This window comes from Winogradskyella sp. SM1960 (assembly GCF_020179375.1).
Lineage (GTDB): Bacteria > Bacteroidota > Bacteroidia > Flavobacteriales > Flavobacteriaceae > Winogradskyella > Winogradskyella marina.
Genome location: NZ_JAICBG010000003.1, coordinates 346028 through 403698, shown reverse-complemented (window position 1 = coordinate 403698; position 57671 = coordinate 346028). Strand labels below are relative to the sequence as shown.

47 protein-coding genes and 1 tRNA gene (2 of these 48 running past the window's edge) are annotated in these 57671 nt (G+C 34.0%); 28 read left to right on the top strand and 20 right to left on the bottom strand.

Translation table 11 applies throughout. The features are described 5' to 3' along the window. Together K1X16_RS10600 and K1X16_RS10595 are read left to right on the top strand one after the other, a co-directional pair. Positions 1–1071: the 3' portion of an aminopeptidase P family protein gene (locus K1X16_RS10600; protein ID WP_195870500.1), read on the top strand. Its footprint begins 222 nt before the window's first position; 1071 of the gene's 1293 nt are visible here — the last part of the coding sequence; the start codon falls outside the window, past its left edge; it ends in the stop codon at positions 1069–1071. Between the two features lie 89 nt (positions 1072–1160). Further along, positions 1161–2084, top strand: coding sequence for an EamA family transporter (locus K1X16_RS10595; protein ID WP_225036118.1), 924 nt, complete (start codon positions 1161–1163; stop codon positions 2082–2084). 67 nt (positions 2085–2151) lie between these two features. Here the strand turns inward: K1X16_RS10595 and K1X16_RS10590 are convergent, their stop codons facing one another. Genes K1X16_RS10590 through K1X16_RS10580 form a run of 3 tightly spaced genes read right to left on the bottom strand, consistent with a single transcriptional unit; the run spans position 2152 to position 5714 of the window. After that, positions 2152–2856 (bottom strand): DNA adenine methylase, encoded by a 705-nt coding sequence (locus K1X16_RS10590; RefSeq protein ID WP_225036117.1) that lies wholly within the window; start codon positions 2854–2856, stop codon positions 2152–2154. Continuing rightward, on the bottom strand, positions 2853–4160 hold the full coding sequence (locus tag K1X16_RS10585; RefSeq protein WP_225036116.1) for a branched-chain amino acid transport system II carrier protein: 1308 nt from the start codon (positions 4158–4160) through the stop codon (positions 2853–2855). The genes K1X16_RS10590 and K1X16_RS10585 overlap by 4 nt, the downstream gene beginning before the upstream one ends. Then, positions 4161–5714 (bottom strand): serine hydrolase, encoded by a 1554-nt coding sequence (locus tag K1X16_RS10580; protein WP_225036115.1) that lies wholly within the window; start codon positions 5712–5714, stop codon positions 4161–4163. 105 nt (positions 5715–5819) lie between these two features. Here K1X16_RS10580 and K1X16_RS10575 point away from each other — a divergent pair, with 105 nt between their 5' ends. Beyond that, on the top strand, positions 5820–6605 hold the full coding sequence (locus K1X16_RS10575) for an alpha/beta fold hydrolase (protein ID WP_225036114.1): 786 nt from the start codon (positions 5820–5822) through the stop codon (positions 6603–6605). A 68-nt stretch (positions 6606–6673) separates the two neighbouring features. Further along, positions 6674–6916: a hypothetical protein gene (locus K1X16_RS10570; protein ID WP_195870494.1), complete on the top strand. Its 243-nt coding sequence runs from the start codon at positions 6674–6676 to the stop codon at positions 6914–6916. Between the two features lie 296 nt (positions 6917–7212). On the opposite strand, the gene thiL is transcribed toward K1X16_RS10570, so the two are convergent. Continuing rightward, positions 7213–8265 carry a thiamine-phosphate kinase gene (gene thiL / locus K1X16_RS10565; protein WP_195870493.1) on the bottom strand — a complete coding sequence of 351 codons (1053 nt, stop codon included), beginning with the start codon at positions 8263–8265 and terminating at the stop codon, positions 7213–7215. A 274-nt stretch (positions 8266–8539) separates the two neighbouring features. Here thiL and K1X16_RS10560 point away from each other — a divergent pair, with 274 nt between their 5' ends. The 13 genes from K1X16_RS10560 (at position 8540) to K1X16_RS10500 (ending at position 19912) form a co-directional block, all read left to right on the top strand. Then, positions 8540–8779, top strand: coding sequence for a hypothetical protein (locus K1X16_RS10560; protein WP_195870492.1), 240 nt, complete (start codon positions 8540–8542; stop codon positions 8777–8779). A gap of 136 nt (positions 8780–8915) precedes the next feature. Continuing rightward, positions 8916–9245: a HesB/IscA family protein gene (locus K1X16_RS10555; RefSeq protein WP_195870491.1), complete on the top strand. Its 330-nt coding sequence runs from the start codon at positions 8916–8918 to the stop codon at positions 9243–9245. 15 nt (positions 9246–9260) lie between these two features. After that, on the top strand, positions 9261–10709 hold the full coding sequence (gene sufB, locus K1X16_RS10550) for a Fe-S cluster assembly protein SufB (protein WP_195870490.1): 1449 nt from the start codon (positions 9261–9263) through the stop codon (positions 10707–10709). Positions 10710–10769: 60 nt separating this feature from the next. After that, positions 10770–11177: a hypothetical protein gene (locus K1X16_RS10545; RefSeq protein WP_225036113.1), complete on the top strand. Its 408-nt coding sequence runs from the start codon at positions 10770–10772 to the stop codon at positions 11175–11177. Positions 11178–11181: 4 nt separating this feature from the next. Further along, complete coding sequence (gene sufC, locus K1X16_RS10540) at positions 11182–11934, top strand: Fe-S cluster assembly ATPase SufC (RefSeq protein WP_195870488.1); 753 nt, start codon at positions 11182–11184, stop codon at positions 11932–11934. Between the two features lie 152 nt (positions 11935–12086). Next, complete coding sequence (gene sufD / locus K1X16_RS10535) at positions 12087–13400, top strand: Fe-S cluster assembly protein SufD (RefSeq protein WP_195870487.1); 1314 nt, start codon at positions 12087–12089, stop codon at positions 13398–13400. A 154-nt stretch (positions 13401–13554) separates the two neighbouring features. Then, positions 13555–14769, top strand: a complete 1215-nt coding sequence (locus K1X16_RS10530; protein ID WP_225036112.1) for an aminotransferase class V-fold PLP-dependent enzyme — start codon at positions 13555–13557, stop codon at positions 14767–14769. 46 nt (positions 14770–14815) lie between these two features. Further along, on the top strand, positions 14816–15637 hold the full coding sequence (locus K1X16_RS10525; RefSeq protein WP_225036111.1) for an META domain-containing protein: 822 nt from the start codon (positions 14816–14818) through the stop codon (positions 15635–15637). A gap of 33 nt (positions 15638–15670) precedes the next feature. Continuing rightward, positions 15671–16093: a SufE family protein gene (locus K1X16_RS10520; RefSeq protein ID WP_195870484.1), complete on the top strand. Its 423-nt coding sequence runs from the start codon at positions 15671–15673 to the stop codon at positions 16091–16093. 70 nt (positions 16094–16163) lie between these two features. After that, complete coding sequence (locus K1X16_RS10515) at positions 16164–16490, top strand: iron-sulfur cluster assembly protein (RefSeq protein WP_195870483.1); 327 nt, start codon at positions 16164–16166, stop codon at positions 16488–16490. Positions 16491–16503: 13 nt separating this feature from the next. Continuing rightward, the gene (locus tag K1X16_RS10510; RefSeq protein WP_225036110.1) at positions 16504–18339 is read left to right on the top strand and encodes an ABC transporter ATP-binding protein; all 1836 of its coding nucleotides are present in this window, start codon (positions 16504–16506) and stop codon (positions 18337–18339) included. A 17-nt stretch (positions 18340–18356) separates the two neighbouring features. Further along, positions 18357–18863 (top strand): DUF2480 family protein, encoded by a 507-nt coding sequence (locus K1X16_RS10505; RefSeq protein WP_195870481.1) that lies wholly within the window; start codon positions 18357–18359, stop codon positions 18861–18863. Positions 18864–19003: 140 nt separating this feature from the next. Continuing rightward, a complete protein-coding gene (locus tag K1X16_RS10500) occupies positions 19004–19912 on the top strand; it encodes a DUF3078 domain-containing protein (protein WP_225036108.1) in 909 nt (302 codons plus the stop codon). Positions 19913–19986: 74 nt separating this feature from the next. On the opposite strand, the gene K1X16_RS10495 is transcribed toward K1X16_RS10500, so the two are convergent. Together K1X16_RS10495 and hflX are read right to left on the bottom strand one after the other, a co-directional pair. Next, the gene (locus tag K1X16_RS10495) at positions 19987–22257 is read right to left on the bottom strand and encodes a transglycosylase domain-containing protein (RefSeq protein WP_225036106.1); all 2271 of its coding nucleotides are present in this window, start codon (positions 22255–22257) and stop codon (positions 19987–19989) included. A 200-nt stretch (positions 22258–22457) separates the two neighbouring features. Next, positions 22458–23669, bottom strand: coding sequence for a GTPase HflX (gene hflX, locus K1X16_RS10490; protein WP_195870478.1), 1212 nt, complete (start codon positions 23667–23669; stop codon positions 22458–22460). 72 nt (positions 23670–23741) lie between these two features. Here hflX and K1X16_RS10485 point away from each other — a divergent pair, with 72 nt between their 5' ends. The 4 genes from K1X16_RS10485 to K1X16_RS10470 all read left to right on the top strand — a co-directional run bounded on the left by K1X16_RS10485 (position 23742) and on the right by K1X16_RS10470 (position 33875). Beyond that, positions 23742–24692 (top strand): endonuclease, encoded by a 951-nt coding sequence (locus K1X16_RS10485; protein ID WP_225036104.1) that lies wholly within the window; start codon positions 23742–23744, stop codon positions 24690–24692. 223 nt (positions 24693–24915) lie between these two features. Continuing rightward, positions 24916–31011 carry a fibronectin type III domain-containing protein gene (locus K1X16_RS10480; RefSeq protein WP_225036102.1) on the top strand — a complete coding sequence of 2032 codons (6096 nt, stop codon included), beginning with the start codon at positions 24916–24918 and terminating at the stop codon, positions 31009–31011. A 26-nt stretch (positions 31012–31037) separates the two neighbouring features. Continuing rightward, a complete protein-coding gene (locus tag K1X16_RS10475) occupies positions 31038–31946 on the top strand; it encodes a type IX secretion system membrane protein PorP/SprF (RefSeq protein WP_225036101.1) in 909 nt (302 codons plus the stop codon). A gap of 21 nt (positions 31947–31967) precedes the next feature. Further along, a complete protein-coding gene (locus K1X16_RS10470; protein ID WP_225036100.1) occupies positions 31968–33875 on the top strand; it encodes an OmpA family protein in 1908 nt (635 codons plus the stop codon). A 58-nt stretch (positions 33876–33933) separates the two neighbouring features. On the opposite strand, the gene K1X16_RS10465 is transcribed toward K1X16_RS10470, so the two are convergent. Next, positions 33934–34401, bottom strand: a complete 468-nt coding sequence (locus tag K1X16_RS10465) for a CYTH domain-containing protein (RefSeq protein ID WP_225036098.1) — start codon at positions 34399–34401, stop codon at positions 33934–33936. Positions 34402–34490: 89 nt separating this feature from the next. Between K1X16_RS10465 and dinB the strand changes: the two genes are divergently transcribed. Continuing rightward, positions 34491–35594, top strand: a complete 1104-nt coding sequence (gene dinB, locus K1X16_RS10460) for a DNA polymerase IV (protein ID WP_225036096.1) — start codon at positions 34491–34493, stop codon at positions 35592–35594. Between the two features lie 22 nt (positions 35595–35616). Here the strand turns inward: dinB and pyk are convergent, their stop codons facing one another. The 5 genes from pyk to K1X16_RS10435 form a co-directional block, all read right to left on the bottom strand. After that, positions 35617–37059, bottom strand: coding sequence for a pyruvate kinase (gene pyk, locus K1X16_RS10455; protein ID WP_195870471.1), 1443 nt, complete (start codon positions 37057–37059; stop codon positions 35617–35619). Positions 37060–37063: 4 nt separating this feature from the next. Further along, on the bottom strand, positions 37064–37543 hold the full coding sequence (locus K1X16_RS10450; RefSeq protein WP_195870470.1) for an IPExxxVDY family protein: 480 nt from the start codon (positions 37541–37543) through the stop codon (positions 37064–37066). A gap of 131 nt (positions 37544–37674) precedes the next feature. Continuing rightward, positions 37675–38415 (bottom strand): ribonuclease III, encoded by a 741-nt coding sequence (gene rnc, locus K1X16_RS10445; RefSeq protein WP_225036094.1) that lies wholly within the window; start codon positions 38413–38415, stop codon positions 37675–37677. 7 nt (positions 38416–38422) lie between these two features. Then, on the bottom strand, positions 38423–39673 hold the full coding sequence (fabF, locus tag K1X16_RS10440; RefSeq protein WP_225036092.1) for a beta-ketoacyl-ACP synthase II: 1251 nt from the start codon (positions 39671–39673) through the stop codon (positions 38423–38425). Positions 39674–39685: 12 nt separating this feature from the next. Further along, positions 39686–39919: an acyl carrier protein gene (locus tag K1X16_RS10435; protein ID WP_013750595.1), complete on the bottom strand. Its 234-nt coding sequence runs from the start codon at positions 39917–39919 to the stop codon at positions 39686–39688. A 276-nt stretch (positions 39920–40195) separates the two neighbouring features. On the opposite strand from K1X16_RS10435, the gene K1X16_RS10430 reads away from it, so the two are divergent. Further along, positions 40196–40762, top strand: a complete 567-nt coding sequence (locus K1X16_RS10430) for a phosphoribosylglycinamide formyltransferase (protein WP_225036091.1) — start codon at positions 40196–40198, stop codon at positions 40760–40762. Positions 40763–40857: 95 nt separating this feature from the next. Continuing rightward, a complete protein-coding gene (locus tag K1X16_RS10425; protein ID WP_195870466.1) occupies positions 40858–41499 on the top strand; it encodes a viroplasmin family protein in 642 nt (213 codons plus the stop codon). 118 nt (positions 41500–41617) lie between these two features. On the opposite strand, the gene K1X16_RS10420 is transcribed toward K1X16_RS10425, so the two are convergent. Further along, positions 41618–43219: a T9SS type A sorting domain-containing protein gene (locus tag K1X16_RS10420; RefSeq protein ID WP_225036090.1), complete on the bottom strand. Its 1602-nt coding sequence runs from the start codon at positions 43217–43219 to the stop codon at positions 41618–41620. Between the two features lie 411 nt (positions 43220–43630). On the opposite strand from K1X16_RS10420, the gene K1X16_RS10415 reads away from it, so the two are divergent. The 3 genes from K1X16_RS10415 to K1X16_RS10405 all read left to right on the top strand — a co-directional run bounded on the left by K1X16_RS10415 (position 43631) and on the right by K1X16_RS10405 (position 47471). Then, on the top strand, positions 43631–44335 hold the full coding sequence (locus K1X16_RS10415) for a hypothetical protein (RefSeq protein WP_225036089.1): 705 nt from the start codon (positions 43631–43633) through the stop codon (positions 44333–44335). 216 nt (positions 44336–44551) lie between these two features. Beyond that, positions 44552–45478 carry a PfkB family carbohydrate kinase gene (locus tag K1X16_RS10410; RefSeq protein WP_195870463.1) on the top strand — a complete coding sequence of 309 codons (927 nt, stop codon included), beginning with the start codon at positions 44552–44554 and terminating at the stop codon, positions 45476–45478. Positions 45479–45572: 94 nt separating this feature from the next. Then, a complete protein-coding gene (locus tag K1X16_RS10405; RefSeq protein ID WP_225036132.1) occupies positions 45573–47471 on the top strand; it encodes an amidophosphoribosyltransferase in 1899 nt (632 codons plus the stop codon). A gap of 490 nt (positions 47472–47961) precedes the next feature. On the opposite strand, the gene K1X16_RS10400 is transcribed toward K1X16_RS10405, so the two are convergent. The 6 genes from K1X16_RS10400 to prfH form a co-directional block, all read right to left on the bottom strand. Next, positions 47962–49326 carry a hypothetical protein gene (locus K1X16_RS10400; RefSeq protein WP_225036088.1) on the bottom strand — a complete coding sequence of 455 codons (1365 nt, stop codon included), beginning with the start codon at positions 49324–49326 and terminating at the stop codon, positions 47962–47964. 157 nt (positions 49327–49483) lie between these two features. After that, entirely contained in the window at positions 49484–50893 is a 1410-nt protein-coding gene (locus K1X16_RS10395; protein WP_225036087.1) for an RtcB family protein, read from the bottom strand. A gap of 633 nt (positions 50894–51526) precedes the next feature. Continuing rightward, a complete protein-coding gene (locus tag K1X16_RS10390; protein ID WP_225036086.1) occupies positions 51527–53365 on the bottom strand; it encodes a hypothetical protein in 1839 nt (612 codons plus the stop codon). Positions 53366–53658: 293 nt separating this feature from the next. Beyond that, positions 53659–53769, bottom strand: a tRNA-Met gene (locus K1X16_RS10385). Positions 53770–54042: 273 nt separating this feature from the next. Then, positions 54043–54570: a hypothetical protein gene (locus K1X16_RS10380; RefSeq protein WP_225036083.1), complete on the bottom strand. Its 528-nt coding sequence runs from the start codon at positions 54568–54570 to the stop codon at positions 54043–54045. A gap of 98 nt (positions 54571–54668) precedes the next feature. After that, positions 54669–55376 (bottom strand): peptide chain release factor H, encoded by a 708-nt coding sequence (prfH, locus tag K1X16_RS10375; RefSeq protein ID WP_225036081.1) that lies wholly within the window; start codon positions 55374–55376, stop codon positions 54669–54671. A 902-nt stretch (positions 55377–56278) separates the two neighbouring features. Between prfH and K1X16_RS10370 the strand changes: the two genes are divergently transcribed. Then, positions 56279–57289, top strand: a complete 1011-nt coding sequence (locus K1X16_RS10370; RefSeq protein ID WP_225036079.1) for a helix-turn-helix transcriptional regulator — start codon at positions 56279–56281, stop codon at positions 57287–57289. Here the strand turns inward: K1X16_RS10370 and K1X16_RS10365 are convergent. Beyond that, positions 57268–57671, bottom strand: the 3' end of a protein-coding gene (locus K1X16_RS10365; RefSeq protein ID WP_225036078.1) for an ABC transporter ATP-binding protein. It continues 511 nt past the right edge of the window; only the last 404 of its 915 coding nucleotides appear in the window; its start codon lies beyond the right edge, outside the window; the stop codon is at positions 57268–57270. The two genes, K1X16_RS10370 and K1X16_RS10365, sit on opposite strands and share 22 nt — an antisense overlap.

Below are 57671 nucleotides of genomic sequence, written 5' to 3'. Positions count from 1 at the left end.
AGACACCGTGAAATTTTATTCTTAACAGAAACAAACGAACATATTGCCGTTTGGGAAGGTGAAAAACTTACCAAAGAAAAAGCTTTAGAAACTTCTGGTGTAAAAACCGTGTACTGGTTGCAAGATTTCGATAAAATAATGAAAGAAATCATGTCTCAAGCAGACACCATCTACATCAATACTAATGAGCATTACCGTGCCAATGTTGCCACCGAAACACGTGAAGCGCGTTTTAACAAAAAAATAAAAGCACAATTTCCAGCCCATAAAGTTGAAAAAAGCAACCCTATTTTACAGCGTTTACGTTCTGTAAAAGATCCTTTGGAAATAGACATTATGCAACAAGCTTGTAATATTACAGAAAAAGGATTTAGACGTGTTTTAAAATTCACAAAACCTGGCGTTTGGGAATATAATCTGGAAGCAGAATTTATGCACGAATTCCTTAATAATCGCTCAAAAGGATTTTCTTACACACCTATTATTGGCTCTGGAAACAACGCTAACGTTCTACATTACATCGAAAACAATCAACAATGTAAAGCAGGCGATTTAATTCTCATTGATGCTGGTGCAGAATACGCTAATTACTCTAGCGATATGACACGTACAATTCCGGTTTCAGGAAAATTTAACGACAGACAAAAAGCCGTTTATAATGCAGTGAATCGTGTAAAAAATGAAGCTACAAAACTATTAGTTCCAGGAACCATTTGGGCAGATTACCATGTAGAAGTTGGAAAATTAATGACGTCAGAACTCTTAGGTCTTGGCTTGTTAGATAAAGCTGATGTTCAAAACGAAAATCCAGATTGGCCAGCATACAAAAAATACTTTATGCATGGCACATCACACCATATTGGATTAGACACGCATGATTACGGAATTTTAACCGAACCAATGCAAGCCAATAACGTCTTTACCGTTGAACCAGGAATCTACCTTCCAGATGAAGGTTTTGGTATTCGTTTAGAGGATGATGTGGTCATTCAAGAAACAGGAGAACCTTTTAATTTAATGCGTAATATTCCTATTGAGGTCGAAGAGATTGAGGATATTATGAACTCGTAAATATAATTATCATAAAATATTAAAAACTTGTAAGCTCATCATGTAGCTTGCAAGTTTTTTATTTAATATTGATACCTAAACTAAACGGTATGAAATTGACTAAAGAACGTCTTTATATACTACTATCATTTTTTTCAATTTATGTCATTTGGGGCTCCACCTATTTATTTAATAAAATATTAGTGAGTCAATTAGCACCATTACATGCTGCTTCGATTCGGTTTATTTCAGCAAGTATTTTAATTTTTACAATTGCCAAGTTTCTAAAAATACCTTTAAAAATTACAAAGATTCAAATACGAAACACAATAATTGCTGGCTTTTTGTTTTTAACACTGGGAAATGGCTTAGTTGTCTGGGCATTACGATCTGTTGACAGCGGTTTTGCTGCTTTGGAAATTTCGGCGCAACCTTTAGTGGTCTTAATTCTATTGCGAATATTTGAAGGCAAAAAAATACAACCGATGTCTATTTTAGGTGTCATCATTGGGTGTATTGGTATTTACTTATTAGTCAGTCAACGCGAAATGATCAACCAAGAAGGCATGGTTACCGGAATGATTATGCTTTTTATATGCATGCTAAGCTGGGCTTTTTGTAGCCTTTTTGTTTCAAAAGCCGACTTACCCTCCAACTTTTTTGTGAATACAGGCTACCAAATGTTATTTGGAGGCTGTATATTATTAATTGGCAGTCTTGTTACCGGAGAAGAACGACTCCCTTTCTCTAGCTGGAATACTGAAATCATCTACTCTATGGGAATGCTGATCGTTTTTGGAAGTATTGTTGCTTTTACAGCTTTTAATTATTTACTAAGTAAGGTATCTCCAGAAAAAGTAGCAACCTCAACATATGTAAACCCAATTGTAGCTCTACTATTAGGGTGGTACTTTTTAGACGAAACCTTTTCACTACAATCCATAATTGCTGCAGCAGTTTTACTTACCGGAGTGTATTTTATTAATACAAAAAAGACCATTACGCTTTTTAAGCGCTTCAAGAAAGAAATTTAAATATAGCGATGAAACGCGCTGACAATAGACTTTGAGACTTACAAAAACAATAAATCCGTTATACCTTTTATCCTTCAAAAACAAACAACCGCTCTAAAGCGACCTTAGGCGCTAAATTCTCAGCATGCCATGAAAAAGTAGTTTTCGCTGGCTTTTCCCAAACACACTTAAAATCTTCTGGCGCATTATATTCACTCACAAAAACCTGATGACCAGCTCTACTTTGCTGCCTGCACCACTCCCAGAATTTTTCATGATTAAAGCTATCGCGATACTTCGTTGTAGATGCATAAGGAGGATCACAATAAATAATACTATCGTCAGGTATTATCAATTCAAGATAAGATTTACAAGATAAAATTACCCCTTCAAGATTAGGCACTTGTTTGGTGATATTACGGTAATGCTCACCCCAATAATCCCGCTTACCTTCCTTATCGCGCCTGTAACCCGCAAACCATTTTCCCCCAAAAGAATTAAACCCAACGTAAGCGACCATGTGTTTTGGATATTCATCTTGGTTGTATTTTATATGCCTGTAGTCTTCTTCGCTAACGGATTGTGGTGGATCCCAATTATCGTAGATTAAAGCTTGCCACATTGCCATGAGTTCTTGGTGTTGATCGTTTGCAATTCGGATACCATCAACCTTATCAATCATATTCATGCCACCTGCAAAAGGTTCAAGATAGGTTTGATTCTCTTTTCTATCTTTCAGAATTATTGGCAATAACGCTTTTGCAAAACGCGCCTTACTTCCCATGTACTTCATATGCTCTTCTTCATTTTTAATTCTACACCAACCGAAATAATAAACACCAAAAACGCTGGCAACACCCAACCCAAACTTTGGCTTGAAAGCGGAATATAATGCGTTATAAATCCTAAAGTTTCAGACGGACTCATAAACCCTATGACATCAGGAACACTAAATAAGATAGTGATAAATACAACGGCTCTAAAGACTAAAGGTGTTGCAATCTTTTCTGGCAATACATTTAATAAAATTAATATAATCGTAATTGGATAAATAAATAATAATACCGGAATAGCCACTACAATAATTGAATTAAAATCTAGCTGACCAATAGCAAAACCTAGGACACTCGCCAAAATAGCCGTGATACTATAAACCGTTTGAGAATTATTAAGCAATCCTTTAAAATAATCGGCCGTACCTGCTATTATTCCTATGGCTGTTGTAAAGCAAGCTAATGAAATTAAAATACTTAAAACAGTGTTTCCAAAATCACCTAAAGCTGAAATACTAATATCACGAAGTAAATTAGCGCGTTGCATATCGTTACTGAGTTCTGCATTAATATTAATTTCAGAGCTGTAATAAGCACCAACAGAAATTAATCCTGCATAAATAACAAACAAGCTAAAACCTGCAATAAAACCAGATTTTCTTATTAGCGTCCGCTTAGAACTGTAGACTTCTACAGCCATATTTTTAAAATTCAACGATACGATGATTACAGCTCCGACCACAACAGCTCCAATAGCATCAAAGGTTTGATAACCTTCTAAAACACCTATTGAAAATGGAGTTTCAAATTGCGAAATCCCTGTATTGAATTCCGTTGAAAACAATCCAATTCCTATAACAGCCAATAGCATTATAACAATAAAAGGAGTTAGAAACTTACCAATGAGACCCAATATTTTTGAACGGTTAAGTACAAAAAGGAGGACCAATGAAAAATAAATTGCACTTGTGAGTGTAGATGAAGTTCCAAAGGTCGGAAATATTGCAATTTCGTGGGTTGCAGCAGCTGTTCTTGGTGACGGAATGGCAATAGCAATAATATAAATAAGGATGCAATACACTAAACTAAAGATTGGTGATACTTTTTTACCAAAATCAAATAATGTGCCTTGCAATCTGGCATGTGCAAGAATCCCAAGAATAGGAATGACCACTGCCGTAATCATAAAACCGATAGTTACCAAAAACCAATCGTCTCCCGCGTTATAACCTAGTAATGGTGGAATCAACAAATTTCCTGCTCCAAAAAACAAGGAAAACATACCAAAACTAGTGATTAAAAGTTCTTTCCGTTGTATCGTCACCTAGTTGGTTTTCTTGAGTTTCAAATCCCCAAAATCGAAACTAAAATCGGTAATTGGAGCAATATAATCCATGGTTGCAGAAATGGCTTCGCCTTTTTCATTAAAGGTAAATTTCACATACACATCTGCATCATAACTTCTGTCGTTCCATTTCGCTACAAAAGTAGTAGCGTTTAATGGTAATAACTCACCAAACAATCTAGACGACCGTTTACTTTTTATGAGGTACCCTTTTTTTGTGTCGTAAGAAATATTTACATCACCAAACCAATCGTCCGTGTAAGTTCCTACAATGTGCTCTGGTTTTGGGAGTGATTTAAGTGTTTTTGCCTTTTCAACTTTAGAAAACACTGCTGTTTTTATGCTGTCGTTATATGTAATATAATCTGCATTTCGTTTGCCATACTTTTCTAACCAATTTCGGTTTTCATATCCTAAATAAGAATCCTTAATCGTATTTGTAATGGTATTAAATGCAGAGCCATTCATTTGATTGGTTAAAACCACAATACCTAAATCTAAATCTGGAATCATAGTAAATTGTGTTACTGTTCCTAACAAGCCTCCTGTATGATACACTTGCTTATGCCCACCTTTTACATCTGCCACAAACCAACCTAAGCCATAACCTTTAAAATTAGAATCGTAAGAATCGTTTGAAGAAACGCTTAATGGTGTTTGTAATTGCCAAAGCTCATGAAATTGTTTTTTACTCAATAGACGCTCTCCGTCTTTTGTCACAGCATCGTTCATTAAAAATTCTGACCACCTTAACATATCTGGAACATTACTCATAATACCTCCTGCCGGATTTGCAGTTTCACTCCAATCGTGTGGAATCTGAATAAGCTTACCGTCTGCCATAGTATGAGCATCAATAATATTCGATTTATCTGTTACTCTGTTATAAGATGCTTTACTACTTGTCATTCCAACAGGCTTCATAATTTTGGTTTCAATAAAATCTTCCCAAGTTAATCCGCTTACACGTTTTAAAACTTCACCTGCAATAATATACATATTGTTATTATACTTAAACTCACTTCTAAAGGAGCTTTCAGGTTCCAAATATTTCACATTGGCTATAATATCATTGACAGTAAAATCACTGCCTTCAGGGAAAAACATTAAATCTCCAGCACCTAAACCCAAGCCACTGCGATGAATTACCAAATCTCTAACCGTAAATTCTTCGGTAACCCATGCATCGTGCAATTGAAACTCTGGTATATGTTGACGAACTTTATCATCCCAATTTAACTTTCCTGCATCTACCATCATGGCTAATGCAAAACAGGTAAACCCTTTACTATTAGAAGCAACACCAACTAAAGTTTCATCGTTCATATCCTTTCTATTGGTTAATGAACGCACACCATGACCTTTTGAATACACAATGTCTCCATCCTTAAAAATACCAACAGAAATACCAGGCACTTCAAACGTAGTTAAGGTCTCTTCTATAAGTTTATCGAGCTGTTGTTCTTCAATTTGCGCATTTAGCAAAAACGTGAATATTATAAGTAATGCGGAAAGTAGACGTTTTAAAATCATTCGTTATTTAATTTAGTTTGTTCCGATAGCTATCAGAATTCAAAGATACTAAAATGTTGTAATGATTAATAAGCAGAAATGCTTTCAAAATATATCTTTGCAAACATGATTTTAGACTATAAAAATAGTAGCATACATTATACAGTTGAAGGCAAAGGTGATCCAATTATTCTACTTCACGGATTTCTTGAAACTATAGATATGTGGCAAAGTGTAATTGCTGATTTTTCAGAAACACATCAAATTATTTGTATTGATTTGTTAGGTCATGGCAAAACAGATTGTATAGGTTATGTGCATACTATGGAGGCAATGGCAGATGCCGTTTTAGCGGTTTTAGAACATTTGAATATTAAAAACGCTCATGTTATAGGCCATTCTATGGGAGGCTATGTGGCGTTGGCTTTGGCCGACAAGAAACCAGACCTTTTTAAGGGACTCTGTTTAATGAACTCTACCTATAAAGCTGATGACAAAGCCCGAAAATTAATTAGAACACGTGCATCTAAAATGGCACAAGAAAATTATGACGTCTTAATAACACTCTCATTTGCTAATTTATTTACTCCCGAAAGTAAAGACACCTATAGTTCCGCGTATGATAATGCACTTCAACTCGCCTTACAAACTCCATTACAAGGCTACATAGCAGCCCAAGAAGGCATGAAGCTTAGACCGAATCGCTTTGAAGTTCTTAAAAACTTGAAATGCCAAAAATTAATTATTATCGGTAAAAAGGACAGTCTTATAGATAGCAGTCAACTCATAAACGAGATTAAAAATACAGATATAGAATTTGTAGAATTTTCAGAAGGTCACATGAGCCATATTGAAAACGAATCAGATTTATCTTACAATTTATTACGTTTTGTCGAAAATTTACACCTTTAAACGTTTTGTTTTAATTTATTTTCTAAGTTTACAACAGAGTTCGAAAAATAAATCGTAAACAACCTATTATGACACCTACCAAAATCTACTGTGATTTATTTGGCCATAATTATCAAATTACCAAAAAAGTCACTAACCACGTAAAAGAGTACACTTGCAAATGCTGCAAAAAACAATTGACGACTAACAGCAATGGAAGACTTACAGAACTAACCGCTAAACATCAAGAAATTAATTCGGCATTAGAACGTATTTATAACAATAAACTGATGCGTTTGAAGCAAAAAACACTCAGTTCGTCGATTTATTAAATGTTCATAACTTTATAGTAACTAATTTTCTTATATTTAAAAACCCTATAAATAATGATAGAATCTCTAAGAAAACTAGTTAATGAAAAACATTTATTGCTCATTATTTGGCCACGATTATCAAGTGTCCAAAAATGTTACTTATCATGTTAAAGAATATAAGTGTAAAAATTGTAAAACCGAAATGACCATTAATGGCAATGGTAAATTTGTACCCTTAACACCAAAATTCAAAGAAATTAATAGTGTATTACACCGTGTACACAACAAACGTTTAGAAAAAGGTCAAAGGCTTTTTATGCTTGATCTTTAAGCGCATTCCACCCTTTTGCTATAATTGGTATTTTTTCTTCGGCTCTGGTCACTAAGTACATACCTCTGTCTTCCTCTGTCATATATCCAATAACCGTTAAATTAGGATTGCCTTTTATTTTTGGAAAATCGTCTTGTGAAATTGTCATTAGCAATTCATAATCCTCACCACCATTTAAAGCAATTGTCGTACTATCTACATTAAATTCCTCGCAAGTAGAAATCACCTGAGGATCTAGAGGGATCTTTGTTTCATACAGATCTACACCAACTTTACTTTGTTTACACAAATGCATAACTTCAGAAGAAATGCCGTCGCTCACATCTATCATACTTGTTGGTTTAACATCTAATTCTTTCAACAACTCCACAATATCTTTTCGAGCTTCTGGTTTTAACTGTCGTTCTATGATGTAGGTGTACATTGATAAATCGGGTTGATTATTCGGATTCACCTTAAACACTTCCTTTTCGCGTTCTAGCACTTGCAATCCCATATATGCACCACCAACATCACCTGTTAACACTAATAAGTCATTTGGTTTTGCACCAGATCGCAATACTTCATTTCCTTTTTCAACGGCACCAATAGCAGTCACAGAAATAATTAAACCAGAGGTTGAAGACGTCGTATCACCACCAACAACATCTACATTGTAAAATTTAGCTGCGGTTGTGATACCTGCATACAATTCCTCTAAAGCTTCTAAAGGAAAACGATTAGATACAGCTATAGAGATTGTTACTTGTGTCGCTACAGCATTCATAGCATAAATATCCGATAGATTAACCACTACAGCCTTATACCCCAAATGTTTTAAAGGCGCATAACTTAAATCGAAATGGACACCTTCTACCAACAGGTCTGTAGAAACGACCACTTGTTTTTTATCAAAATTTAAAACTGCTGCATCATCACCTATGCTTTTTATAGTTGACTTTTGAGTCACTTTAAAATGATCCGTTAAGTGCTCAATTAATTTAAATTCTCCTAATTCACTCAAAGGAGTTCGCTGTGGGTTTTTATCTTCAATCATATTGCAAAAATATTATGCTTTTTTATAATAGGCTGTATGAATGGAATTATTTATTTCTTACGAACCTAAAATTAAATAATTCATTTGATGTAAAGTTACGCAGCATCTTGGTGTTCTGCTATGTTTTAATCTTAAGTTATTTATAAAAATACCATATAAAATTTGTGTAATAATAACCGAAATCTGAAATAAACGTGCATTTCATCGAAAAATTAGGTATTTTAACACGAATTAAGTTTCATTTTTTAAATTGCCCTCCCCTAAATCAATGAAAATGAGACCTACCTCAACTGAAGCTTTACCTTGCGCCGTTTTTGGACACAACTATGTAAGATCCAAAACCAATTTAGATCATACAATTGAAATGACATGCTCACACTGCGATACTGTGGTTGTCACAGATCAACACGGAAACTTTGAAAACCACACCGTTGCTAATAGTCAAATCACAGATGCCTTACAAGAATTGTATAGACTTACAAGGCGTTTTCCAAAAACAAAAGTAGCTCTATAATTCTACTTTCCTTCGGCTTTATCCCTTATAGCCACACGCTATGAAATCATATACTAATATAATGTTAGTACCTATGGTAAAACCTTAGTTATATCGTATATTTGCATTCTATTTAGAACTAATCTAGTTAAACGATATGATTAAAGTCTCTGAACATGCAAAAAAGAAAGTCATAGAACTTATGACTGACGACGGCTACAACCCAAGCACAGACTACGTTAGAGTTGGTGTTAAGAGTGGTGGTTGCTCTGGCTTATCTTATGATTTAAAATTTGATAAAGCACAAGCTGAAGACGATAAAGTTTTTGAAGATAATGACATTAAAATCATTGTAGACAAAAAAAGCTTTCTCTATCTCATAGGCACCACTTTAGAATATTCAGGAGGTCTAAACGGAACTGGTTTCGTTTTTAACAATCCAAATGCCAACCGAACTTGCGGTTGCGGTGAATCATTTTCACTTTAAAATTAAAATAAAGACATGTCAAAATATACTGAAGACGACTTAAGGGAAGAATTAAAAACCAAAGAATACGAATATGGTTTTTACACAGATATTGAATCTGAAACCTTTCCTGTTGGATTAAATGAAGAAATTGTAATTGCCATTTCTAAGAAAAAAGAAGAGCCAGAATGGATGACCGAATGGCGTCTTGAAGCTTTTAAAGTTTGGAAGGAAATGACTGAGCCAGAATGGGCAAATGTACATTACAAAAAACCAGATTTCCAGGCTATTTCGTACTATTCGGCACCAAATAGCAAACCAAAATACGATAGTATTGACGAGGTTGATCCAGAATTATTAGCCACTTTTGAAAAATTAGGCATTTCATTAGACGAGCAAAAGAAATTAGCTGGTGTGGCAATGGATGTTGTTGTCGATTCTGTTTCAGTAGCTACAACATTTAAGAAAACCTTAGCCGAAAAAGGCATTATTTTTATGAGTATTTCTGAAGCCATACAGGAACATCCTGAATTGGTAAGAAAACACCTCGGAACTGTGGTACCACAAAAAGATAATTTTTATGCGGCTTTAAATTCTGCTGTATTTAGTGACGGTTCGTTCTGTTACATTCCAAAAGGTGTAAAATGTCCTATGGAATTATCAACGTATTTTAGAATTAACCAAGCAGGAACAGGACAGTTTGAAAGAACCTTAGTCGTTGCTGATGAAGGCAGTTATGTTTCTTACTTAGAAGGTTGTACAGCGCCAAGCCGTGATGAAAACCAATTACACGCAGCAGTTGTAGAGCTTATTGCCTTGGATGATGCCGAAATAAAATATTCAACCGTTCAAAACTGGTTCCCAGGAAATGCAGAAGGTAAAGGTGGAGTTTATAATTTTGTAACGAAAAGAGGCCTTTGTGAGAAAAACGCAAAAATTTCTTGGACACAAGTTGAAACAGGTTCTGCTGTTACATGGAAATATCCATCTTGCGTCTTAAAAGGTGATAATTCAGTTGGCGAATTTTATTCGATCGCAGTCACTAATAATTATCAGCAAGCCGATACTGGTACCAAAATGATTCATTTAGGTAAAAACACAAAATCGACCATTATTTCCAAAGGTATTTCCGCTGGTAAATCACAAAACTCCTATCGTGGATTGGTTCAAATCAATTCTCGTGCTGAAAACGCACGTAACTTTTCACAATGTGATAGTTTACTAATGGGAAATGAATGTGGAGCACATACCTTCCCTTATATAGAAGCTAAAAACAAAAGTGCCATGATTGAGCACGAAGCCACAACAAGTAAAATCGGTGAAGACCAGTTATTTTACTGTAATCAAAGAGGTATCGATACCGAAAAAGCGATTGCATTAATTGTGAATGGCTTTAGTAAAGAGGTTCTCAACAAATTACCAATGGAATTTGCCGTTGAAGCTCAAAAATTATTGGAAATTAGTTTAGAAGGTTCTGTAGGATAACCAACAGTGTCATTCCTGCGAAATCAAGAATCCAAATAAATATAGGATTGATTAAATATTATGAAGAAAATAAATTTAATTATTGTTTTAACCTTAGTGATGTTCGCTTGCAAAAACGAAACAAAACAAGATGTTAATCTCGAGGATAACCGTGCAAAATCTTACGATCAAAATGATGGCTTTATTACCGTGAAAGGAGATTTTGTTTATTTCGCAGATGCTGCGGTTTTACAAACTCCAAAAGAAATCTATGGTGTGGTTATCGATGATAATATGCACGCATTAGCTGATCAAGTTAAAGCCTATAAAAAAGAAGCCACTGATATGGTTCCTGTAACCGTAAGAGTTAGAAAATTTGAAAAAGATTCTCTAGAAGAAGGCTGGCAATACAAAGTAGAAATAAAGGAAATATTAAAGGTGGAAGCACCAGATCCAAATAAAGAAGACGTTATAAAATTAGCAAACTAAAATTATGTTAAAGATCAATAACTTACATGCAAATGTAGAAGATAAAAGTATATTAAAAGGTATAAATCTTGAAGTAAAACCTGGTGAAGTACACGCTATTATGGGACCAAATGGTTCTGGAAAAAGTACATTAGCTTCTGTAATTGCAGGTAAAGAAGAATACGAAGTTACCGAAGGAAACATCATGCTAGAGGATGAAGATATTGAAGAATTATCGGCAGAAGAACGTGCTCACAAAGGTGTCTTTCTATCGTTTCAATACCCTGTAGAAATTCCTGGAGTTAGTGTAACTAATTTTATCAGAACAGCTATAAACGAAACGCGTAAAGCAAAAGGTTTAGAAGACATGCCTGCAAAAGACATGTTAAAAATGATTAGAGATAAATCAGAACTCTTAGAAATTGATCGTAAATTTTTATCACGTTCATTAAACGAAGGCTTTTCTGGTGGTGAGAAAAAACGAAATGAGATCTTTCAGATGGCAATGTTAGAACCAAAATTAGCCATCTTAGATGAAACGGATTCTGGTTTAGATATCGATGCACTTCGTATTGTAGCCAATGGAGTTAACAAATTAAAATCTAAAGACAACGCTGTAATAGTGATTACACACTACCAACGTTTATTAGATCATATCGTTCCTGATTTTGTTCACGTTTTACACGAAGGTAGAATTGTAAAAACAGGAGGAAAAGAACTAGCTCACGAATTAGAAGCTAAAGGTTACGATTGGATTAAGGAAGAGGTTAACGCTTAAATAGTTGTCAGTGGTCAGTCTTCAGTTGGCAGTTGCTGACTCAATTCTGATTACTCTTGCTATAACACTCTTTCAAATTAAAATTAGAAACAACTTTTGGTCATTAGTTAAAAACTGAAGACTGAAGACTGTGGATTGAAGACTGAAAAAAAATGGAATTAAAAGAAAAATTAGTATCGTCATTTATGGCATTCGAGGACACTATAGACGTCAACTCATCCATACATGATATTCGTACTGAAGCTATAAAGAATTTTGAAGCTGAAGGCTTTCCTTCTAAGCGTTTAGAAGACTGGAAATACACATCGTTAAATTCGGTTTTAAAACACGATTACAGTGTGTTTCCAAAATCTGAAAATGACATTGAGTTTAAAGATATAAAACCTTATTTCTCGCATGATATTGATGCTTATAAAATCATCTTTATCGACGGAAAATATGCGTCACATTTATCGCAAACCACACACGATGGTTTAGATGTTTGCTTAATGTCTGCTGCTTTAACCAAACCAAAATACAAAGTAATTATTGATAATTATTTCAATAAAATTGCTTCAAAAAATGGGATATCGTCTTTAAATACCGCGTTTTCTTACGAAGGAGCTTATATCAACATCCCAAAAAATAAAGTGGTTGATAAACCCATTCAAATTATACACTTTTCAACAGGGAACGAAGCTGCAGTCATGTTACAACCGCGTAACTTAATTATAGTCAATGAAAATGCACATGTTCAAATTATTGAGCGTCATCAAAGCTTAACAGATAATCCTGTTTTAACCAATTCGGTAACTGAAATTTTTACCAACAAACGTGCTATTGTTGATTATTACAAAATTCAAAACGATAGACAAAGTGCCTCATTAATTGACAGTACTTTTATCAACCAAAAACAAGAGAGTTTAGCCAAAGTGCACACCTTTGCTTTAGGTGGAAAATTGGTGAGAAATAATCTAGAATTCTATCAAAATGGTGAACGTATTGATTCTACCATGAAAGGCATCACTATTATTGGAGACAAACAACATGTAGACCACAATACTTTAGTGCATCATATAGAACCTAATTGCGAAAGTCACCAAGATTACAAAGGTATTTTTGATGATAAAGCAACTGGTGTTTTCAACGGTAAAGTTGTTGTTGAAAAATTAGCTCAGAAAACCAATGCGTTTCAGGCAAACAATAATATCTTATTAAGTGATAAAGCGACCATAAACACCAAACCTCAACTCGAGATTTTTGCAGACGATGTAAAATGTTCGCATGGTTGTACAATTGGACAGTTAGATGAAAGCGCCATGTTTTACTTACGTTCTCGTGGTATTCCTGAAAAGGAAGCTAAAGCCTTATTAATGTTTGCTTTTAGTAATACCGTTTTAGATTCTGTAAAAATACCTGAGCTTAAAGATAGAATCACTAAGATTATTGCTGAAAAATTGGGAGTTAATATTGGGTTTGACTTATAATTAATACAAGTCTAAAAATGTCATAATTTTCACCCCAATAATGAATAAAAGCGCATATTAAACCTGTAATAGGTTAAGTTCTATTTGAGATTTTGAAACACTTCAGACCTCAAAGGTTTCTGAAACCTTTGAGGTTTTAAATTTAAAGAAATAAATGTTAGACGTACAAAACATAAGACAAGACTTCCCCATCCTAAACAGAACCGTGAATGGGAAACCACTTATATATTTTGATAATGCAGCAACATCACAAACCCCTCAACAAGTTATTGATGTCATTGTAGATTATTACAGCAATTATAATGCTAATATTCACAGAGGTGTGCATAGCTTAAGTCAAGAAGCTACGGATGCCTATGAGCAGTCGCGTCTTAAAATTCAGAACCATTTTAATGCCAAGCACAGTCACGAAATTATTTATACGTCTGGCACAACTCACGGTATTAATTTAGTAGCCAACGGCTTTTCGTCACTTTTGAAAAAAGGCGATGAAGTTATTGTTTCAGCTTTAGAACATCACAGTAATATTGTACCATGGCAAATGCTTTGCGAACGTACAGGTGCAAGTTTAAAAGTGATACCCATGAATGACCATGGCGAATTAATTCTTTCAGAATATGAAGCCCTTTTAAATGATAACACCAAGTTGGTTTTTGTAAATCATATTTCAAATGCTTTAGGGACTATCAATCCTATTGAAAAAATCATTGAGAAAGCACATGCTGTTGGAGCGGCAGTTTTAGTAGATGGCGCACAATCTTGCCCGCATATAAAACCCGATGTTCAAGCTTTGGATGTTGATTTCTATGTCTGTTCAGCTCATAAAATGTGTGGCCCAACAGGAGTTGGTATGTTGTACGGTAAAGAAGCATGGCTTAATAAATTACCACCTTATCAAGGAGGTGGCGAAATGATTGCAGAAGTCTCATTTGAAAAAACCACTTACGCAGGTTTACCACATAAATTTGAAGCTGGCACACCCAACATCTGTGGTGGCATTGCTTTTGGTGCGGCTTTAGATTATATGAACAGTATTAGTTTTGATGCTATTGCCAACTATGAAAACGCACTTTTAGACTACGGCACTTCAGAATTACTAAAGATTGAAGGTTTAAAAATTTACGGTACTGCCAAAGAAAAAACCTCTGTAATTTCGTTTAATGTTGGGAACATTCACCCTTATGATATTGGAACCATTTTAGATAAAATGGGCATTGCAGTACGTACAGGTCATCATTGTGCACAACCTATTATGGATTTCTATAAGATTCCTGGGACAGTACGTGCTTCCTTTATGTTTTACAATACCAAAGAAGAAATTGATACGTTTATAACTGCACTAAAAAAAGCAGTTATGATGTTGTCCTAAACTTTGGCACTAAAAGTGTATCTTATTCTGTATAAAACTTTAAAAGATGAAATTTATAATAAGCCTATTTACACTTTTAATAACGGTTACGTCTTGTGACACGTCTAAAAAAGCGGTTGAAAACAATAAAAAAATGCAAGAAACACTTTCAGGAACCTATTATATAACACAACTTGGAAGTATTGATGTTTCTGCCAACAAAATCGCTATTTCTTTTGATGCTACAACAAATACAGTCAATGGATTTGCAGGTTGCAATAGTTTTTTTGGCAACTATTCTATAGAACATAACAGTATCAGTTTTGGAAGTATTGGCGCTTCAAAAAAATTGTGTCAAAAAGAAATTATGTCTATTGAAAATGCAGTGCTAAAAGCATTACGTACGGTAAACTCATTTTCAATTGATCAAAATGCCGTTTCATTATTAGAAAACGATACCATCCTAATCAAGGCCTCATCGACCTCAGTGGTTTCTAAAAAAAGTACAACATCAAAAGACACATATAAAACTGCTGTTAAATACCAAGCCTCAACAAGAGGATCATTCGATTTTATATTAATATCTCAAAATGGCATTTCGATTTCAAAAGATGCAGGACTTCAAGATATTGAAAAACACGCGATAGATGCCGCTCAATGGGAAGAACTTAAAACCTTAATAGAAGATGTGGACGTCGAATCACTTCAAGAATTAAAACCGCCTTCACAAAAACATCAATATGATGGAGCGCTTCATGCTACTTTAGCCATACAAATAGGTGATGTGGAATATATAACACCAACATTTGATCATGGAAATCCACCAAGCGAAATTGAAACATTAGTTAATAAAGTGTTATCCATAAAAGAAAAAAGCATAAAACAGTAGCTATTTTGTAATTTTGCAATAAACAATAAGATTATGACCATAGAAGAAGTACAAAACGAAATTATTGATGAGTTTTCTATGTTTGAAGATTGGGAGGAACGTTACCAATACATGATAGATTTAGGTAAAGACTTACCTTTAATAGACGAAAAATATAAAACTGAAGATAACATTATAAAAGGTTGCCAGAGTAAAGTTTGGGTTCATGCCAATATGGTAGACGACAAAGTAAACTTTACAGCAGATAGCGACGCCATAATCACCAAAGGCATTATTGCGATTTTGATTAGAACATTTTCTAATCAGCATCCAGCAGCAATTATCGAAGCCAATACCGATTTTATTGATAAAATTGGCTTAAAAGAACACTTATCACCAACTAGAGCCAATGGCCTAGTAAGCATGATAAAACAATTAAAACTGTATGCTATTGCATACCAAACACAACTGAGTTAAGTTATTTGTTGTAAAGTCGTTGATTCGACTTCGACGAAACGACAAACAACCAAACGACAAACACTATATTATGAGCGACACAACTATAGACACAACAGTATTAGGAGAGAAAATTCTTAGAGTTATAAAAACCATTTACGATCCAGAAATTCCTGTAGACATCTACGAATTAGGCTTAATCTACGATGTATTAATAAACGAAGATTACGAAGTAAAAATATTAATGACCTTAACAACACCAAACTGTCCGGTAGCAGAAACCTTACCATTGGAGGTTGAAGAAAAAGTAAAATCTATTAATGAGGTTAAGGATGCTGAAGTCGAAATTACTTTCGATCCGCCTTGGTCTCAAGAATTAATGAGTGAAGAAGCAAGGTTAGAGCTTGGAATGCTTTAACTAAAACCAATAAATGCGAAGACGTACACCTACTTCTTTAAAAGACGACAATAAAACGAGTATTAAATCGTCTTTTAATGCCTTGGTTTATATTCCGAGGTTTTTTAAAGAAATCTGGAAAGTAAACAAAGGACTCTTTCTATTATCTGCATTTTGTAGACTTATTGGCGCATTGCTTCCTGTTGTTATATTATGGGTTGGAAAACTCATTATTGATGAAATCATTTTACAAATTTCGTTAGATGTTCCTGATTATAACTCACTCTGGACCTATGTGGCGATGGAGTTTGGTTTAATTATCCTTTCCGATTTAATCAGTAGAGCCATTTCATTAACTGATGGCCTACTTGGCGATGAGTATAATATTGCTACTTCCGTAACTATCATTAAAAAAACCAATCAGATTAATATTAGTTTATTAGAAGATTCTGAGTTTTATGATAAGCTAGAACGTGCGAGAACACAAACCACAGGCCGTGTTGCACTAATGTCTAATGTTTTAGGGCAAGCGCAAAGTGCTATTTCTATTGCAACACTTGTGGCTGGTTTAATTTATTTTGAACCGTATTTAATTATCCTGTTGGTACTAAGTATTATTCCTTCGTTTATAAATGAAGTCCGGTTTAGTCAACGTCAATATTCTTTAGCACGAAGCTGGACCTCAGAACGACGCGAATTAGATTATTTAAGATTTATAGGAGCTAATGATAAAACCGCAAAAGAAATTAAGCTTTTTGGCTTAACCGATTTTGTTGTAGATCGCTTTAAAAATCTGTCCGAAGAATATTATCAACTCAATAAAACCCTTTCTATTAAACGGTCTGCCCTAGGCTTTTTGTTTAATGTTTTAGGGTCTTTAAGTTATTACGGAGCGTATGTTTTTATAATATATCGTGTGCTTTCCGGAGCCATTACTCTTGGTGAATTAACGTTTTTATCAGGATCGTTTAATCGCTTAATGCGAAACCTTCAAGATTTCTTTTCAAAATTTACACGGATTTCTGAAAGTGCTCTATACTTAAAAGATTATTTCGATTTTATAGACATTTCAATTGTTTCAAAAGTGAAAGAAGATATGCCGCTTCCTAAACAAATTAAAACAGGGTTTGAGTTTAAGGATGTTCGGTTTGCGTATCCTAATTCGGAAGTTGAAATTTTAAAAGGCATCACGTTCAACCTAAAAGCAGGAGAAAAATTAGCCTTTGTTGGACAAAATGGTGCTGGAAAAACCACGTTAATAAAATTATTATTGCGTTTTTACGAACCCACTTCTGGTGAAATATTATTAGATGGCACCAATATTAATCGTTTTAATATTGCAGAGTATCAAGAATATTTTGGAGTTATTTTTCAGGATTTCTTTAGGTATGAATTTACCGTTAAAGAGAATATCGCCATTGGAAATATTGACGAATTAAATAACCAAGGTAAAATTGTAAACGCGGCAGAATTAAGTTTGGCTAACGAAGTGGTGTCAGAACTAAAACATGGATACAATCAGCAATTAGGAAAGCGTTTTTCTAATGGCCAAGAATTATCTGGTGGACAATGGCAAAAAGTGGCTTTGGCCAGAGCATATATGAAAAGTGCCGAAGTTATGATTTTAGACGAACCAACCTCAGCATTAGATGCACGAGCAGAAAGTGAAGTTTTTGGTCGGTTTATTGGACTCACCGAAGGAAAAACGAGTATTATAATTTCGCACAGATTTAGTACAGTTCGCCAAGCAAATAGAATTTTAGTTTTAGAACATGGAAAGGTTTTAGAAATTGGAACACATGAAGAACTTGTGGCAAAGCAAGGTTTATATTCTGAATTGTTCACCTTACAAGCTGAAGGCTATCAATAAACAATTATCTTTGTATTATGGCAGATGAGATTATAAATAGAGTTGCAAACAGCAAGCTAAAAGTTATAGATTTAGAGGACTATTACCCAATAGGCGAACGTGTTCTCTTTGATATAAAAGATTGGTTACTTGAAGGGTTTGTACTACGAGAAAAAGACTTTAGAGCTTTTGTTTCTGAACAAAATTGGTCGCAATATCAAGATTGCTATGTAGCCTTACATTGTTCAACCGATGCTATTGTACCAGATTGGGCTTATATGCTTATTTCAATTGAGTTGCAAGCTTATGCTAAATTGACTGTGATTGGTTCATTAGAAGAATTGGAATCTATTTTATTTACTGAAATTATTTCGAATTTAGAGGTTAAACAGTATGAAGGTTTACCTGTAATTATAAAAGGGTGTTCTCATAAACCTGTACCCTCAAATGCCTTAGTATTACTGTCTCAAAAATTAAAACCCATAGCAAAATCTATTATGTTTGGTGAGGCGTGTTCTTCAGTGCCTCTTTTCAAAAGAAAATAATTCAAAAAAAAATGTGACTTTTTGGTAATTTTTTGGTCTAAACTACAGTGGTGATAAACAATCAAAGTTTTCATCAAAATTATATAAACACGTATATTTGCAAATTAAATCAAATTTAAATTACTAAACATTAACACATTATGAACAAGAAATTACTTTTTTCAGCATTCTTTTTATTTGCTATAACCTTTGGTTTTTCTCAAACAAAAGAAGAATTACAAGCTCAAAAAGCTGAAAAACAAGCAGAAGCAGATAAGTTTCAAGCAGAAGCAGATGCCTTACAAGCACAGATTGATGCGTTGCCAGGTTGGAGAGTAGGTGCTTTTGGTACTATTGGTGGTAACTTGTCTAAATTTAACGATTGGTATGGTCAAGGAACACCAGATCTTTCTTCTGGAAACCTTGGAATTACTTTTAATGCTTATGCTAATAAAATTGAAGATAAATATTTCTGGAGAAATTCTTTATTTACAAACCTAAGCTGGGTAAAATTTGATGACAAAAACGACCCAACAGATGATGATAGTTTTCAAGAAGGAACAGATGTTTTTAATATCTCTTCTCTTTATGGTAGAAACATTAGTAAAACTTGGGCAATATCTGGTTTAGCAGATTACAGAACGACACTTTTAAACAACTTTAATGATCCTGGATTCTTAGATCTTGGTATTGGTGCTACATGGACTCCTGTTGAAAATTTAGTTGTCGTAATTCACCCATTAAACTACAACTTTGTATTTGCAGATAATGATGCAGCATTTGAATCTTCTGCTGGTGCTAAAATTGTAGCAGACTATACAAGACAAATTGGAGCTATTAACTTTAAAACCAATTTTTCTACATTCCAAAGCTACGACTCAAGCGAATTATCTAACTGGACTTGGACGAACTCTTTCGGTTATACATTGTGGAAAATGATTGGTGTTGGTTTTGATTTTGGTTTAAGAAGCAACCAACAAGAAGCTGCAAATGCTCAAGGTGTAGACTTAGCTGATGCCGATAACAACTTACAATCTTATTATACACTTGGTTTAAGCTACAAGTTTTAATAACAGCCAAGTATAAAACAGAAAACCTGTCTAGATTAAAATTTAGACAGGTTTTTTTTATGTTCAATAAGAACTTAATTAAAACTTTTCTTTTTGTTCTTTTTCTTAAACAGGCGTTTAATAAAACCATCGCGTTTTGTGGGTTCGCAATCTAAGGCGGTTAAAACCTGTTCTGAAGGTGTTTCAAATTGCGCACTTGTAATAGACTTAAAGTCATTATCGCTATTTAGCTTCTGATAAAATTTAGCAAAAATAGGTAAGGCTGAATTAGCACCTTGACCCATTCCTGTAGATTTAAATCCTATACTGTGATTGTCGTTTCCTACCCAAGTTATAGTTACTAAGTTTGGTGTTAAGCCAACAAACCAACCATCTTTATTATCTTGTGTCGTTCCTGTTTTTCCGGCAATGTCATTTTTTAAACCATAGGTATTCCTCAATCGTGATGCAGTACCTTTATTTACTGTAGATTTCATCATTTCTAAAAGGACTTGTCTTGTAAATTCACTATACGCTTCTTTCTCTGAAATTTCAGGTTCAAAAGTGGCTATAACATTTCCAAATTTATCTTCAATTTTTGTGATATAATATGGAGTTACAGATTTGCCTTTATTAAGATAACTAGCATAAGCACCTGTTAAGTCTTTCAAACTAATTTCTGCAACACCTAAGGCTAACGATGGCTCGTTAGGTAGTGCTTTAGAAATTCCCATTTTTTCAACCTGCTCCAACACTTTTGGTATTCCTACCTCCTCTAAAACCTTCACAGAAATAGTATTAACAGAGTTGCTTAACGCATTTTCTAAAGTGTAATTAATATAAGGGTCTTCGTCATCACTTCCAGAATTGGTTGGTGTCCAATCGTCATAGTCTGTATAGGTTACTTTATTTAACGAGAAATAAGAACATGGACTTAAATCATTATCAATGGCAGCAGTATAAACAAAAGGTTTAAAGGTAGAACCTACTTGCCGCTCACTTTGCGAAATATGATCGTATTTAAAATAGCGATAATCAATACCTCCGACATAAGTTCTTACGGCTCCAGTAGTTGGCTCAACAGATAACATTCCGGTATTTAAAAATTTAAGATAATGCTTTAAGCTATCTATGGTAGATAGATTTTTAATGGTATCGCCTTTCCAACTAAACACATCCGTTGGACGTTTCACATTTAATGAATCTTTAATTTGAGTTTCAGTTAACCCGTTCTCCTTATAGGTTTTTACTTGGGCTAATTTAGCAATAGCACTCTTAAGCAATTTAGAATTGGTTTCCCAAGGCGAATGCTTACCATAAGATGTTTCAAAATTAGCTTGAAGCTTGCTCATGTGGTCTTTCATGGCGTCTTCTGCTATCTGTTGCATTTTATAATCTAGGGTTGTATGAACAATTAAACCATCTTTATACAGGTCATATTTTTCTCCTTCAGGTGTTTTTAAAGTGTCTAGAATAGAACTGAGTTGTTTTTTTACTGCAGCTCTAAAATAAGGTGCTATCCCTAAATCGTGATTAAAGGATCTATAATCTAATTGTAATTCTTGATCTGAATAATACGCTAATGAGTCTTTAGCAAGGTATCCGTAATTCACCATTTGACTTAAGACCACATTCCTTCTATCTCTACTACGTGTTCCATGTACTCTTGGGTTGAAATACGTATTGGCTTTTAATGTTCCAACTAAAGTTGCGGCTTCAACAATTGAAATATCTTTTACAGATTTATTGAAAAATTTAAGCGATGCACTTTCTATTCCATACGTATTGTCAGAAAATGGAACTGTATTAAGGTATAGCATTAAAATTTCGTCTTTAGAATACACTGACTCTATTCGCTTGGCAACAATAGATTCTTTAAATTTATTAATAAGCATGCTAAAAAGTGCGTAGTTCTTTCTACCATAAAGATTTTTTGCGAGTTGAAGTGTTATAGTGCTTCCACCTCCTGCAGATTTATCTTGAAGAATTAGGTTTTTAACAAACACACGCATTAAGCTGATGTTGTCTATACCATCGTGCTCATAAAATCGGGAATCTTCAGTAGCAACTAAAGCTTCAATAAGATGTTTAGGTAAATCTTCAAACGTTACAGGTTGCCTGTCGTAGATATAATATTTGCCTATTAATTTTTCGTCCTTATCTAAAAGTTGTGTGGCTTGTTCTTGTTTAATAGAACTAATAGCTTCCGACGTTGGTAGTTTTCCGAATACACCGAGATATATACTGATATAAAGTCCTATTAAAAACAATACCGCTACAACGAATAAAATAAGTAAGCCTCTCACCCATTTATTTTGCCATAATGTTTTCAATCGCGATTTAATACTAATGAGATAAGGATTCATTTTTGGGCTATAACGTTATTTTATTAAAAGTGTACGACGAAAAAGCTATTTAGTTTGGTAAGACTATTTTCAATAAAGTCGTTCATTATTATATAAAAATGAATTCAATCGTTGTCAAAAATTATTATTCAAGTCAAATACAAATTCTTGTCAGCGAATTAGAATCAAGTCTAAAAGCAAAGCGGTCTAATGTCTTTTATTTATTCTATATCTTCAACGTCTGGATATAGAAAATGATTGTATGGAAAACGCGTTACATGGATTTCTCTCACTTCCTCATAAACTCGTTTTCTAAATTCGTCCATGTTCTCTTTATTTAATGCCGAAATGAACAACGCATTTCCATCTAATCTAGACATCCACGTTTTTTTCCATTCTTCAATGGTATAATTGGCTTTAGTCCGTTCTTCTACCAAATCGTCCTCATCAAAAGGTTCTGCTTCATAAGCATCAATCTTATTAAAAACCATGATAGTTGGTTTCCCCTTACTGTCAATTTCGTCTAAAATCTGATTTACAGAATCAATGTGTTCTTCAAAATTAGTATGAGAAATATCTACGACATGAAGCAACAAATCGGCTTCTCTAACTTCATCTAAAGTACTCTTAAAAGATTCTACCAATTGTGTTGGTAATTTTCTAATAAACCCAACCGTATCACTCATTAAAAACGGTAAGTTGCCAATAACCACTTTTCGAACTGTAGTATCTAAGGTTGCGAATAATTTATTTTCTGCAAACACCTCACTTTTACTAATCACATTCATTAACGTGGATTTTCCAACATTGGTATAACCAACTAAGGCTACTCGTACCATTTTACCGCGATTACCGCGTTGTACAGCTTGTTGTTTATCTATGGTTTTTATTTTAGCTTTTAGTAAGGCTATCTTATCTCGAACAATACGTCTATCCGTTTCAATTTCTGTTTCACCAGGTCCACGCATTCCAATACCACCTTTTTGACGTTCAAGGTGTGTCCACATGCCTTTTAGTCGAGGTAATAAGTATTCACATTGTGCCAATTCTACTTGTGTTCTGGCATAACTAGTTTGTGCACGCTGAGCAAAAATATCTAGGATAAGGTTAGTTCTATCGAGAATTTTACAATCTAGAATTTTGCTAATATTTCGTTCTTGGGCAGGTGATAACTCATCATCAAAAATCACAGTACCAATATCATTTTCTTTTACAAAATTGGTGACTTCTTGCATTTTTCCAGTTCCTATAAAGGTTTTTGGATTTGGCATAGTCATTTTTTGAGTGTAGCGTTTTATCACCTCACCACCTGCAGTAAAGGTTAAAAACTCTAATTCGTCTAAGTACTCCTTGGATTTTTCTTCATCTTGATCTTGTGTTATAACACCAATGAGTACTGCTTTTTCTAATTCTATATCTTTTTTCTCTATCATAAATTCATTAAAGTACAAAGTTAAGCAAATGGATTCGTCCTAATAATATTTTAAAAACCTATATTTAATCCTATGAAAAAAACTTTAGACTATTACTCCATTGCATTTTATAATATCGAAAATTTATTTGACATAGAAAACGATCCATTAACAAATGATGACGATTTTTTACCAACTTCTGCAAAACGATGGACTATTAAACGTTATCAAAATAAATTAATGAAGTTAGGAACAGCCATTTCTAAGATTGGTAAAGATGACACTGAGGTTGCACCTGTTTTAGTTGGTTTGGCTGAAGTTGAAAATCAAAAAGTACTTTCAGACTTAATACATAGTAAAAATTTAAAAGACGAAAACTACGATTATGTGCATTATAATTCTTTAGATGAACGCGGAATCGATGTCGCCTTACTCTATAAAACCGATTTTTTTAGCGTACACTATTCTGAAACTTTTTCTGTATATCTTCAAAATGAACGTGGACAACGAGATTATACGAGAGATATACTTTTAGTGCAGGGTGAATTACACAACGAACAAGTACATATTATTGTGAATCATTGGCCCTCGCGAAGAGAAGGAGTAAAGGAATCTGAGGTTAAGCGTATCGCAGCAGCAAACGTGGTTAACTCTATTATTAAAAATCTAAAAAGTGAAAACCCAGAAACGAAAATTATTGTAATGGGAGATTTTAATGACAATCCCAATTGTAAAAGTTTAGAAATTCTCGAAAAAGAAAGTAGTCTTTATAACCCTTTTAAAACAGTTTGGTCTCGTGACAATGGCAGTTTAAGCTATAATTTTCAATGGAATCTCTTCGATCAAATATTATTCTCCACTAATTTTTTTGACACCAATAATTCAAATTTAAGTTTTAGTGATGCTCAAGTATTTAAAAGCAAATTTCTGGAGCAATATAAAAGCAAATATAAAGGACAACCATTTCGCACATACGTAGGCCTAAAATATAAAGGAGGCTATAGTGATCATTTTCCTGTTTTTATTCAATTAAAATCTTCTTAAGAAATATCCAAACCATTTATCGATTAATACTGTAGTTAATCTATTTTACCAGTGTTAACAACATGTTAATAGTCATTTTTTATATATTCGGGTTTGCATTGTGAAATCGTCTAAACCAGCGGTAGCTTTGCGAAACACATCAAAAATTTTCTCAAAAACTAACAAATCACTTTATAATCAAAGGATTATAAACAAAATAAACAATTTAACAAACCGATTAATAATGAAAAAAATTACTCTATTCTTAATCATGCTAGGATTTTGTATTTCTGCTAGCGCTCAATATGAATTTCCCGTAATTCAAGGACCAACATCAGTCGTTTCTGGGGAAAATATTCCTATTAACATAAATGATATAGCGAACACAGCTGGAGTTCCAGCATCCTCTTCTGGATCATACTTGTCATTTACAGTATCAGCTGATTGGACTGAAGGAGATGGATTTCCATTCAATAATGAGGCACAACTTACAGTGTCTACATCCGCTGGAGATGTGTTTTTAGAGGAGCCAAGTACTGGTGGAGGCTTCAATAGTAATGACACAACACTTACCTTTGAAGGTGAGTTACCTGCTGGATACGATCCAACAACAGATGGTTTTCTAGAAATCACCCCTAATCAAGAGTACGATGGGTCGGATGCCGATTGGTCTAATATTGTTGTAACACTTTTTGAAAGTCCAACATGTATTACACCTTCAAGCATGATGACGACAACGTTAACAACTACTGAAGTAGATTTAGAATGGACAGCAGGCTTTTCTGAAACTAATTGGAATGTTGAATATAACAGTGGCTCAGATTTCACACCTGGCAATGGTGAAGAAGAAGCTTCAGCCGTTGTCGCAGGTACTGCTGAAACTTCCTTAGCAGGTTTAACTCCGAACACAGAGTATTATGTATATTATCAAGCAGATTGTGGCACTGACGATGGATTAAGCGAATGGGCTGGTCCATTTACGTTTTATACAGGTCTTTGTGAATCAATACCATCTTCAACTGATGGTGATGGTATAGGTCAAGTTATCTTAGGTACTGAGACGTTTACTTCGGGGGGAGATGAAATAACTTATGAAGATTTTACTTCACCGACTGTAGATTTAGCTGCTCTGGTTAATTCTAATTTACAAATTACTTTTACTACAGGACCAACATATAACACAAATGTTTGGATAGACTTTAACAATGACTTAGTATATGACAACGAAACAGAAATAGTTTTTCAAGGTACAAGTGAAGCAGCGAATCCAACAGTGTTTAACGCTTCATTTTTAATGCCAGATGTTCCTTTAGGTGTTTATAATATGAGAATTGGTACTGCAGATTTAGCTCAAACAGCAACGTCACCAGACCCGTGTTACAGCGGTGCTTGGGGAGTTACAATGGACTTTACTATAAATGTTACAGCAGCACCAAACTGTATTCCTCCTAATGCATTAACAACTAATGGAATTGGAGCAGATTCTGCAGAACTTAGTTGGACTCAAGTCGGAGCTGTATCGCAATGGAATATTGAAGTTGTACCTTCTGGTACAGAGCCAACAGGCACACCAACGGAAAGTGATGTTACAAATCCATATACAGTAAGTGGTTTAGATGCTTTAACAAGTTACGATTATTATGTTCAAGCTAACTGTGGTAGCGAACTAAGCGCATGGTCAGGGCCATTTACCTTTATGACATTATGTGATGTCATTATTCCAGATTATCTAGAAGACTTTACAGACCTTACGGATACTGTTCCGCCTGAATGTTGGGATGAAGCCGATAATGGTGATCTAACCACTGGCCCTACAGATTTAGGACTTAGTTCATGGACTGTTGATGGTTTTCTCAATGACGGTACGACAGGTGCATATAAAATAAACGTATTTGGTACATTTTTAAACGATTGGCTTTTAACACCACAATTTGATTTAACAGGTGATCCTTTTCAAGTAGAATTTGATTTTGGGATTACACAATGGGGTAATGATAATCCAGGGACTCTAGGTTCAGACGACCTCGTAGCGTTCTTAATATCTAATGATAATGGAGCTACATGGACATCATTATTATCTTATGATTCCTCATCAGTGTTACCAGCAAATGGTGCGCATCCTGTTGTGAATTTATCTGCTTATAGTGGTGATATAGTTCAATTTGCATTTTATGCAACAGGTGGTACTACTTCAGGTGGAGATAACGATGTGTTTGTAGATAATTTTCAAGTAAGAGCAGTACCAAGCTGTCCAGAACCAAATGATTTAGCCGTAACAAATATAACTTCTGAAGGAGCGGAGTTATCATGGACAGAAGCAGGAACTTCTACGATTTGGAATGTAGAAATAGTAGAATCTGGAGAAACACCAACAGGTACACCTACAGATACAAACGTTTCTAACCCTTATATAGCTACTGGCTTGGACCCAGTCGCCTCATACGATTTTTATGTACAATCAGACTGTGGTGGCGAGTCAAGTGTCTTTACAGGTCCAATTAGCTTTACAACCTTATGTGATGTCTTTACTCCAGATTATATTGAAAACTTCGCTAATGTTACCGCTACGGTTCCACCTGAATGTTGGGATGAAGCCGATAATGGTGACTTAACAACTGGTCCTACAGATTTAGGACTTAGTTCATGGACTGTTGATGGATTTCTTAATGATGGAAGTACAGGAGCATATAAAATTAATATTTACGCACCATTCTTCGGTGATCCATTTAACGATTGGATTTTAACACCGCAATTTGATTTAACAGGTGGTCCTTTTCAAGTAGAGTTTGATTTTGGTATTACAACATGGGGAAGTACTGCTGCAGGAACTTTAGGTTCTGATGATGTAGTAGAATTCTTAATATCTACTGATAATGGCACAACATGGTCTTCTCTAATAACTTATGATAACACATCCGTTACAGCTCCTAATGGAGATCATCCTGTGATAGATTTAACAGCATACAGTGGTCAGATAGTGCAATTTGCATTTTATGCAACTAGTGGTACTGTAGATGATAGTGCCGATAACGACATATTTGTTGATAACTTTAGAGTACGAGGTATTCCAACCTGTCCTGAACCAACAGATTTAACTGCGACTAACCTAAGTGTAACTTCTACTGAATTAAGCTGGACAGAAAGTGGCACAGCAACGTCTTGGAATATACAATATGGTGAAGCTGGTTTTACACTAGGAGACGGAATAGTTTTAACTGACATTGATACTAACCCATATATCTTATCTGATTTAACAGCAGACACGAGTTATGAGTATTATGTACAAGCTATTTGTAGTCCTGGAGATGAAAGTTCTTTTAACGGACCATTCCAGTTCTTTACTGGATATTGTGAGTCTATACCATCATCAAACGATGGCAATGGCGTAAATAATGTTACAGTTGGCTTTACTGACTTTCCAAGTCCTGGTGATATAAACTATGAAAATAACACATCAACTGTTGTTAATGTTTTTCAAGGTCTAAATACTAATGTTTTAATAGAATTTGGACATACCATAACTTATAACACTGCTATTTGGATTGATTTTAATGACGATTTAGTTTTTGATGATACAGAACTCGTTTTTCAAGGTGAATCTGCTGGTGGAAATTTTGCCGATGGTTTTCATATGTTTGACACCTCTTTTCTAATGCCATTAACGGCACCTATTGGGGAACATAGAATGCGTATTGTAGGAACCGATTTTGCTGATCCTGAGCCATGTTATAATGGGTCTTGGGGTATAACTATGGACTTTACAGTTAACGTGCAAGAATTAATGTGTACACTGCCTGAAGCTAGCTTTGCAACTTCACCAGACTGCGAAAATGACCAATTTTTTATAGATGTTGATATCACAAGTTTAGGAGATGCTGACACTATACAAATTTCAAATGATTTTAATAGTGAGACTGAACAAGTATCAGAAGTTGGTACTTATCAAGCGGGTCCTTTTGCTTTTGGAACTGCTGTTAAGGTATTTGTTACTAATGAACAAGATAATAATTGTGTTGTTAGCAGTAGTACTTTCGAAGTTTTAGCTTGTCCTCCAAGTAATGATGAATGTGAAGGGGCAATTACTGCAGTAGTTAATGAGTTTGGTGGTTGTGATGAAGTAACTTCAGGTACGATTTTAGCTGCAACACCTTCTAATGTACCAGACAGTTCTTGTACAGGGACACCAAATGATGATGTTTGGTTTGAGTTCACAGCATTAAGTGACGTTCAACTCATTTCAATACTGAACGTTACTGGTGGTGCCAATATAGACCACGCCGTTTACGAAGGAGCTTGTGGATCTTTAACTGAATTATATTGTTCAGACAACGAAGCAAGTATAACACCTTCTTTAACTGTAGGTTCAACCTATTATGTAAGAGTATTTAGTGGAGGTAGTCAATTAGAAACGGCTACATTTGACCTTTGTATACGACCTGCACCTACCAATACCGTATGTGAAAATGCTGAAAATTTCTGTTCGGACGGAGGAGCTTTAGAAGCAGCTAGTGTTTTTGGCATTCCTTCTGAAGGACCAATAGCATGTTTAACTTCAGCTCAAAACCCAACGTGGAACACCATTCAAATTGGTAATCCTGGGCAAATTGAAATCACAATATCTCAAGTAGATGATGATGGTGACGGTTTGGATGTTGATTATGCACTTTGGGGTCCTTTTGAGTCTGTTGAAGAGTCTTGTAACAATTTAGATTTAGGGTGTCCAGAACCAAGTAATTGTCCTGGACTTCCTTACACACCAGAATTTTATCCTTATGGAAACATTGCCGATTGTAGTTGGTCAATAGCCTCTGTAGAAACACTTACAATAGACAACGCCTTAGAAGGTGAAGTCTACATCTTACTTGTTTCCAATTTTGGAAACCAACCAGGTACAATTACAATAGAGCAAACTAATGGAGGTAGCCCAGATGATGGAACTATTGAAGCTGAAATCACTGCTGAGATTGTTAGTGAAGAAGTACTTATAGACCCAGATAATGATCCAACTGAAATCGATGAAGTATCAGTTTGTGGTTTCGATTCTGTGACTATTACGACAAGCTCACCATTTGCTGATGAATATGAGTGGTATGAAGACGGTTTTCTAATTCCTAATGAAAACTCTAGCTCACTAACAGTAACACCCGAAGGATTTGGACTGGGAGCAACCAACTACCAAGTTCTAGCTACTGATAATCAGTGTGGTGCTACTGCTTTATCTCAAATCGTAATTGTGAATTTATATGAGGATCCAGAGCCATTAGAACCACAGACACTTACAGCATGTGATGGACCTGAAGCAGACGGAACAGAAACATTTGATTTAGATGCGTTTACTGCGTCACTTGGACTAGAAGGCTTTAAAGTTACCTATCATTTGAATGAAGCTGATGCATCTCAAGCCATAAACCCTGTAGCTTCTCAATATGATTCAAGTGGAGAAACATTAATCATTAGAATAGAAGATGAAAATGCTGCTGAAGACCCAGAGTATTTAGGATGTAGAGAAATATCTGAAGTAGAGTTAATCGTTAACCCTAGACCAGAAATCAATCAACCAGAAGACTTAATTGTATGTGATGATTTAGATGGTGTGGTAGACGGTGAAACAGAATTTGATTTAGTTTCTATAAATAGTGAGGTTACTAATGACGAGGGTATGATTATTTCTTATTATACGTCATTAGACAATGCGGAAGCCGCATCTGGTGCTTTGTCTAGTCCTTATACGAGTAGTGGAGAAACTATTTATGTAAGAGCAGAAGATCCAGATACTGGCTGTTACCAGACCACTTCTTTTGCATTAGAAGTGAATATAGTACCATTGGCTGAATTTGATGATCAATATAACTATATCGTATGTCCATCAGCAACGGTGCCAATTACAATTGGTATTACGCCTTCTAACTTTACGGAATCAGACGTTTCTATAAGCTGGTCTTTAGATGGTGATCCAATAGATGGAAGTGGAACCACCTTAAGTACTGTACTTTTTGCAGGTGAGTATACAGCAACAATTACATTTAATGAAAGTGGGTGTTCTAGTGCACCTATTTCAATTGACGTTGAAGAAGCTGAGTCTTGTATTTTCCCAGAAGGTATTTCTCCAGGTGTTTCACCAGGTCAGAATGATACATTTGACTTAAAAAGTTTTGATGTTACTAAACTTGAAATATTTAATAGATATGGAACATTAGTTTATTCAAAAAATAATTACACAGATGAATGGGTAGGACAATCCAACGATGGTGAAGAGTTACCAGTAGGAACCTATTTCTATACAGTTGAATACGAAGGTGGCACCAAAACAAAAAGTGCTTGGGTATATATTAACAGATAATCAAACAAAAAAATCAACTTATTATAATGAAAAAACTCTCTATTATAGCTGTTTTGCTATTAGCATTTCAAATGCATGGGCAACAAGACCCGCAGTACACACAGTACATGTATAATATGAATTTAGTTAATCCTGCTTATGCAGGCTCAAGAGAAAATTTATCTTTTGGTCTATTATACAGAAATCAATGGACAAAAATTGATGGTGGACCAGAAACAGGAACACTATTCGGCCATGCACCGATTGGAAGTAACCTTGGATTAGGATTATCTCTTATTTCAGACCATATTGGACCGGTTAAAGAAACTAATGCTTATGTAGATCTTTCCTATACCTTACAGTTAGGTGGTGAACACAGATTAGCTTTTGGTGTAAAAACAGGTGCTACATTTCATGATATTGGCTTAAATTCTGGAGTAGCTGTAGTGGATAACACAGATCCATTTTTTGCGCAAGACATCAATACAACAACTCCTAATATCGGAGCAGGATTCTTTTATTATACAGATAAATATTACCTATCCTTATCTGCACCTAACTTGTTATCATCAGTTCATTTAGATGCTGATGGGAATAAAATAGGATCTGAAACACAGCACTATTTCTTAACTGGTGGTTATGTGTTCGATCTTTCACCAAATACAGAGCTAAAACCATCTGTGATGGTAAAGTCTGCATTTGATGCGCCAACATCTTTTGATGTCAATTTAAATGCAAGATTCTATAAGAAATTTGAAATAGGAGCTTCATATCGATTAGATGATTCTTTTTCTGGTTTAGTTAATTTTGCTGTAACGCCTTCAATAAGGATTGGTTATGCCTATGATGCTATCACTTCAGATATTAAAGCATACGCGCCAGCATCACACGAGATCATGTTATTATTTGATCTTAATTTCCCGAAACGAATTTCCCGTTCACCTAGATACTTTTAATCAGTTAAGCTAAAAACAATTATGAAAAACTTTAATACAATATTATTACTTACGTTGATGAGTGGTTTTTGCCTAACTGCTCAAAACAAAGACACCAAAAAAGCAGATAAACAATTTGCCCGCTACGAATTTGTAAAAGCCGCAGAAAGCTACAATAAGCTCGTAGAAAATGGTAAAGCAGATGCTTATGTTTACGGTCAACTTGCAGAAAGTTATTATAACATTTTTAATACAGAAGCAGCTGAACGTTGGTATGCTAAAGCATTAGAAACTTCAGATAACCCAGAAATGGTTTACAGGTACTCGCAAATGCTTAAAGCCAATGGTAAATATGACGAATCTAACCAACAAATGGACAGATTTGCGACATTGCGCCCTTCAGATGATAGAGCTACGGCTTATAGAAAAAACCCTGATTATCTTCCTAAAATATTAGAACAAGGTAAAAAGTTTAACGTACAAAATGCTGAGTTCAATTCTGAGCAATCTGATTTTGGTGGTACAATGAATGATGGTAAGCTATATATAACTTCTGGTAGAAATGACAGCCGTAAGACCTACGGATGGAACGACCAACCTTTTTTAGATATCTATACGATTTCAAAAAATACTGATGGGACCTTTCAAGAAGCAGAATTAGCTAACAACACCATAAATACAAGATATCACGAAGGTTTAGTTTCCTTCACACCAGATAATAAAACCATGTATTTTTCAAGAGAGAGTTATTACGAAAAAGATTTTGAAAAGGACTCTACCTCTAGTGCAAAAATTAGTCAATTATATCTTTTTAAAGCAACTAAGTTAGGTGATGACTGGGATATGGTAGAAAGTTTAGCCATAAATAGCGAAAACTATTCGGTTAAAAACCCATCAGTAAGTGCAGATGGAAAAACGTTATACTTCGCATCAAATATGCCAGGTGGTTTTGGAGAGTTTGATATTTACAAAGCTGAAATAAACGCTGACGGTACCATTGGTGATCCTGTGAACTTAGGCCAGAAAGTAAATACCGAAGGTCAAGAAATGTTCCCATATATTAGTAGTAATAACACACTATATTTTTCATCTACTGGTCATTTAGGTCTTGGTGGATTAGACGTCTTTTACACCAAAGAAATTGATGGTAAAATGGCACCTATTAGAAATGTTGGTATTCCTATAAACAGTAATGCAGATGACTTTGCCTTTATTATTGATGAAGAAAATGATGAAGGATTTGTTTCATCCAATAGAGCCGGTGGAAAAGGTAGTGATGATGTGTATGAATTTAAAAAGCTACAACCGCTTTGTGATGTATTAACCATCGCAACTGTTTTAGATGACACAACACGTGAGCCTCTTAGTGGTGCAACTGTTTCGTTATTTGATGCAGAAGGAAATAAAGTTGTTTCAAAAACAACAAATGAAGACGGTGTTGCAGAGTTTATGGTAGAATGTGACGAGGATTCTGAACTTGAAGTTGTAATGGACGGTTTTGATAGCAAGAAAGTACAAGTCGCAGGTTCTAACGAGGAAGAAAATAATGTTCAAATTTCATTAGATCCAATCGAAAAATTAATTCTTCCTGAAAGTATTGATTTAGCACCAATCTTCTTCGAATTTGATGAATCAAACATTACTGCTCAAGCAGCTTTTGAATTAGATAAATTAGTTCAAATCATGACGAAATATCCAGACATGGTTATAAATGCTACCTCTCATACAGATAACAGAGGATCAGATTCGTACAATGCAGCACTTTCTGATCGTAGAGCAAAAACTACCGTTCAGTATATAATTTCTAAAGGTATCGATGAATCTCGTATTTCTGGAGAAGGTAAAGGAGAAACTGAGCCTAAAGTAAATTGTAGTTCAGGTTGTACTAAAGAACAGCATGCAGAAAACAGACGTTCAGAGTTTATTATAGTTAGTGATACAGCTGAATAAGCCCTAGTACACATAAAAATTAAAAAGCCTATTCTTTAAAACGAATAGGCTTTTTCTTTTACCATTTATTATAAGGCTTTTTACTTAATTGCGAATTGTAATATTTAGGATCACCTGTCACCTCTTTACCTAACCAGTTTGGCCTTTTAAAGCTTTCGGATTCTGAGTTTAATTCTACCTCAGCTATAACTAAGCCTTCATTATCACCATAAAATTCATCGATTTCAAAAGTGTGATTTCCAAGTTTTACTTCGTAACGTGTTTTATCAATAAGGCCTTGTTCACACAACTTTAAAAGGGATTCAGCTTCTGTAATTGTAATTTCTTTTTCCCATTCAAAACGCGATAAACCATTGGAAGTACTTTTACCCTTAACGGTTATATAACCAACCTCTTTTTTTAATCGTACGCGTACCGTCCGTTCTTTATCACTATTTAAAAAACCTTGTTTTATAGCATAGCTATTGTAAGCTTCTGTTTTAAAAGCTTCTGAATTCACTAAAAATTTTCGTTCTATTTCTATCATCCTTAATTCTTGCTAAGCAAGACGATTTATTTACGTATTAATATTCAATTTGATATTCCGGCAAACGTAGGAATTCATAAATTTACATTATGATTAATGATTTACCAATAAGAAAGATAATTCATGTGGATATGGATGCATTTTACGCCTCCGTAGCACAGATGGATAATCCTGACCTTAAAGGTAAACCAATTGCTGTTGGAGGTGGTGGAACACGTGGAGTCGTTAGTGCTGCAAGTTATGAAGCACGAAAATTTGGTGTAAAAAGCGCCATGTCTGGTCGTTTAGCTATAAAATTATGTCCTGAACTTATTTTTGTAAAAACAGATTTTGAACGTTATACAGAAATTTCTAAACGCATACGTAACATATTTTTTGACTATACAGAGTTAGTTGAACCCTTATCTTTAGACGAAGCTTATTTAGATGTTACAGAAAACAAATTAGGCTTCCCTAGCGCATCTTTAATTGCAGAAGAGATAAGACAGCGGATTTTTAAAGAAGTTGGCTTAACGGCTTCTGCAGGCATATCTATCAATAAGTTTATTGCTAAAGTGGCTAGCGATTATAACAAACCCAATGGGCAACATACGGTAAACCCAGAAGATGTGCTTCAATTTTTAGCAGATTTAGACATTCGAAAATTTTATGGTGTCGGAAAAGTCACCGCTGAAAAAATGTATCTAAAGGGCATCTTTACTGGTAAAGATTTAAAAGCAAAATCTTTAGACTACTTAGAAGACCATTTCGGAAAATCAGGAAGCTACTATTACCACGTCGTTAGAGGTATACACAATAGTGAAGTCCGACCAAATAGAATACGTAAATCTTTAGCTGCAGAACGCACATTTAATGAAAACCTTTCTTCTGAAATTTTTATGCTCGAAAAACTAGAGCATATCGCAGAAGAAGTATCTAAACGCTTACATAAAAACAATGTTTCAGGCAAAACCATTACCTTAAAAATAAAGTATAGTGACTTTACTTTGCAAACACGAAGTAAAACCTTGGCTTATTTTGTGCGCGATAAAGCTATAATATTAGAAACAGCTAAAGATTTGTTATATCAAAACACTTTAAATAATTCAGTTAGGCTTTTAGGTATTTCAATGTCTAATTTAAATACTAAGCCACAAAAAACTAAACCTTTAAAAGAAAACACTGTAAGTGTACAATTACAGTTTAAGTTTTAATTAGTTCCTCTACAAATATGGTCTAAAAACTACAATTCTCTATTTCAGAAACTCGTAACGTATTTACCATACCTTTGTCTTGTATTGGCATTGCTGCTAAACTAATTAACATGTCACCAACTTCTAAATAGCCTTTTTTACACGCAATTCTATTCACATCCTCAATAGTTTCGTCTGTACTAACAAATTTATCGTAGTAAAACGCTGTTACTCCCCAAAGAAGATTTAGTTGTGTTAGTATACGTTTGTTTGATGTAAACACTAAAATATGAGCCGATGGCCTCCATGCCGAAATCTGAAAAGCTGTATAACCACTGTTCGTTAATGTAGAAATTGCTTTAGCACTTATTTCGTTGGCCATGTTTGCTGCGTGGAAACAAATAGCTTTTGTTATATAACGCTTCGTACGAATATGTGGAGGAGATTGTGGCACTTCAATTAATGGTGAATCTTCTACACTTCGAATTATATTCGACATTTGGCGAATAACTTGTACTGGATATTGCCCTACAGAAGTCTCTCCAGATAACATAACAGCATCAGCTCCATCCATCACAGAATTGGCTACATCATTAACCTCTGCACGTGTTGGAGTTAAACTTGTAATCATTGTTTCCATCATTTGGGTGGCAATAATTACCGGAATTCTCGCACGTTTAGCTCTTAAAACGAGTTGTTTTTGTATTAATGGTACTTCTTCAGCAGGAATTTCTACACCCAAATCACCACGCGCAACCATTAAACCATCACAATACGCAACAATTTTATCGATATTTTCAACCGCTTCTGGCTTTTCAATTTTAGCTATAATTGGAATTTTATAATCACTATGCTCACTTATTAATTCCTCTAATTGCATTAAATCTTCTGCGTGTCGTACAAACGATAAGGCCATCCAATCTACCTTTTGACTAATCGCAAAAATGGCATCTTCAATATCTTTTTCAGTTAATGCTGGTTGTGAAATATTAGTATTTGGAAGGTTAACTCCTTTCTTAGATTTTAAAGGACCTCCTTGAATAACTCGTGCTTTAACTTCAGAAACTTTGTCTGTAGAAACAACTTCAAAAATTAATTTTCCATCATCTAATAGGATGCGTTCACCTGGTTGTGCATCTTGTGGAAAATTATCATAGGTCATGTAAACACGTTCTTTAGTGCCTTCGAAACGTTTACCTGTTGCAAAAATAATTTCGTCACCTTCATTTACAACCACTTCACCTTTCATGGTACCTACTCTTAGTTTAGGTCCTTGAAGATCTCCTAAAATTGAAGCGTTATAACCAAACTCTTCATTAAGCTCTCTAATCATTTTTATACGTTCTTCAACGTCTTTATAATCGGCATGAGAGAAGTTAATTCTAAATACATTACAACCTTCATCTAGCATTGCTTTTAATACTTCTTTTGTACTTGTTGCAGGTCCTAAAGTTGCTACTATTTTTGTTTTCTTGTTTATTGACATTAATCTAAAATATTAAATGGTCTTTCGATTTTATTTTTAACGGATCTACCGTATAACTTGTTATAATTTGCGGAATGGCTTGTAACTTATTTAAGATCATTTTTTCATCTACATTCTGTATTTCGTCAGAAATTTTAATGAAATAATCAACCTTTTTATATTCGGAAATTAAATGGAATGTTTTAAGCACTTTTTCAGAAGCGCTAAATAACGTTCCTGTACTACTTAAACTATCCTCTTCTTTTTTACATATGTTAGAAATTAAATTCCATAACACATATTCCGTTTCATTATCCCATTCAAAAATACTGTATGAAGATTCTAAATACTTAAAATCGATATCTTGTTCCTTACGTTCTAACTTAAGCTCTAAATGCTTGTTGAGCAAATAAGCCAATCGATAATCTTCTATCCTACAATGAATCGCAATTAGTTTATAGGAATCATCATAGAAATCATCTACCTGAAGTTTGTGTAAAGCCATACAATTATAACTTTGAATGGTAAATATAGCACATTAATCGCTTAATTTAATTAAGAAAATGCTAAGATTAACACTTAAAATCTACGAAAACGTTATAGTTGCGTTGATTTATTTCTATTGAAGAATGAAACTTAATCCAGTTTAGTAATTTGAGTTTGTAAAGCAAAAAAGGCGCGTTTAGATGCTTTTTCTTCAGCCTTTTTCTTAGATGTTGCTCGCGCTTTAGATACCACTTTGTCATTAATAGTGAGTTTTACAGAAAAGTGTTTTAGCTCATCTTTCCCTGTATCTTCATACACTTCATAATCGAAAGTATTTTTTTCTTTCTGGCACCATTCTATCAATAAGCTCTTATAGCTAATGACTTTGCCTTCTAAAGATTCAATATCTACATGTGGATTAATAACACGTTTATAAATAAATTTTTCGCAGCAACTATAGCCTTTGTCTAAATAAATAGCACCAACTAAAGCTTCAAAAAGATTACCGTGTATGTTATTCCCAAAATTAGACGTTGGAATTCTACTTTCTACAAAATTAATAAGTCCTAATTCTTCACCTAATTTGTTGAGATGCTCTCTACTTACCACTTTAGAACGCATTTTTGTAAGATAGCCCTCGTCTCCATGAGGCACTTTTTCGAATAGATAAGCAGCAATGACAGAACCAAGAATAGCGTCACCTACAAACTCTAAACGCTCGTAATTAATAGGGTTTCCTTTATCGTCCTTTATATTCATAGAACGATGCGTAAACGCATTGATATAAAGAGACTTATACTTGGGTTTAAACCCAATGATATCTTTAATTTTTAAAAAAAAATTCCCGTCTTTTTGAGAACGGGAATTTAATATGTTACGAATGAAGCTCATTCGGGATTTAATCTAATTTTTTAAATAATACACAAGCGTTGTGTCCGCCAAATCCAAAGGTATTACTCATAGCGACTTTAATATCTCGTTTCTGAGCTTTATTGAGCGTTAAATTTAATTCCGGATCTATGTTTTCGTCAACCGTTTCATGGTTTATTGTTGGTGGTACTAAACCATGCTTCATGGCTAAAATAGACGCAATTGCTTCTATAGCTCCAGCAGCACCCAACAAGTGACCTGTCATAGATTTTGTAGAATTAATATTTATATTTTTAGCATGACTGCCAAATACTTCGGATATAGCTTTTAATTCGGCAACATCCCCCAATGGAGTTGATGTTCCGTGTGTATTAATATGATCTACATCTTCAGGATTTAAGCCTGCATTTTCTAAACAATTTTTCATTACCGCAACAACACCAATACCATCAGGATGTGGCGCTGTCATATGATATGCATCTGAAGACAAACCTCCACCTACAACTTCTGCGTAGATTTTAGCTCCTCTTGCTTTGGCGTGCTCATACTCTTCTAATACAATTGCACCTGCTCCTTCACCCAATACAAAACCGTCTCGGTTAGCATCAAATGGTCTAGAAGCTGTTTCAGGGCTTTCGTTTCGAGTACTCATAGCATGCATAGCATTAAATCCTCCCATACCAGCAATAGTAACTGCCGCTTCACTTCCACCTGTTACAATCACGTCACAAGTCCCTAAACGAATAGTGTTTAAGGCATCGATCATTGAATTTGCAGAGGATGCACATGCAGATACTGTAGTATAGTTTGGACCCATAAAACCATATTTTATAGATATGTTTCCTGGTGCTATATCAGCAATCATTTTTGGAATAAAGCGTGGATTAAATCGAGGTGTTCCATCACCAGCAGCAAAGTTTAACACTTCATCCTGAAATGTCTCTAAGCCACCAATACCAGCTCCCCAAATTACACCCACTCTTAATTTGTTTATAGCGTCTAGATCTATTTTTGAGTCTGCAATTGCTTCATCAGAAGCCACCATTGCATACTGCGAAAACTTATCCATTTGTCGTGCTAACTTTCTGTCAATAAAGTCAGTAACCTCAAAGTTTTTTATTTCACAAGCGAATTGCGTTTTGAACTTTTCAGCATCAAAATGTGTTACACGAGCAGCACCACTTATTCCATTAATAAGAGCATCCCAATATTCATCTTTGGTATTACCTATAGGTGTTAGTGCACCTAAACCCGTTACTACGACTCGCTTTAATTCCATAAAATTGAGTTATTATTTTGCTTCTTCTATATAAGAAACCGCTTGACCAACTGTTGCTATATTCTCAGCTTGATCGTCTGGTATTTGAATATCGAATTCTTTTTCAAATTCCATGATTAATTCTACAGTATCTAATGAATCCGCTCCTAAATCGTTTGTGAAGCTTGCTTCAGTTACAACTTCGTTTTCATCAACACCTAATTTATCTACGATAATCGCTTTTACTCGTGATGCAATGTCTGACATAATTTTTTAATTTTAAGTTTTAATTAGATGGCAAAAATAAAAAACTTTATTTGATTATTCATCTTTACCGTTAAAATGTGTTTGTAATTTAGTAAAAAAAAAGATAATGTATTTTGGAATTACCCTAATTGTTAATTATTATTCTTTTTTTTGTTCGAATATTTAAGAAGAAATATACCTGTAAATGAAATGAGCTTAAACAAAAGTTGCAGTGCATTCTGTGATTTTTAAATTAGTGAATTCCATCAAACAATAATTTAAAATATAAACTAATTGATGAAACGTGTTGTAATTTTTGCGTCCGGAAGTGGCTCTAATGCTGAAAATTTAATTAAGTTTTTTTACAACAGCGATATTGCGTCTGTTATTCAGGTTTTAACTAACAATCCTCATGCCAAAGTCTTAGATCGCTGTAAAAAATTGAATGTTAGCGCATTATCATTTAACAGAACTGCCTTTTCAAAGTCAGATGATGTATTAAACCTATTAAAGGCATCACAACCAGATCTTATTGTATTGGCAGGTTTTCTTTGGAAGTTTCCTGAATTCATATTAAAAGAGTTCGAAAACAAAGTCATTAATATTCATCCTGCACTATTACCAAAGTATGGAGGAAAAGGCATGTACGGTATGAATGTTCACCAAGCTGTTGTTGAGAATAATGAAACTGAAACTGGGATTACAATCCATTACGTGAATGAAAACTATGATGAAGGAGCTATTATTTTTCAAGCAAAATGTGAAGTTTTAGCTTCGGACTCTGCGGACGATGTGGCTGGAAAGATTCATTTGTTAGAGATGGAGCATTTTCCGAGCGTAGTTAATGAGTTATTATTAAATTAATCAAATGTCATGCTGAATGTTTTGAAGCATCGTTTTGAGATTCTTTATTTCATTCAGAATAACAACAGAGATTCCCGTTATCGCGAGAACTAAAGATGAGTAAGAAGAAAAAAAAATATTATACCGTTTGGAAAGGTCATAAAAAAGGAGTTTATACCTCTTGGAATGCCTGTAAATCTCAAATTAAAGATTATCAAGGTGCACAATACAAATCATTCCCCACACGTGATGAAGCCGAAAAAGCATTAAAAGGGAATTATTTTGATTATATAGGAAAAAACAAATCGTTTTCCAGTGGACTTTCTGAAACAGAACTCAAAAAAATAGGGCAACCCAATTATAATTCTATTTCTGTAGATGCAGCATCAAGCGGAAATCCAGGCATTATGGAATACAGAGGTGTAGACACCAAAACAAAAAAACAACTCTTTCATCAAGGGCCTTTTGAACAAGGCACTAATAATATTGGTGAATTTTTAGCTTTAGTCCATGGGTTAGCGTTTTTAAAACAGCATAAAAGTGATCGCATTATGTACACCGATTCTAGAACAGCTATGAGTTGGGTACGCAAAAAATCATGTAATTCTAAACTCCCGCGTAACACCAAAAATAAACCTGTTTACGACTTAGTAGATCGTGCTGTACAATGGTTAAAAACAAACGATTACTCTACTACTATTGTAAAGTGGGAAACTAAGGCTTGGGGCGAGATTCCTGCAGATTTTGGAAGGAAATAACGAATCACAACACGTTAGTTAACCAATAGGCTACCTAGTAATTTTAATCTAAAAAAAATGGGCTATTAATTAAATTAAGATTTAATTAATAGCCCTTTAAGATTATATGTAATGGATATTATTTAAGAATTACTTTTTCAGTAAGTTCTTGCACACCATTATTTAATTTAACAATATAAATACCTGTTGTTAATTGCGATGCATCAATTTCGTTTGAATCTGAGCCTACTGAGATATTAGAAGACATTACCGCACGACCTAAACTATCATAAACATTAACCTGAGTTGTTGCTAACAATTCACCTTTAACAAAAATCTTATGGTTGGCTGCATATAAGCTTAGTGTATTTACATCATTATCGATTAGAGATAACGTTTCGGTACCTATATTTAAATAAAATCTTCCAGTTCCATCAATTGCAGTATCTGCTGTAAATGTGTAATCTCCTTGATTTAATAATGTATTTGTATTTTCAACATTATCTTCAAGATAAACTTCTGCACTTGCTGGCAGAGTAGATATCTCAATACTAAACGTTATTTGTTGTCCTTGCGATGCTTTAAGACCTAATGGAATACGAACAGAACTAAGATCTGAAGATCCTAAACTTTGAATCGCCATACTTATTCCAACATTATCTTCAACTAAATGTGAGTACAATGAAAAATTAAGAGAAGCCTCTCCAAAAAGTCTGGCATCATAACCAGGATCTAAGCCTCGAGTAGAATTCTCATTAAAATATATTTCTGTTGCAAAATCACCGCCAGCATGTTCTGCCTTTAGTCTTACCATTTCATTTACATTATCGCTTCTTCCTAATATAAAATCATCAGAGCCACTAAAAACACGCATTGCAGGTGTAAAACTTATTACATTAGAAGCTTCAGTAAAATCATTAGCAAGTAAAAAACCTTGACCAGGAGTTATATTAAGACCTGTATTAACCAATCTATTAATTATTGTAAAATTACCAATAGTACCAGTACCAGACTGTGTACCACTGTTATAACCGTATATACCTACAGCATCTACTGCTAATTGATCTTCATTTTCATCTAAAAACAAAGAAGAATTTAAATACGTAGGATATGGATTACCAACAGAGTTCCAGTTTTTTGGATTACCATCTGTCTCTGGTGCAATAATTGGATTTGTAGTCGTAATAGTTACAGTTTCTGTATCTTTAGATATAGTACCTGTAAATCTTAAAGTCTCTCCTAAATTAGAGGCTGCTCTATAACCAACAGCACGCTCTAACACGTCGCCATTACCTGGAGTAGCTGAAGCGTAATTAGTATAAGACTGATTCGCGTTATTATAAGGACCAAACGCATATACAGAGCCATTTGTAGGAATAGACGCTGAGTTGACAGTTGAACCATAGTCTGCACTATAGTTTAAAAAATCTCCAAAAGTAACACTTGCAGTTTTAACTGGTAATGAAATTAAATCATTACCTCCATTTCCTCCAGTAGTTCCTACAACATTGACATATCGGTCATAATTAACAACTGTTGAAGGCGTAATGGTGCCATCTAACATAACGCTAGAAAAACTATCTGATGTAGATTTTAGGTTTAATTCTGCTGCAGATAATGTTGTACCACCTTTTATTGAAACAGACGTACCAGGAGCAACAGTCATAGTACTAGATAAATCTTGAGCGTCAATATTTAAGCTATAGAATATTGAAAATAATACTAAAAAATTGTATTTCATGTGAGTTAAGTTTTAAGGGAGAAGATGCAATAAACGTTAATAATTCTAATTAATCAAATGAAATTATAATTAATTAAGTTTCCATACCACCTAAAACCTACCTTAAACCCTTATTGTCAGGTGTTTATGTTTTAATAAAATAATTTATCGTATTTACTCTAAAAGCGAACTTACCTTACATCTGCAAACATTATATTTAATACGTTATGCCGAAATCGACATATTGAGCATATGTCAATTCATAAACACAAAAAAAGTAACCCCGTCATCATAGCACACTAATTAATGTAAAAAGATCAAAACTAAACGCGCAAATTTAAACGTATCATTCGTAAATAATTGCGCATAAAATTTGATACTTAATAATTTTAGTGTTTATTTGTCTCTAAAATCTCATAATTTTATAGTATAATGAAAGTAAACTTAACCCTATTAGGCCTGTTTTTAATCTTTACAACTCTAAGCTTTTCACAAGTAGGTATTGGTGTAGAAGATCCAGATGCATCTAGTATTTTAGAATTAAAAAGTAGCGATAAAGGCTTATTATTACCTAGACTTACAACTGCTGAGCGCGATTTAATTTCATCTCCTGCTGAAGGTCTTACCATATACAATACAACAACTCAGAGTTTGGAAATTTACACAGACAGCTGGAAACGCTTAACTGCAGAAGAAGAAACAATACCTTCTTTAACGATGTACAGAGCTATGAATGGAACTAGCCTTGCAACAACTAGCAATTCTACTAATTTTGATCAATTCCCTTTAGATGCTGATGACGTAACTGAAATCGATTCAGAATATTTTGAAGTTGTAAGTAATGGTAAAATAAAAATCCTTAAAGCGGGAACCTATTTAATCAATGCAAGTTGGGCAACTAGAAATCTAGAGTCTGGAGATATAAAGTATGTTTTTGCGGTATTTAAAAATGGAACTCGCACTGGGTATATGACACGAGGTGTAGTTAATCTACCTTCAAATGATTTTTTTGGAGCTTCTGGAACATTTCAACATGTATTTGCAGCTGATGATATCGTAGATATCAGTTATTTTATTGGTAACTCTGCTAGTAGCGTCGCTGGCGATTTATTACATATTGGTATGGTTAAATTATAATATACCGTAGACTTAATTTATTCTTATAAAAAAGCTGCAATTTTAAAAATTGCAGCTTTTTTGTATTAAAATCTAAATGAGTATATAGTCTATTCCTTGTAAATCCAAGACCTCATATTGACTTTATTAAAAAAAAACCATTTGTGTATTGTAAAACTTCATGTTTCACAAGGAATATATTTTACGTAAATTTGCACTTTAATTCAAACAGCTTCTATGAGTAAATTAGTAATTGTTGGCACCGTAGCCTTTGATGCCATTGAAACACCATTTGGTAAAACCGATAAAATCCTTGGTGGTGCTGCAACATATATAGGTTTATCTGCCTCAAATTTTAATGTAGATTCTGCTGCAGTTTCTGTAGTTGGCGGCGATTTTCCTCAAGACTATTTAGACCTTTTAAAAAATAGAAATATTGATATTGAAGGTATAGAAATTGTAAACGAAGGAAAAACCTTCTTCTGGAGTGGAAAATACCATAATGACATGAACTCTCGTGACACTTTAGTCACTGAGCTGAATGTATTAGAACATTTTAATCCGGTTGTACCAGATAGCTACAAAGATTCTGACGTTGTTATGTTAGGAAATTTACATCCACTAGTACAACAAGGCGTGTTAGATCAAATGTCTAAAAAGCCTAAATTAGCCATTTTAGATACCATGAATTTTTGGATGGATATCGCATTAGACGACTTGCTTTCTGTAATTAAAAATGTAGATGTTATCACTATTAATGACGAAGAGGCAAGACAACTATCTGGTGAATACTCTTTAGTAGTTGCAGCAAGAAAGATTCATGAAATGGGTCCAAAGTATGTCGTCATTAAAAAAGGAGAACACGGAGCATTATTATTTCATAATGGTAATGTATTCTATGCTCCTGCGCTTCCATTAGAAGAAGTATTTGATCCAACAGGTGCAGGTGATACCTTTGCTGGTGGATTTGCTGGTTATTTAGCAAAAACAGGAGATTTTTCTTTTGAAAACATGAAAACAGCTGTTATTTACGGCTCTACTCTAGCCTCTTTCTGTGTTGAAAAATTTGGAACAGAGCGCATGCAAAACCTAACGGACAAAGAAATTTACAAACGATTAGACCAATTTAAGAGTCTAACTCAATTTGATATCGAATTAACATAAACTAACGCGCTCAAAATTGAGCGCGTTTTTCTTTAGTGCTGAATTTATTTCAGTACCTTCTGAATACAAAAAATTAATAGCCGAAAAATTAATCATGAGTGATGCGTTAAAACATGAGTGTGGAATTGCACTTATTAGACTTTTAAAACCATTAGAATACTATAAAGAAAAGTATGGAAGTGCTTTTTATGGTGTTAACAAAATGTATTTAATGATGGAAAAACAGCACAACCGTGGACAGGATGGAGCTGGATTTGCAAGCATTAAATTAGACGTAAAACCAGGTGAACGCTATATCAGTAGAGTACGATCTATAGCGCAACAACCTATTCAAGATATTTTTGCTCAAATTAATGAACGTATTAATGATGAGTTAACCAAACATCCAGAATATCAAAATGATGTTGAATTACAAAAAAGTAAAATTCCATACATTGGTGAAGTTTTATTAGGTCATGTGCGTTATGGTACCTATGGAAAAAATAGTGTAGAAAGTGTTCATCCGTTTTTAAGACAAAACAATTGGATGCACAGAAATCTCATCGTTGCTGGTAACTTTAACATGACTAATGTTAATGAACTTTTTGATAATCTTATTGAAATAGGTCAGCATCCAAAGGAAAAAGCTGATACCATTACTGTAATGGAAAAAATTGGCCATTTCTTAGATGATGCCGTTTCTAAAATTTATAAAGATCTTAAAAAAGAGGGCTACAATAAAAATGAATGTTCACCTTTAATTGCTGAACGCCTAAAGGTTAGTAAAATATTAAAGCGAGCTGCTAAAAACTGGGATGGTGGTTATGCTATGGCTGGTTTACTAGGTCATGGTGATTCTTTTGTATTAAGAGATCCTTCTGGTATTAGACCAACTTACTATTATAAAGATGATGAAATTGTTGTTGTAGCTTCTGAACGCCCTGTAATTCAAACGGTATTTAATGTCCCTTTTGAAGCGGTTAAAGAATTAGAACCTGGACATGCCATTATCACCAAAAAATCTGGTAAAACCAAAATTAAAAAGATATTAGAACCGTTAGAACGAAAAGCGTGTTCTTTTGAACGTGTCTATTTTTCACGTGGAAGTGATGCAGAAATTTACCAAGAACGTAAAATGCTTGGTAGTTTATTAATGCCTAAAGTTCTTGAAGCCATTAATAACGACACTAAAAATAGTGTGTTTTCATATATACCGAATACCGCAGAAACGTCCTTTTATGGAATGATTGAAACCGTTGAAGATCATCTCAACGAAAAGAAAACACAATCCATTCTCAATGGCGGTGGCAAACTATCTTCAGAAAAGGTAACAGAAATCTTATCTGAACGTCCCAGAATTGAAAAAATAGCCATTAAAGATGTTAAACTAAGAACTTTTATTACTGAAGATAGTAGTAGAGACGATTTGGTGGCACACGTTTATGATGTTACTTATGGTGTTATTAAACCAACAGATAATTTAGTTATAATTGATGATAGTATTGTAAGAGGTACCACACTAAAAAAGAGTATCATTAAGATGATGGACCGATTAAACCCTAAGAAAATTGTTGTGGTTTCTTCGGCTCCTCAAATCCGCTACATAGATTGTTATGGTATAGACATGGCAAACCTTGAAACCTTAATTGCTTTCAGAGCTGCTCTAGAATTATTAAAAGATAACAATCAATATCATATTGTAGAAGAGATTTACAAGAAGTGCGTAGCACAGGTAGAGATGAAGGACAAGAATATTGTAAATTATGTAAAAGAGATCTATAATCCGTTTACAGATGAACAGATTTCTGAAAAAATATCAGAGTTATTGGGTGGTGAAAACATTAATGCTGAAGTTAAAATTATTTTCCAACCTGTTGAGAACTTGCATAAAGCATGTCCTAAAAACTTAGGAGATTGGTACTTTACTGGAGATTATCCAACTCCTGGAGGTAATAGAGTTGTCAATAGAGCTTTTATTAATTTTTATGAAGGCAACAATAGACGCGCCTACTAAAATACACATTTACAGCACCTTTAATCCGATTAATTACGTATTTAGTCGGATTAAATTGCATTTCACCGGATAATTGATTCGTTTTAACAAATTAAATATACATTGGTATCACCATAACATAAGTAGGTTAAGTTCATGGTAGATTTGGGGCAAAAAAAGGTGAACTTCGTTCGCCTTTTTTTATGCCCTTTATCAAAGTGCTACTTTAAACCTTAAAATTTGCCGAAAAGCCTATTTTAACACTTAATATTCCATAAAAACAACACTTTCCACGCTTAGACTAATTTATAGGTCGTTTATCCAAAAAATACTAAAATTACAATAGTGTACTATTATATTTGACTCACCATAACATAAGTAGGTTAAGTTTATGGTAGATTTGGGGCAAAAAGGATGAACGTCTGTTCATCCTTTTTCATTTTCTATAACTACGTCTTCCCAACTTTTTCAATTCTGTTTTTACTAAAGTGCTTTCAACTAAAATTGAAGATTATTCAGTAACTCTATTAGATCCAAGATCTAATTCAATCTGGTCCTCAACAAGTTGTTTTTTGAGTCGTGAATTATAAATAACTTTACCAATATAATACACGGTATAAATACCACTTAAGAATAGGATACAAAGAGAAATAAAAGCATTCTGAATTCGTTTTTTCTGAGTTTTATGCTCCTCAATTGAAATTAAAGTATTCTTTTCAGGATGGTAATACCCAAAAAGACTAATAGAATTTTCTAGACTTTCCTTTACCGAATTGAAGGAAGTGTTTGTGGAATGGAAAGCATCAGATTTTAATTCTAAGATACTTGTTTTTGGCTGTATGGTTTCAACTAGTTTTTCCGCACTTTTTGCTCTTCTAACCTGTTTGTTGTATTCATCTATCCGTCTACTGTATTCATTTTCAATAGTTTTATTCCAAATGGAATCTGGTACGTTTTTAGGATAGAGCTTTTTATATAGTGAATTGCTCTTCATGTTATTTATAAATGTTTCTTTATCCGGTTTTGTAATAGCTCTAGCTGGTAAATGATACAAATGGTTAAAACTAGATGCCGGGTCATTGTAAATCCGGTCACGTTCAGCTTTGGAAATAAGAACATTTTTTCCTCTGTAATCAGACATGGTTTTAAATCGATGTACCCATGCTTTTTCAATAGTAATGTAACTAGGTTGAGAAATGCTGTTTAATTCTTCAGCAGACTGAAGTGTAATAGCATCACTTTCATTTTGAAACAATTTTGAAACATGTAATCCTTTATCTAAATCATTGTCCATTGATGCAAACAAAACAATAAATGGCATAAGAAAAAGAGCTAGAAAACTAAAAAAGTTGAGCGGTTTAGCTTTGTGTAAGCCGTTTTTTAACTCATAATCTAAGGATAGTGTATTGTTAAGGGAAACGACATATTGTGATGCATTATCGTTAGCAGCAACGGCACCATCTCTTAAAATGTATTCGTAATTAATACGTTCCTTTTGTGATTTTAAATAGTTTCGCCAATGCCATGGTATTTTTACGCTTGTTCCATTTATGCTATCAAACCGACTTGTAGTTTTACCATGATAAATAACAACACGTTCATAAAATCCGCTCGACTTATGAACTTCAGGATTCACCTTATGTTTTTGGAAACCTTTATAAAACCAATAGATTCCATAAATGCAAAGTATTAGAATACCAAAACAGATATTAATGAGTATGTTATAACCATCTAAGGAACTATATACAGCAAAAGCTAAAAAAGCAACGACAATAGCCAATGCTATAAGCAGCCACATCAGTAATTTTTTAGTGCGCCGGATTTGTTTGGTAACAAATTCTAGTTCTTCAGGATTTAGATTTCTTTTTTGAAACATGGTTTTATTGGGGATGCTTTGGTTTCAAAAGTCGGGAAATAAATGAATACAATTGTTTTGAATGAGACTAAAAAAAGCAGACTAATTTGGGTTAGTCTGCTTTTTTACTATTTAAGGTTAATTTCATACCTGAAAGGTTTTTGAAACCTGCTAGGTTTTACGATTTTTTTCTTCTAGAGTTTTTACGTTTATCACGTCGTTTCTTCCAAGGTGCATTTTTCTGCCAATCGCCAGCCATAATACAACCATAAGGCATCACTTCATCAATGACGTTTCCTAGATTAAATTCGTCCATTTGAGCTCTAACCGCTTTTGCATTTTTGTAAGCCGATGGCAACTCAGTAATGTCAATTTCTTTTGAGAAAAATCGGATATCTAATCCACGCGTTTCTTCTTTAAAGATTTGCATGGTTGTACCTGTTTTGCTTTTTCTATGTTGGGTTCTACTTACGTTTCTACCTGCGCCATGTGGTGCAAACCCTAAATTAGTGTTGGTGGTATTACCTTCAACAATCAAAACAGGTTCAGACATATTTAACGGAATCAATCTTGGTCCTGTAATGTCTGGCATAAACTTAGGGTCTAAAGGTGTTGCGCCTTTAGCATGGTAAAATAAATCGCCGTCTTTAAAGACGAAGTTATGTTCGTTCCAGTAACGGTTTTCAATCTCAATTTCTAAAGCTTCAGCTACTGAATTATGCAATACTTCATGATTGGTTTTTGTCCAATCTCTTATAATCTGCAAAGCATCCCAATACGCTTGTCCTTCTTCTGTTTCAAACGGAATCCACGCATTTTGCTTTTTGGTATCTGGTGACAATTCCTTTCTAAAGCGTTCTGCTATTTTCATGCCTTTGGTATACAATTTTGCACCAGGACCTCTTGAACCATGATGTGTCACTAACATGGTGTTTCCTGTGTTTTTGGATTTTCCGACAAACAAGAAGTGGTTACCATCGCCTTGCGTTCCTAAATGTGACCTTGCGATTTGAATCATGTTACCATCATTCAAAAAATAGTTCGACTCAAAAGCGTCTAAAAGTTCCTTTGGAAATCTGAATTGCGAATCTCTATCGCGTCCACCTGGACCAAAATGAGTATTAGCATGTGCTGCATCTAAAATAGCCTTTGGGTCTGCTTTTCCGAAATCGGTTAACATTACCGAACAGCAAATATCTGCACTATGCATGCCTGGATGAATGGCGTTTTTTGCTACGGCAACGCCACCCACTGGAATTGTTCCATCTGGACCAGTTGGACAAGCATCTGGCATAATGGCTCCATTGACCAATGTTGGTGTTTTCATTAGGGTTTGCATGGAGTTAATCACCTTATCTACGTTGTCTTTTTCTTCTTCGTTTTCTGCTTTGATGTTGATTGAAAAGTCAATTGGTGTGTTGTGTAATGCTATTGGGTCTGGTGATTTGAATTGCGCTAAATATAAGTCTAAGGCTTCGCCTTTTAATTCATTATTGTTGATATGAGTTAAGGCGTCTTTCATCCATTTGCCTTGTCTGTAACCTAAGGCTAATAAATCGTGACCTGTTAATTTTGTATTTGTTTTCATATTAATTTCCCACGAAAGTGGGAACCTTTTAATTAATAGTTTTCTTTAATGAGATTCTTCGCTTTGCACTTCGACTGCGCTCAGTGTGACACTCAGAATGACATTTTAATTACACTACAAATATTATAGTGTATTACGCATTCTTTTTGCGTAGTTGTTTTTTTATCCTGCAAGGCATGTGCTGAACTTGATTCAGTATCTATTCTTGTAGGTATTGTTTTTTACCTTTTGTTCATTTTTTTTCTTTACGTTCATTTTGCCTTGATGCAAAACCCTTCGACTACGCTCAGGATAAACCAAGCCAAAAAATCACGGTCAAGCCAAGGAATTTTCAGTTTTTCAAACTGAAACCGATTTGAAAACTTCGCGTCGAACTTCGTTCTCCTGATTTCGAAGCTTTTCTTCATCTATTCTGCGCCTTGACGTTAAATTCTATGAATTGATTTAGGATTTGAGATTTTACTTATTTTGTTTTCAATCCTTGTGTTCTTGTTCTCTTACTTGTATTTAAATGTTCCTTGCTCTGCGTTAGCGATAGAAACGGCATCCTTTTGCCTTTTTGCAAAAGATATAGTGGAAAGCGCGACCCTCTGAAGCTCTTTTGCGAAAGAGGGTAACGCCCAAAACAGAAATCTACTTTGATATAAAAGGTTTTAAAAAACTATCTTTTTCTAAATTCTCCAAAGAGAAATCAAAATCTGCTTCGTCTTTATAATCTGTAATCTCAGCACCTAAAGTTCTCACCAAATTATCAAATGACAAAGGTTCGTTCCATTGTTGGTACAAGGCTTTGGTTGCTAAAGTTGATACTTCAGAATTACCAGAAACTCTAGTATTACCTGCGCCAAAATTTAATAATACAAAACATTGCTTATCTTTTTTAGGGATTAACATGCCCAAAATAGTTTGCTTCTGTACAGATTCACATTTAATGTCAGCAAAAACTTTGTTTGGGTTCATCATGTAATCTTTAGAGATATTAGCTCCTTTGCCAATTACAATTTTGTAACCGCAATCTGCAGTTCCATTATATACATTATTTTGAATCAAAGTAGGTACATTCAATCCTTTATTGGCATATAAATATTCTACAGCTCCATTTGGTGCTGAGGTAATATCACCAGAATACATTAGGTTACCTTGTTGTTGGTTATAAGTTGCATTCCAACCTATTTTACCAGCAATATTTAAACCAGATAAATCCAAATCTCTTGCTCCCCAGGCATCTTCCCAATAAATACCAACCGCTAACTTTTTACCATAAAAACGTGTACCAGTAGGAATGTTACCTACATACAATTTTTCTGATGTTGGCAAAGCGTAAGTAATATCCTCTGGAAAAAACAAACACTTACCAGACAAATTAAAACGTTGCTTTAAATAGTTAAGTAAAAACTGATAATTTTCCTTGAATACAGTATTTTCTACAACTGCTTTTTTGTGCTTACCAGCTTTATTTCTCTTTAAAAGGTTAGCGAGCAAATTTGTACTACTTGTAGTGGAAACATCATTGGTTTTTACCCAAGATTTACCGTTTCTAATTCTGTATAAAAAGGCATCTTGACCTTGTTTTCTTGTGTAACAAGCAGACAAAGCTTTGAACAAAGCAAAAGGTGTTGCGTTATCTAACCAGTGTAGATCTTTATCAGTTAGTAATGTATTTGTAACATCGTTTAACGGATTAGAAACTAATGGCTTGTGATATGTTTTAGATAGCTTACTAATTTTATTAATCGTTTTTGGTGCCTTGCTTTTGAATGCCAAAAACAGAGGTTTAAATCGGTTAAAGATTTCAGCAAGTTTTTCTAGTCCAAAATTGTTAAATGCTTGCGTTGGGTTGTATGAACTGTTCTTAATCAATTCAATTAACGCATCATTTTTAATTAACAAAGTCGTATCAGTTGCTCTATAGATTATGTATCTAAAAAACTCAACAGCATTCTCTGGATAAATATTATAAAACTCGGCTAATTTTACAATAGCTTCTTTGTTCTTAATATTTTCTTTTCCAGTAAAAGTATAACCTAATTCATCCATTAAAACAATGATTAATTCATCTACGGTATCTTCTTTTAAGGCCATGCCAGATTTTAATAAAGCCAAACATTTTTGCTTCATTATATCAGCAGAATATGCATTAATAACTTTATAGTTAAGCTTTACATTTGGAATGCTTAAAACTTCTTCAGGAATATAAATATCATCCTGAAAATCACTTCCATAGGTTGATATATAGTGATTAATCTGTTCTATACACAATTCGAAAGTAGAGCTATTCTTGATTTTACTCCATGATTTGTGAAAGGTTTTATTCAAATCACTGCCATTTAGTTTTTCAGCTTTTAAAAAAGCAATGATTCTGTCTTTTGCCCAAAGTGCATTTGGTGCTATAATGTAACCTTCATCTGAGATGTATGGCTTTTCGTTTGATGTTTTCGCTACTACAGCGCTAAATAATTTTAATGTGTTCATAATATTAATTTTTAAATAAGTGAGGTGTATGGTTTTGATTAACAGTCAATGAATAGGAACACCTTTTACCTATTATGTTTAAAGACGAAGAGTAATAAATCATGCTCCCAAGAGCGATGAGTGGAAATTATAGGAACTCTAGTTGTCTTTTGAGACGAAGCGTAAATTAGCCTCAAGCTCTTTCGAGCTCTGGAATCGAACCAGATTATAGGAACGCTTTATGTCTTTTACTAACGGAAAGTAATTTCTCCAATGAATGTTATAGGAACTTTCTGTGTCAGTAATTTTTGTTGTAGTCCAGGTGGGAATCGAACCCACGACACACGGATTATGAATCTTTATAGGAACCTTTTTGTGCTGATGGCGAAAAGTATTCGTTGCTCTACCTTCTGAGCTACTGGACTATTTTTTATGTTAAAGAACGTTTTATTAAACTCTGCCAGCTTCATTATCTGGCAGAGCACTACTTTTAAAGTCTGATTCCAAAGAGACTTCTTATTAATTATGATGCAAATATTTTGTGCTATTACGCAATGTTTTTGCGTAGTTAAATTTATTTTTCCTGCAAGGTCTTTTTTTGACCTTGTAGGTATGTTCTTTTGCTTTTTCTATTAAACCTACAAGGTAGATACTGAATCAAGTTCAGTACAAGCCTTGCAGGTTGGGTGTCTCTCTTATTACTTCTTATTGGCCTTCTTCTTTTTCTTGGATTTCTTCTTCTTTGGTTTCATTTTGTTCTTAATTCTTGAAATTTCAGAATTTACAGTACAGATAAATCCATCGTTATATCCAAAAATTTTAGCCTTTTTTAGTGCTTTTATAGCTTTTTTATAGGCTTGAAGATTTTCAAATAATTGCCCTTGGAACATATAAACTTCGCCTTTGTTCAGTCCTTTTACAGTAAAGGCAAAGTCGATTAGTTTTTGAGCTTCTTTATAATCTTCGTTCCATATCAACACTAAAATGTAGTGCGAATACACCTTGTGAAAATCTAGTTTGTTAGCCAAAGCCTCTGCATAATACTCCTTGGCTTTTTCGTAATCGCCAAATTGTTCGGCTTGTAAACGTCCCATTAAATACAAAGCATAAGCGTTGTTAGCTTCGTAGGATAAGGCGTAGTTTAGATTTTCTACAGTTTCTTCTAGTTCGTATGGATAAGCATCTATGGCTTTTAGCACATAATTGTTTAATAAATTGGTGTCCATTTTTTATTTGTCCTGAACTATTTTCAGGTTTTCTTAATTATTAATTTCTTTAGAATTGAATTGAGATGCTTCGGCAAGCTCAGCACGACAGAATAATTCTATTTTAATTGATTTCGTAATTCATTTTTTAATGCACTACGTTGTTTTTTAAAGCTTTTTACAATTGTATGTCGACTAAAATCTGAACCTTTAAAAACTTTTATAGGGTTACCTCTTTCTAATCTAAGATGGTTTTTCCATTGATTTTTAATTCCGGCTTTTAAAGCTTCTAATTGTACTTCTGTAACTTTTTCTTGTAAGCGTGCTTTTGCTATTTTTCTGTTTTGATGTTGCGAACGACTATCCATAACCAACACTTGTGTTTTTGTAGGTTGATGGGTCGCTCTAATAGCAGAGCTTACTTTGTTTACATGCTGTCCGCCAGGTCCAGAACTTTTTGTGGCTTGATAGGTAATGTCTTTATCAAGAATTTCAAATTGTTCACTTTTGCTTATTTCATATAAACCAACAAACCAGTTTTTACGCTTGTGTTGCGGTCTAAATGTTGAAGTGCCAATCCACTGAATTGTTCCTGTCCATTGACATAAAAATCGATTGAGATTACTGCCTTTGAGTCGAACCGTTACAGATTGCAACGTCATATTTTCAATCCCTTTTTCTCGATGTAATATTTTATAATCAATGCCTTTATTGTTTACAGCTTCTAAAAAATGTTTTAGAATTTGTGCGACGACCCAACAGCATTCTGCTGGTCCTCGACCCGAAGTTATTTGTATTATTTTAGTATTTGTTAATGGTTTTCCCATGATATTGTTTTGTTATTAACACCTTAAAAACACCTATTTTTATTAATGTTTTTTTTGATATTTTAAATTGCGACAACATGAGATATTGAATTAATATTTCGACTGTATTTAGTACAGGAAACACCAATCTAACATGTGTCTTGATTTTATAATTACTGTTTGTGGAAAGATGTTTAGCAGAAATGCTAATTGTGAGATTCTGAAATTAATTCAGAATAAAAAAAAATCCGAAACAGTATTTAACTAGCTTCGGATTTTCATTTATAAGTTTGAAAAGTTTATCTAACAATAATCACGAAGCATCACAAAAGGCAGAATTCCTTTTGGATCGATTTGATATGTTATAAATAAACTCATAGTTTCTAATTTTTAATTCAACTTGTATTTTGGTTGTGCTTCGACTGCGCTCAGCATGACATTGCGATGCAAATATAAAGATGAATATTTCTAATTTCCAAATAAAAAAATAAATTTATTTTATTGATTGTTAGTGTTTTATGGTGATTTTTGAGTATAGAATTCCTGTCCGCAAATGGCAGATTACCTAAAGAATTGAAGCGTAGTTATTTGTGTTTTAGGCATGCATAATTATCAACTTGAAAAAAATTAATAAAAAAAGCATCCTTTTTTAAGAGGATGCTTTTTAAACTTGACTATTTTTAATTTTTACCTATTTCTCTACACTACAGAAATAGCTTTTCAGCATCCGATTATGTAAATTTTGTATTGTCATAGGTTGTTTTTTCTTTGTTTCTTGCTGCAAATATGGTCATTTTTTTTGAAATGAAAAGTTCTAGGAACTACGTAATCCTTTTGCGTATTGTTTTTATTCGTTTAAATTTATAAGTTCAGACCTGTCAGGTTTTTGAAACCTTACAGGACTCTTAACGGAAATAAATGATATGGCAGTAAATAAAAACGCATTAATTAGATATAAAACCATTGATAAGTGTCTTCAAAATCAGTTTAGACAATGGACACTTAACGATTTAATAGAAGCAGTTTCTGATGCGCTGTATGAATATGAGGGTAAAGATATTAATGTTAGCAAACGTACGGTTCAGTTAGATTTACAAATGATGCGAAGTGATAAGTTGGGTTATAATGCGCCAATTGTGGTCTATGACCGAAAGTATTATAAGTATGAGGATGCTGATTATAGTATAGTAAAAATTGCTGTAACTGATAAAGATGTGAAAGTTATGAATGAGGCCATTCAGTTACTGAAACAATTCAAGGATTTCTCATTGTTTCAAGAAATGGATGGTGTATTACAGCGGTTAGAAGATTCAGTAAATTCAACTCAAAAGGATAGGCGTGCTATTATTCATTTAGATAAAAATGAGCAATTAAAAGGTCTTGAATATATAGATGTTTTATACAATGCCATACAATCGAAAAAAGTGATTGAAGTCACTTATAAATCTTTTAAAGCACGAAAAGCCAGTGTAATGAAAGTACATCCGCAATTACTTAAAGAATTTAATAATCGATGGTTTCTACTGTGTGCACGAAACGGAAAATATATCACTTTGGCTTTGGACAGAATTACTGAAATAGTAAAACTTGAAAACGAATTTTATGATGATTTTCAAATTGATGGCGACGAATATTACAAAGAAGTGATTGGAGTAACGGTTTCAAATTCTCGAGCGGAACGCATTCAGTTTAAAATAGACTTGAAAAATACACCTTACGTGATTACAAAACCATTTCACTCCTCACAACGTATGATTGAAAAAACAAATGATGGTGTGATTTTCAATATTTTTGTTCAAATTAATTTTGAGTTAGAACGTCTCATTTTAGGTTTTGGTGATAGTATTGAAGTGTTGAAGCCATTAAAATTGAGAAATAGAATGCTTAAAAAGTTGAAAACTTCAGTAAAGAACTATGAAGAAATTGAAAAGTAAATTGTGGTTCCTTTTTCTAATCGGATGTCATGAGTTATAAAAATAGATTTCGAATTATATTCTGCTTCAATCAACCAAGAATTGCCGTTAAAATAAGAAGTCTTTACAATAGCTTTTAAATTGGATTCCTCAACGATTTTAAGCTGATTTGCATACACAATTCCATAAGGATCAATCACATTAAACTCATCAAAAAATGAAGCTATTAAAGGTAGTTTAGGGTTTTTATAAATGTTTTGAGGAGTATCTTTTACAATAATCTCAGCGTTATGAATAACCAATAACTGATCTGCAAAACCAAGGACATCATTTTTATCATGAGTAGCGACAACACAAGCGATGTTTTTTTGTTTTAAATATTTAAAAATACTACGTCTAAGCG

Bases quoted from the DNA above. Each gene is read 5' to 3' on its own strand.
- K1X16_RS10595 (WP_225036118.1), top strand. From the start codon at position 1,161: ATGAAATTGACTAAAGAACGTCTTTATATACTACTATCATTTTTTTCA.
- K1X16_RS10590 (WP_225036117.1), bottom strand. From the start codon at position 2,856: ATGAAGTACATGGGAAGTAAGGCGCGTTTTGCAAAAGCGTTATTGCCA.
- K1X16_RS10580 (WP_225036115.1), bottom strand. From the start codon at position 5,714: ATGATTTTAAAACGTCTACTTTCCGCATTACTTATAATATTCACGTTT.
- K1X16_RS10575 (WP_225036114.1), top strand. From the start codon at position 5,820: ATGATTTTAGACTATAAAAATAGTAGCATACATTATACAGTTGAAGGC.
- K1X16_RS10570 (WP_195870494.1), top strand. From the start codon at position 6,674: ATGACACCTACCAAAATCTACTGTGATTTATTTGGCCATAATTATCAA.
- thiL (WP_195870493.1), bottom strand. From the start codon at position 8,265: ATGATTGAAGATAAAAACCCACAGCGAACTCCTTTGAGTGAATTAGGA.
- K1X16_RS10560 (WP_195870492.1), top strand. From the start codon at position 8,540: ATGAGACCTACCTCAACTGAAGCTTTACCTTGCGCCGTTTTTGGACAC.
- K1X16_RS10555 (WP_195870491.1), top strand. From the start codon at position 8,916: ATGATTAAAGTCTCTGAACATGCAAAAAAGAAAGTCATAGAACTTATG.
- sufB (WP_195870490.1), top strand. From the start codon at position 9,261: ATGTCAAAATATACTGAAGACGACTTAAGGGAAGAATTAAAAACCAAA.
- K1X16_RS10545 (WP_225036113.1), top strand. From the start codon at position 10,770: ATGAAGAAAATAAATTTAATTATTGTTTTAACCTTAGTGATGTTCGCT.
- sufC (WP_195870488.1), top strand. From the start codon at position 11,182: ATGTTAAAGATCAATAACTTACATGCAAATGTAGAAGATAAAAGTATA.
- sufD (WP_195870487.1), top strand. From the start codon at position 12,087: ATGGAATTAAAAGAAAAATTAGTATCGTCATTTATGGCATTCGAGGAC.
- K1X16_RS10530 (WP_225036112.1), top strand. From the start codon at position 13,555: ATGTTAGACGTACAAAACATAAGACAAGACTTCCCCATCCTAAACAGA.
- K1X16_RS10525 (WP_225036111.1), top strand. From the start codon at position 14,816: ATGAAATTTATAATAAGCCTATTTACACTTTTAATAACGGTTACGTCT.
- K1X16_RS10520 (WP_195870484.1), top strand. From the start codon at position 15,671: ATGACCATAGAAGAAGTACAAAACGAAATTATTGATGAGTTTTCTATG.
- K1X16_RS10515 (WP_195870483.1), top strand. From the start codon at position 16,164: ATGAGCGACACAACTATAGACACAACAGTATTAGGAGAGAAAATTCTT.
- K1X16_RS10510 (WP_225036110.1), top strand. From the start codon at position 16,504: ATGCGAAGACGTACACCTACTTCTTTAAAAGACGACAATAAAACGAGT.
- K1X16_RS10505 (WP_195870481.1), top strand. From the start codon at position 18,357: ATGGCAGATGAGATTATAAATAGAGTTGCAAACAGCAAGCTAAAAGTT.
- K1X16_RS10500 (WP_225036108.1), top strand. From the start codon at position 19,004: ATGAACAAGAAATTACTTTTTTCAGCATTCTTTTTATTTGCTATAACC.
- K1X16_RS10495 (WP_225036106.1), bottom strand. From the start codon at position 22,257: ATGAATCCTTATCTCATTAGTATTAAATCGCGATTGAAAACATTATGG.
- hflX (WP_195870478.1), bottom strand. From the start codon at position 23,669: ATGATAGAGAAAAAAGATATAGAATTAGAAAAAGCAGTACTCATTGGT.
- K1X16_RS10485 (WP_225036104.1), top strand. From the start codon at position 23,742: ATGAAAAAAACTTTAGACTATTACTCCATTGCATTTTATAATATCGAA.
- K1X16_RS10480 (WP_225036102.1), top strand. From the start codon at position 24,916: ATGAAAAAAATTACTCTATTCTTAATCATGCTAGGATTTTGTATTTCT.
- K1X16_RS10475 (WP_225036101.1), top strand. From the start codon at position 31,038: ATGAAAAAACTCTCTATTATAGCTGTTTTGCTATTAGCATTTCAAATG.
- K1X16_RS10470 (WP_225036100.1), top strand. From the start codon at position 31,968: ATGAAAAACTTTAATACAATATTATTACTTACGTTGATGAGTGGTTTT.
- K1X16_RS10465 (WP_225036098.1), bottom strand. From the start codon at position 34,401: ATGATAGAAATAGAACGAAAATTTTTAGTGAATTCAGAAGCTTTTAAA.
- dinB (WP_225036096.1), top strand. From the start codon at position 34,491: ATGATTAATGATTTACCAATAAGAAAGATAATTCATGTGGATATGGAT.
- pyk (WP_195870471.1), bottom strand. From the start codon at position 37,059: ATGTCAATAAACAAGAAAACAAAAATAGTAGCAACTTTAGGACCTGCA.
- K1X16_RS10450 (WP_195870470.1), bottom strand. From the start codon at position 37,543: ATGGCTTTACACAAACTTCAGGTAGATGATTTCTATGATGATTCCTAT.
- rnc (WP_225036094.1), bottom strand. From the start codon at position 38,415: ATGAGCTTCATTCGTAACATATTAAATTCCCGTTCTCAAAAAGACGGG.
- fabF (WP_225036092.1), bottom strand. From the start codon at position 39,673: ATGGAATTAAAGCGAGTCGTAGTAACGGGTTTAGGTGCACTAACACCT.
- K1X16_RS10435 (WP_013750595.1), bottom strand. From the start codon at position 39,919: ATGTCAGACATTGCATCACGAGTAAAAGCGATTATCGTAGATAAATTA.
- K1X16_RS10430 (WP_225036091.1), top strand. From the start codon at position 40,196: ATGAAACGTGTTGTAATTTTTGCGTCCGGAAGTGGCTCTAATGCTGAA.
- K1X16_RS10425 (WP_195870466.1), top strand. From the start codon at position 40,858: ATGAGTAAGAAGAAAAAAAAATATTATACCGTTTGGAAAGGTCATAAA.
- K1X16_RS10420 (WP_225036090.1), bottom strand. From the start codon at position 43,219: ATGAAATACAATTTTTTAGTATTATTTTCAATATTCTATAGCTTAAAT.
- K1X16_RS10415 (WP_225036089.1), top strand. From the start codon at position 43,631: ATGAAAGTAAACTTAACCCTATTAGGCCTGTTTTTAATCTTTACAACT.
- K1X16_RS10410 (WP_195870463.1), top strand. From the start codon at position 44,552: ATGAGTAAATTAGTAATTGTTGGCACCGTAGCCTTTGATGCCATTGAA.
- K1X16_RS10405 (WP_225036132.1), top strand. From the start codon at position 45,573: ATGAGTGATGCGTTAAAACATGAGTGTGGAATTGCACTTATTAGACTT.
- K1X16_RS10400 (WP_225036088.1), bottom strand. From the start codon at position 49,326: ATGTTTCAAAAAAGAAATCTAAATCCTGAAGAACTAGAATTTGTTACC.
- K1X16_RS10395 (WP_225036087.1), bottom strand. From the start codon at position 50,893: ATGAAAACAAATACAAAATTAACAGGTCACGATTTATTAGCCTTAGGT.
- K1X16_RS10390 (WP_225036086.1), bottom strand. From the start codon at position 53,365: ATGAACACATTAAAATTATTTAGCGCTGTAGTAGCGAAAACATCAAAC.
- K1X16_RS10380 (WP_225036083.1), bottom strand. From the start codon at position 54,570: ATGGACACCAATTTATTAAACAATTATGTGCTAAAAGCCATAGATGCT.
- prfH (WP_225036081.1), bottom strand. From the start codon at position 55,376: ATGGGAAAACCATTAACAAATACTAAAATAATACAAATAACTTCGGGT.
- K1X16_RS10370 (WP_225036079.1), top strand. From the start codon at position 56,279: ATGGCAGTAAATAAAAACGCATTAATTAGATATAAAACCATTGATAAG.